Origin of the sequence: Gluconobacter albidus (assembly GCF_002723915.1) — a bacterium.
Lineage (GTDB): Bacteria > Pseudomonadota > Alphaproteobacteria > Acetobacterales > Acetobacteraceae > Gluconobacter > Gluconobacter albidus.
This window is the reverse complement of the sequence record NZ_BEWL01000001.1, coordinates 566,841-621,553: the sequence shown is the minus strand read 5'-3', so window position 1 is coordinate 621,553 and position 54,713 is coordinate 566,841. Positions and strand designations below refer to the sequence as shown.

Below are 54,713 nucleotides of genomic sequence, written 5' to 3'. Positions count from 1 at the left end.
ACCGCCCCCATGCGCCCGATGCGGCATCTGCCGGGTTATCTCTGGGCCCAGAACGGGCTGGGGGTCAGTATGGTCGCGGATACGTCCATGAGCAGTTTGCACGCTTTGGCTGACCATGCCCGTGATCTGATGGCGAAGGCCAGTTGAGGATCAGGACGCCTTGGCAGGCGGTTCGAGTGTGATGCATGAGCCTGCGAAGGCACTTTGAAAGTCCGGAATTTCGAGCTTGTCGCATCTTCTATGATTGAGCAGCGGAAGATTTAAGAGTGTAGGAAAAAAGTTGGCTTTTTGTGAGAGGGGGGACGAAATTTCCGTTTTAAAAGAACCCTCAAGGCGTTTCCTGCCGTTCATTCAACGCTATAGAGGGCCAGTCACGATTGCAGAAATAGCCAGTCATCGGAAAGAGATTGTGAGCTGGCCTCTTCCTTATCCGGCCCGCAGATGAAACCGCGTGATTTCGGCTGGCACGCCCAGGCGGAGCGCAAAGCCGGGCCATAGACCAGTCCCATTGCTGACATAGAGCGTCATGCCGCCAACCTGGTAGCGTCCGGAGACAAAGCCGTTATTGCCTCGTGCCACGAGCATGTCGAGGCCGCGGATCATCCCACCATGCGTGTGACCCGAGAGCTGAAGCGCCACACCCCGAGCCGCGGCGGTCCGGGCGTCCCCAGGCTGATGATCGAGCAGAACAACCGGAGCACGGGCCGGACAGTCCATCAAAGCCGCCTCAAGATCCGGGCCAACCTGGCTGTGCCCGCGCGCCGAACGATCCGTTACGCCTGCGATTACCAGATGGGCCATTCCGCGCGTGATGACCCTGTGCTGGTTTTCCAGTACATCGAAACCCAGTGCCGACAGATGGCGCATCCAGGCGGCATAATCGAAGAAATATTCATGGTTGCCCGGAGCGGCCAGTACGCCATCGGGCGCACGCAGGTCTGCGAGCGGTGCGACGTCGGCACGGCGCATATCCACCGACCCGTCGATGAAATCTCCCGTCACGACAATCAGATCAGCAGCGGCCGCATTGGCGCGCGTCACGACACGAGCGGCCCACTTTGCAGAGAAAAGCCGTGTGATGTGCAGATCACTCAGCTGGAGCAGCCGGTACCCATCAAATAGCGGCGATAATCCGCGTATGGTGACGGTGACATCCCTGACAGGGGGCACCCGCAGAGCATTGGCAACGCCGATGGCCGCGAGCAACCCGGCCAGTCCAGCTACTGCGACGCGGGCTTCGGTACAAATACGAACCGGTTGCCACGTAATCAGTGCAACCAACAGCGCACCGAGATCAACCGCGAGCTGAAACAGCGTGAGAAACAGGATCGTCCCGACCGCCCAGTTGAACAGGATGATAAGCGGTTTCGGGAACTCCGGCGCAAAGATCGATCCGGAGGAGAGCCTGCTCCAGAACTGGTATTGCGATGCCACGATGACGGAGACGGCCACCAGGAGTTTCACGGCGACCGGAAGAGGAAGTGGCCATAACCAGTTCAGGATCACGATCGATAAAAGCAGGCCGAATACAATAATGCGCACGCGTGTGGATATCCTCATGGATAGGGGAAGCCGACGGCTTGCGATGGCCATCGGCGTCCCGGGCACAGCCGTGAGCTTGTGCCATACCGAAGTATTGTTCGCGCGAAGGCTTTAGGCGAAGCGTTCTCCGACCATCTCTTCGCTCTTTGTCCACAGGGCTTCGGCGCGTGTCGCATCAAGAGCATAGGCGCGGACCCCCGGATTGGCCAGACTGATCGGCTGGTCGTCCGGGATCACAACGCTGACGCGGCAGTCCTCACAGTAATGCGCCCCTACTGCAGCGGCATCAGCCACGCCGCCGGCCCAGACCGAGGTTGCGGCACCTTGCGGGATGGTCTTGAACTGGAACGGCTCATGGCCATCGGCGATGGCCTGTTCGTTGACCTGACTCACCATGGCTTCGATTTCGCCAGGCGCCATATGCCGCACCAGTTCCGTCATGATTGCACCGGGGTGAACAGCTGTTGCCCGCACGCCCCGTGAGCGATGCCGCGCATCAAAGGCGACGGCAAAGAGAATATTGGCGGTCTTGGAGCGTCCATAGGCCACAAAGGGCACGTAAGGCGTATGGTCGAAATTCGGGTCGTCCAGATCGACGTCGGCGAAGCGATGTCCGGCCGAGGACACATTGACCACACGTGCACCATCACGCAGCAGGCCGGCGATCCGGTTAATCAGAACGAAATGTCCCAGATGGTTGGTGCCGAACTGCGTCTCGAACCCGTCTTTCGTATGTCCGAACGGCGTCGCCATGACGCCCGCATTGGCGATCACCAGGTCGAAGGGCGCGCCTTGTGCGTTCAGACGGTCGGCGCAGGCGCGGACGCTCGCCAGATCCGCAAGGTCCAGCGCGGTAAGTTCGAATGCGCCGCCTCCCTGCGCCGCAGCCTCGCGGACCTGATCGGTTGCGCGCTTCGCTTTTGCAAGATCGCGTACCGCGCCTACGACATGCGCGCCATGAGCCGCCAGCGCCCGGGCTGTTTCGACACCCAGTCCAGCGGAAACGCCGGTCACGAGAACGCGCTTGTTCTTCAGGGACACGCCGGAGAGAACATCATCAGTCGTTGAGGTTGCGCCAAAAACCTGAGTCATGGGTGGAACTCCCTGAAATGGTGCATCCATTCCTTGCCGAAATGGCATGGAATGTCTTATGTGGAGCATCGCTCCGCTTGAATATGCGGAGTAATACTCCGTTTAACAAGAGGAGGACAGGTGACCGACGTGAAAAAATCTCGTCGCCGACCGCGCAGCGATGGACAGCGCAACCGGGAACAGCTCCTGGACGTGGCCAAAACTGCGTTTACGATGGGCGAAGTGGACATTCCTCTGGATGAAGTCGCGCGGCGTGCGGGCGTTGGCATCGGCACGCTCTACCGCCACTTTCCCAATCGCGACGCTCTTATCGAGGCGGTTTATCGCGCTGAACTGGATCGCCTGGCTGAAGCGGCCCCCGTGCTGGCCGCGCAGCATCCACCCGTGGAGGCGCTGCGTGCATGGATGCGACTGTTCGTGGATTACATCGCCGCCAAGCAGGTCATCGCTCCCGCGCTCAACGGGTTGGTCGGGGGAACAGGGGCGCTCTATGCGCATTCCGGCGATGTTCTGAAAGCCGCAGTCAACAGCCTTGTCTCCGCTGCCATCGCGGCCGGTGAGTTCCGCGCGGACATCGAGCCTCTGGATCTGCTCCGCGCTCTGGCGGGCGTTTCAAATTTTTCGGCCGGTCCCGGCTGGGAGAGCAGTGCAAAACGCCTCGTCGATATTCTCATCGCGGGTTCGCGGTCTTTGGCATCGTAAAGTCGCATCCTGTCTACCTGCTACACTTTCGGCTGACAGATCGTCTGGGTTGAGGGCGAGGTCCAGCCTCTTATCGCGGCCGGCCATCTTGGTCCTCTGCTGACAGAGTATTGGGTATTCTTGTGAACAATGCCGGCATTATCATCAACAAACTGATGGTGGACATGACGCTTGAGGACTGCGGCCGCATCTTCGCCGTCAATATCCGGGGCGTGTTCCTGCACTCGCGTGAGGCGATGCGTGCGATGATCCCGAACGGTACCGGCGCTATTGTCGATGCCGGATACTGGCAGTGGAAGCAATCGGTCGTGGGATCCGGTCAATGCAGTGGGCTCAGGGGATACCGTGATCAATATTCTCAACCATATTGATGCGGACGGCCCATCGGACGTGCGGCTCAGCCAGAGGAGATCGCTAAAGTAATTGCTTTTCTCGCATCAGACGAGGCCAGCTTCATGGTCGGATCGAGCTGAGGACGGGGATGAAGGCGACAACTCCCTGCAAGTTTTATCTTCGTCGAGCTAAAAGGTAGTTTTAAAAGAGGGACGAAGTAAAATTGGGGGAAAGCTCCCTCTTGCCTGTCATAAGAAGCCTACAACTCCACTTTCTGCTTGGTACATACCGCAGCACACCCCACCTGTATGGGAAAACGGTGACAGGGCGTTGTACATGATTCCACTTTCAGTTCTCGATCTCGCGTTCATCACCGAAGGCAGTTCGGCCGCCGAGGCGCTTCATCGAAGTGCGGATCTTGCGCGGCATGCGGAAAGTCTCGGCTTCCAGCGCTTCTGGCTGGCCGAACATCATTCGATGCCAGGCATTGCTTCCGCCGCGACTGCGGTCGTGATTGGCTATGTCGCAGGAGCTACGAAAACCATCCGGGTAGGCGCAGGCGGGATCATGCTGCCGAACCATGCCCCGCTTGCTGTTGCCGAAGCGTTCGGCACGTTGGAAAGCCTTTATCCAGGCCGGATCGATCTCGGGCTTGGACGTGCGCCCGGCTCCGATCAGGCGACAATGCGCGCACTGCGCCGTGACCCGACCTCTGCTGACCGCTTCCCACAGGATGTCGTCGAACTGCTGCGTTATTTTGAAAAGCCGCAACCAGGGCAGACAGTCTTTGCCGTTCCAGGTGCGGGGCTGACTGTGCCGGTCTGGCTGCTGGGATCGTCCCTGTTCTCAGCTCATCTGGCCGCTATCATGGGGCTGCCGTTCGCATTCGCCAGTCACTTTGCCCCTGACCTGATGGAAGATGCCTTGGCGCTCTATCGGGAGCGGTTTGAGCCTTCGGAGCGGCTGCAATCACCTTACGCCATGCTGGGCGTCAACGCAGTGATCGGAGAGACGAACGCCAAGGCGCAGCAAGCGGCCACATCCCTGCAACAGCATTTCATTGCTTTGCGTCAGGGACGTCCGACGACTTTTCCTGCACCCCGTCCAGTGTCCTGGAATGGCCAGGAGCAACGCCTTCTTGATAGTACACTGCGTCATACTTTTGTGGGAACGGCAGAAACCGTTGCGCAAAACATTTCCGCCTTTGTGGAGCGATACAGGCCTGATGAACTCCTGATCGGTGCACCGTTATTTTCTCAGGAAGAAAGGCGACGCACCCTCAGGGGGATCGCCCATCATCTGATGGGAGCATGACCGAGTACAGGCCGCGGCACAGCATATGCTGCCAGTCATCAGTCAGTCCCAGATCTATCGGGGTTTGCAGCAGGGCATCCCAGACACCCTGTTCAGCCCGGCTCCGGAACCGGACATAGACCGAGTTCCACTGGCCATAACACTCATGCATATCTCGCCGGGGACAACCGATGCGCAGGACATGCAGCATACCATTGAGAAAACGGGCGTTTATCTCCGGACGGACGCGAAAGCCTCGAACTGCTGGAGCCGTCAGGCGAGAGAGCTTCAGGTCTGCGATGGGGTCGCGAAGAAGTGCGGGGATATGGCCTGTCCGGTCAGCGTCACGGTGAGCCATGCATTCGTCACGGTAGCGCTCAATCAGAGTTCGGAGCACGAGGCCGTTCAAGGCCTGAACGTCGATATGACGCTCTTCGCGCGTTTTGACCGAGGTTTCCTCGAGCCAGGCGTGGGTAAGACGAGCGATGTCAAATGTTCTGATAATCCGCTGGCCTTATGACCAGCTTGCGGGCTCGGTATTGCTGGCGCCCCGGCAACTTACGCCGTCAGGTTGCCGGTCGTCCTGTCGCAGGATCGCTGGCATTCTTGGCCGATTTTGTGCGGGCCACGCGATAAACTCCGAAATTAGACGGAATCATCATTGGTCCAAAATCGCTACTTAATTTTTTAATTTTGGCGCCCGATACAGCTCTAATGCGCTGATATCATTACCAAAAATTGGTGTCCCGTACGGGATTCGAACCCGTGTTGCCGCCGTGAAAGGGCAGTGTCCTAGGCCTCTAGACGAACGGGACTGGAGGCGTGAGCGGGTGTATAGAAGGGGTTTCGGAGGGCGTCAAGCGGCTGTTGCGTCGGAAATGAAAAAAGATAGATTTTTTCGCTCCTGCCATGTTTCGGCGCGCAATGTGCCTGCGACATGGACCAGTGGCATGGCGCGGTCCTCCAGTAGGGGGGCGAAGGGTTTGTCGCCTGCACGGAAGACCAGACCCCGCAGACGGGTGTTTCCGTCCTCGCCCTGAAGAATGACGCGGAGCGTATTGCCATCCTTGCCGATGCGTTCGCTTTTGACGCAGCGGACATTACTGATGGCAAGAACGGGCTCTTCATTGCCGGGGCCAAAGGGCTCCAGTCGGGAGAGCTGATCGGCCACGGCAATGGAGGCTCCGGCCAGTGTCATGATGCCGTCGAGTTTCAGCGCGTCCTGTTTGGGAAGGGCCAATGCTGTGGAGAGCTGGGTGTTCAGGGCGGCGTGGAAATCTTCCGCGCGCTCTGCGGCCAGGGAGAAGCCGGCGGCCATGGCATGTCCGCCGCCCGTGAGGAGGAGGCCGTTCTGGCGGGCGGCGATGATGGCGGTTCCGAGGTCCAGTCCGGGAACCGAGCGGGCTGAGCCTTTGATGATGCCATCGGTCAGGGCGGCGACCAGGGCAGGACGGTTGTAGCGCTCTTTCAGGCGGCCAGCGACGATGCCGACGACGCCCGGATGCCAGTTCTCACCATGCAGGAAGATGACGGCGTGGCCTGCATCGAGCTGCTGCTGAGCCTGTTCCATGGCGGAATCGAGGATTGTGGATTCGACGGTCTGGCGCTGGCGATTGACGCGATCGAGCTGTTCGGCGAGGGCGCGGGCTTCCACGACATCCTCGGATAGCAGAAGTTTCAGACCCAGATCCGCCTGTGCGATGCGGCCTCCGGCATTGATGCGAGGGCCGAGGGCAAAGCCGCAGGCCATGGCGCTGGCTTCTTCCTTCACGCCCGCAACGGAGGAGAGTGTGGCCAGTCCGAGGCGCTCCCCACGCGACATGACGCGCAGACCCTGCATGACCAGTGCACGGTTCAGGCCGGTCAGGGGCATGACGTCGCAGATGGTGGCGAGGGCCGTGAGGTCGAGGCGCTGGAGCAGGTCGGGGATGGCCTGTCCGCCGTCGAACCAGTTGGTGCGGCGCAGGAGGCGGATCGTGGCGACCATGGTGAGAAAGGCGACGGCGGTGGCACAGATGTTGTTCAGGCCCGATGCACAGTCCAGCCGGTTCGGGTTGACCACGATCCCCTTGGGCAGGGCTGCGCCATCGGGTTTGTGATGATCGAGGACGATGATGTCGGCACGGTCTGTCAGGCCGTTGAGGATGTCGATCGCAGCGGTGCCGCAGTCGATGCAGACAAGCAGGGTGGCACCTTCCGACAGCAGGTTTTCGAGGGCTGCGGTGTTGGGGCCGTAGCCTTCGGTCAGACGGTCGGGGATATGGGTGCTGACGGGACAGCCGAGTTCGCGCAGGGTGTCGCAGACGAGGGCCGTGCCGCAGGCGCCATCCACGTCGTAATCGCCGAACAGACCGACATGCTCGTGGTTGCGGACGGCCTGTGCGAGGCGTTCGGCGGCCCGGTCCATATCCTGCAGGCAGGAAGGGTCGGGCATGGCGTCGCGCAGGCGGGGATTGAGGAACGAGGAGGCGTCGTGGGGTGCGACGCCCCGTGCCGAGAGGATACGGGCCAGAAGTTCAGGAATGTTGGCCTGCTGGGCGAGAGCAAGGGCCAGGCGGTTGTCTGCTTCCGCCAGCCTGGGATCGCGCCAGATCCAGCGGCGGTTTCCTGCACTTCGGGTTACGCCGAGGACGGCGCCCGTATCGTCTGCGAGCATGGTTCTCCGTTCAGGACGCGGGTTCTGCCTGTGGTTTGAAGCTGTGATGGCTCTCTATATAGCGCACCGTGCGGGATTTTGAACGCATCACGATGGAATGCGTGCGCGCGCGGGTCGCGCTCGGACGTTCCACGCCCTTCAGGAGCGGGCCGGATGTGACGCCCGTTGCGGAGAACAGAACGTTGCCGGAGGCCATGTCGTGCAGGTAGAGCTTGCGGGCCGGGTCGAGGCCATTCGCCATTTCGCGCGCCCGCTGGCGCTGGGTGTCGTCCTCGAACAGGAGGCGGCCCTGCATCTGGCCTTCCATGCAGCGGATGGCTGCTGCGGCCAGAACGCCCTCGGGCGCACCGCCGGAACCGGCGTACAGATCCACGCCGCCGCCGTCCACGCAGGTTGCGATGGCGGCCGCGACGTCGCCATCGCTGAGAAGCATCACGCGGGCGCCGGCTTCGCGGGCGTAGGCGATCAGCTCTTCATGTCTTTCACGGTCAAGCGCGCACAGGACCATGTCCGACACGTTGCGCTTCTTGGCCTTGGCCAGCGAGCGGAGATTGTTGCCGATCGAAGCGTCCAGATCCACGACGCCTTCGGGAAGATCCGGGCCGACGACGATCTTTTCCATGTAGATGTCGGGGGCGTGGAGGAACTTGCCGCGTTCGGCCAGCGCCACGACCGTCAGGGCGTTGGGCAGGCTCTTGGCGCACAGATTCGTGCCTTCGAGCGGATCGACCGCGATGTCCATCGCCGGTCCGCCGGAGCCGACTTTCTCGCCGATGTAGAGCATTGGGGCTTCGTCCATCTCACCTTCGCCGATGGTGACGATGCCGTCGATGGCGACGGTGTCGAAGGCTGCGCGCATGGCCTGTACGGCTGCGCCGTCGGCCTCGTTCTTCTGGCCGCGACCGGTCCAGTGCGCGGAAGCGATTGCGGCCGCCTCCGTGACGCGGACAAGCTCAAGGGCCAGGTTGCGGTCAGTGACGCGATAGGGGGGGATGTTCTGAGGGTCGATCACGCAAGGGGATCCTCGATTTTGAGCACAAGCGGCTTTCCGGTCACGACAGGAAGGACGGCGAGTGCTGTTGCGGCTGCATGAATGGCTTTTTCAGGAACCTGATGGGTGATGATTGTCAGGTCGGCGCATCCGGTTGCAGCATCATGCTGGGAAACAAAGTGAACGGAGACATCGTGGTCCCGGAGAACCGATGTCAGCTCTGCCATTACGCCCGGACGGTCCTGAACGTTCAGACGTAAATAGAAAGCGCTGTTCAAATCAGCGAGACTGGCGCAGTCGGCGGCGGCTGGCACGGTGGTTGTGCCCCACACCGGAATGGCGGTTCCCCGCGCCAGATCTATCAGATCGGCGACGACGGCGCTGGCGGTCGGGCCTTCGCCCGCACCACGACCGGAGATGGTCATCGGACCGCTGAAGACGCCCTGTGTGGTGACGGCGTTGAAGACGCCCTCGACGGCGGCGATGGGGGCTTTGGCGGGAACGAGGCAGGGGCGGACCCAGGCTGCGACGCTGCCGTTTTCAGCCTGGCGGGCCATGCCGAGGAGCTTGATGCGGTATCCGAGTTCGTCGGCGAATTTCAGGTCGGTCGCGGTGATGTCGCGGATGCCCTGAACGGAGAGGGTGCTGAAGGCGATGGGGCGGAAGGCCAGACCGGCCAGAATGGCGAGCTTGTGGGCCGTATCCCAGCCATCCACGTCCGTAGAGGGTTCGGCTTCGGCATAACCCTTGGCCTGGGCTTCGGTCAGAACGTCCGTGAAATCCCGGCCGGTGGCGCGCATTTCGGTCAGGATGTAGTTGCAGGTCCCGTTCAGGATGCCACCCACGCTGAGAAGGCGGTCAGCAGCCAGTCCTTCGCGGACGAGCTTGATGGCGGGAATGCCACCCGCCACCGCGGCTTCGAACAGGAGGGGGGCGTTCTTTTCCGAAGACAGGCGGCTGAGCCTGTCGCCATGCAGGGCCACGAGCGCCTTGTTGGCGGTCACGACCGGAAGGCCGCGTTCGAGCGCGGTGCGGACCATGTCATGCGCCGGGCCTTCGGATCCGCCGATGAGTTCGACGGCCACGTCGATCTCCGGGTCCTGTGCCACGGCGATGGCACTGTCGTGCCAGCGCATGGCGGACAGGTCGGCGCCGCGGTCGCGCGTGCGGTCACGGGCCGTGATGGCCACGACTTCGATCGGCCGGCCGGCCCGGGCGGTAATCAGGTCAGCATTCTCACGCAGGAGACGAATGACACCGATTCCGACAGTTCCAAGTCCAGCCAGTCCGATCCGCAGTGGTTTCACGATGATGCAGCTCCAAGAAGGTCAGCGGTTCCGGCCCCGGCGCCGTGCCGGGTCATGAAGCTCTTGATGGCCCGCGTCGCCTGACGCAGCCGCTGGGTGTTTTCGACAAGTCCGATCCGGACAAAGCCCTCGCCGTATTCCCCGAATCCGAGGCCGGGTGCAACTGCAACCCCTGCTTCCTTGAGCAGGAGTTTGGAGAAGGCGACGCTGCCCATTTCGGCGAAGGCGGGGGGAATGGGGGCCCAGGCGAACATCGAGCCCGCGGGAACGGGCACGTCCCATCCGGCGGTCTGAAGGCCGCGCAGGAGAACGTCCCGGCGGTCTTTGTACATGGCGCGAATTTCGGACACGTAGTCCTGCGGGCCGTTCAGTGCGGCGACCGAAGCGACCTGAATGGGCGTGAAGGCGCCATAATCCAGATAGGATTTGATGCGTGTGAGGGCTTGGATCAGCTTCGGATTGCCGACCGCAAAGCCCATGCGCCAGCCCGCCATGGAATAGGTTTTGGACATGGACGTGAACTCGACGGCCACGTCCTTGGCACCGGGAACGGCGAGAATGGACGGGGGCGGCTCGTTCTCGTTGAAATAGATTTCCGCGTAAGCCAGATCGGACAGGATCCAGATGTTTTCCCGGCGCGCGAAGGCCACGAGTTCCTTGTAGAAATCGAGGTTCGCGACGAAGGCCGTCGGGTTGGACGGGAAGTTGACGATCAGCGCCGTCGGCTTGGGCACGGAATGGCGGACCGCACGGTCCAGAGCGCGAAGCATGTCCTCGTCCGGCGTGGCCGGGATCGAGCGGACGGAGGCTCCGGCGATGATGAAGCCGAACTGGTGGATCGGGTAGGACGGGTTCGGGACCAGGATCGTGTCGCCGGGGCTCGTGATGGCGGCGGAGAGGTTCGCCAGCCCTTCTTTGGAGCCCAGTGTTGCGATGACCTCGGTTTCCGGGTCCAGCGAGACGTTGAAGCGGCGCTCGTAATAGTTCGCCATGGCCTTGCGCAGGCCCGGAATGCCGCGGCTGACGGAGTAGCCGTGCGCGCGCGGATTGCCGACCGTCTCGATCAGCTTCTGCACGACATGCGCGGGCGGTGCGCTGTCGGGATTGCCCATGCCCAGGTCGATGATGTCGTCACCGGCGGCTCGCGCGGCGGCCTTGGCCTTGTTCACTTCAGCGAACACGTAGGGCGGCAGGCGGCGGATGCGGTGGAACTCTTCGGTCATGACCAGCTCTGGGGCAGAGGGTGAAAGGGAGACGCGACGATAGACAGGTTTTTCCAGGAGTGGAACAGTCTGACTGTGACAGATCTCACAATGTGTCTTTCGGCCTCTCGGCTAAGCCTTCTGTCAGCCTCCCGTGGTGACGCGCACGCCGTCGCCGATGGCTTCGGCCTTGAGAATGATGGCCGAGGCCGGGACGCCGCGTTCGATCAGGGCGCGGGCGACCACGCGGGCGCGGAGCAGGCCGAGAGCGATTTCCCGGTTCTGGTCCGCAGGGGCAAGAGCGGCGTCCGCGCTCATGAAAGCGCCGAAGCCCCGGATGGTCAGGGGGCGGTTGCCGCGCTGTGAGACGATATGCTGGTAATCGCCCTGCGGGTTGCCCATGACGTGGTCGGTGGCGGGCTGAAAGCGGATCAGGGTGCCTTCGGGTGTTGAGGTGTCGATATCCGGCTGGACAGGACCGCTCAGCATGGCGTCACGCGGGAGGTCGAACCCCGGAAACTGCGGCGGTGGGGGCGGCAGGTCTCCGATTTTCGGAAACTGGCCCGGAGGGGTCGGCGGGATGGATTTGGCCACCACGGGAGGGAGTTCGGCTTCAGGGGCCGGTGACTGTGCCTGAACGGGGGGCTTCTTTGCCGGAGCCTGAGCGGGAGATGCCGTGGCGGGTGTGTCGGGTGCCGGATTGATGGCCGACGGGCTTTCGGGCTCAGGCTGGCCAACGGTTGTCATGGTCATGCCGCTCTGTTCGGCGTTGGCGGTCGTTACGGCGGCCGGTGTGGGTTTGGGCGGCGGCGGGATGGTCGGGAGGGCGCCCTGGGCGGCACTTTCGCGCTGGGCGAGGTTCCGCTGCGCCTCAAGGCGGGTCGTCAGCGACAGACGGGCTTCCGGGGTCGGGAGGTTCGGTGCCTGCGTGGGCGTGCGGCCGACATGGGGGTAGGGCAGGTTTTCTCCCGGCGGAGGGGCGCGCAGTTTTGCGATTTCGCCGCCTTCGAAGCCATGCCACCAGCCGGTGACGGTATCGGTCATGTCCCGATGCTGGCAGGCCGTCAGAAGTGGCGCGGTCATCAGCAGGAGAAACGGGATTTTCCCCGCAGTTCTGCGTGTTGCCGCTGTCATGGGCTGCCTGCTGATCCCTGGGGCCACTGTGCCGTTCCTGCTGTCTTTGGAATGTCGAAATACGGCGGACACTAGCCGTTCGGGACCGGGATGGCGAGTGTTCCTGTCCCCTTCACATGGAAGGAGGACTTGGCACCGACGAAAACGAAGCGCAGGATAGGGGGTATGAAGATGCATGCTGGATCTGGAAACGATATGGATATCACCAGAATGAACCCGACCCGCCTGGACGACGAGCCGGATGCTCCGGAGCGCGAAACCCGCGAGGAAGACAACAAGACGCTGAACAGCCCGATCAGCGAGCTTGAAGGCCGTCTGTTCGATCAGCGGAAAGTTCTGATTTTCGGCGGTATCAACGACAAGATCGCCCGTGATGTGACGGGGCGCCTGCTGGCGCTGGCCGGGACGTCCGACAAGCCGATCGACGTCTATGTGAACTCGCCGGGCGGTCATGTGGAGAGTGGCGACACCATCCATGACATGATCCGCTTTGTGGATTCGATTGCGCCGATCAACATGATCGGGACCGGCTGGGTCGCCTCCGCCGGGGCGTTGATTTATGCGGCTGGCCGTCCCGAGCGGCGCGTCTGTCTGCCGAACACGCGCTTTCTGCTGCACCAGCCGATGGGTGGAGTGCGCGGTCCGGCAACGGATATCGACATCGAGGCCCGCGAGATCATCAAGATGCGCGAGCGTCTGAACCGTCTTTTCGCCAGGGAAACCGGGCAGACCTACGAGAAGGTCGCCAAGGATACGGACCGCAACTACTGGATGTCGGCGCAGGAAGCGATCGAATACGGGCTTGTGAACCGCATCATCAATTCTGCGACCGACCTGAAGTAAAACTACAAGCTCCAAGGGGCACGGCGTGTCTTCGGGCACGCCGCGAAGACCATCATGAAAAGTCTGGCCGAAATCTATTCCCATCTTCCCGACGCACCGTCGGAGAAGACGCTAGAGCGCGTTGATTACGAAGCGCGCCACTGGAGCAGCCCGATCCAGGGCCCGCTCAAGCCCGGTACGGAAGAGCACAAGCGGGCCGTCGCCGCGATGTTCCGCGATACGTTCAATCCGTACAAGCCCTCCGTGATCGACTGGCCGACGCTGGATCCCGAGACGCTGCATCGCATCACGTCCCTGCCGATCTGGGATATTGCGGTCCAGACCGAGGGCAAGGCGCGTCTGCGCATGGCCGCCTATGCGGATATGATCACCGATCCGGACATGAAGGACGCGCTCTCGCGGAATGCGTGGGAAGAGAACCGGCACAAAGAGGTCCTGTCCAAGCTGGTCGAGGCCTACAAGATTCCGATGGCGCCGGAGCCTCCGTACATCACGCCGAAAGACACGGAATGGGCCTATCTGGTTACGGGTTTTTCGGAATGTGTGGACAGCTTCTTCGCATTCGGACTGTTCGCGCTGGCCGAGCGCGCCGGTCTGTTTCCGCAGGAACTGATTGAGACGTTCGAGCCGGTGATGCAGGAAGAATGCCGCCATATCCTGCTGTTCGCGAACTGGCTGGCCTGGCATCGGGCAACCATGCCGTTCTGGAAGCGGCCCTGGTTTGAGCTGCGTGTGATCGGCGTGTGGCTGTTCCTCGCCTATGAGCGCATGGGGCTGGCCCGTTCGATTGACGAGAATGGCGAAGAGCACACCCAGGACAACAATTTCACCGTTACGGGCGCCAAGGACATGACGGCCATGGACGTCAAGGTCCCGGACCTCATGCAGCTCTGTCTGGATGAAAACGACCGCCGGTTTGCGGGGTATGATCCGCGGCTGCTGCGACCCACGACCACACCGGCGATTGCGCGGGCGATGATCAAAGGTGCGAAGCTATGGGATCGGGTTCGCAATCGGGTTGCGGCCTGAACGGTTCTCTTCCCAGGAGAGGCAGGTCATAAAAAAGGGCTCCGTTGCGGGAGCCCTTTTCCGTTTCAGTCTTCCGAAGCGCCGTCTGCATCGGGTTCGGGGGCCGTCATCAGGGCGTCGGCGAGGACGCCGGCTTCGGCCCGGATGCGTCGTTCGATTTCGGACGCCATGTCCGGATGGTCACGCAGGAACTGCTTGGCGTTCTCACGTCCCTGACCAATCCGCTGGCTGTCGAAAGAGAACCATGCGCCGGATTTCTCGACGATGTTGCCCTTCACGCCCAGATCGAGCAGTTCGCCCATCTTGCTGATGCCTTCGCCATACATGATGTCGAACTCAACCTGGCGGAACGGCGGGGCCATCTTGTTCTTGACGACCTTGACGCGTGTCTGGTTGCCGACGACCTCATCCTTGTCCTTGATGGACCCGATGCGGCGGATATCGAGGCGGATGGAGGAGTAGAACTTCAGGGCGTTGCCGCCCGTAGTCGTCTCGGGATTGCCGAACATCACGCCGATTTTCATACGGATTTGGTTCAGGAAGATCACGAGCGTGTTGGACCGCGAGACCGTTCCCGTCAGTTTGCGCAGGGCCTGGCTCATGAGGCGGGCATGCAGACCGACATGGCTGTCGCCCATGTCGCCCTCAAGCTCGGCGCGCGGGACGAGGGCTGCCACGGAATCCACGACCAGCACGTCAACGGCGCCGGACCGGACGAGCGTATCGGCGATTTCCAGAGCCTGTTCGCCGGCATCTGGCTGGCTCAGAAGAAGATCGTCGATATTGACGCCGAGTTTACGGGCGTAGCCGGGGTCGAGCGCATGTTCGGCGTCGATGAATGCGACGGTGCCGCCCTTTTTCTGGGCTTCGGCCAGAACATGCAGGGCGAGCGTGGTCTTGCCCGAGCTTTCCGGTCCGTAGATTTCAACGATACGGCCGCGCGGCATGCCGCCGATTCCAAGCGCAATGTCCAGTCCGATGGAACCGGTTGAAATCACATTGGCTTCCACTTTTGGCCGTTGGCCCATGCGCATGATCGAGCCCTTGCCGAAAGCACGCTCAATCTGGCTGAGTGCGCCTTCAAGCGCCTTGGTCTTGTCCATTCAATCCTCGCAATAGGTTTGGGCTGGCGTGTGCAGGGTACGATAGACCGGGCAGCCATTCTCGCAAAGCACTGCATCAGTCACGGTTATCGCCTTCCCGTGTTCGCAAAATGTTCTTCTGAGAGGCATATCATGTTTGCCCCCCGCGACGCCAAGGGGAAGACAGGCTTTGGTGGAAGATTTTTTCCGTGGGCGAGGGGCTGGCTTACCTCAGTGGGGCGGAAAGGCCTGCGGGACGTTTAAGTTTCCAGACATAGGCAATAATGGCCGCCACAACCTTGAAATGTTCGGCCGGGATCTCGCTTTCCAGCGGGAGGGTGAAGAGGGCGCGGGCCAGAGGCAGGTTGGCAACAACCGGGACACGGTTGTCCTGTGCGATTTCCCTGATTCTGGCGGCCACGTCATCCATGCCTTTGGCAACGATTCTTGGGGCGCCGCCTGTGCCCTTTTCATAGACAAGGGCGACCGCGTAGTGCGTAGGGTTGGTGACGACAACGGTGGCTGTTTTGACGGCTGCCATCATGCGTTGTTTGGCAGCCTTGGCGCGCAGGGCTTTCTGGCGACCTTTCACATGGGGGTCGCCCTCCGCATTCCGATATTCGTCCTTGAGGTCTTCCCGACTCATTTTCAGCTTGGACGTATGGCGAAAGCGCATCCAGAAAATATCGAAGCCCGCGATCACCAGCTGTGCGCCGATCATCGCGGCGGCGGCGCTGAATCCGAGGTCTGTCATCATTTTCAGGAGCGGGCCGGGTTCCAGCCCGACCATCCGGGACGCGGTTGGAATGGCATTTCTGGTGATGTGCCAGAGCACGGCGGCGAAGATGACAAATTTTGCGAGAGCCTTGAACGTGTCCGGCAGGGTTCCGCCGCCCGCAATGCGCTTGAAGCCGGCGAGTGGAGAGACCCGTTCGAACTTTGGCAGCAATGACTCGGGATGGATGAGGAAGCCCGTTTGCAGAAATCCCGCGCCGAGGCAGAAGGCCGCCACGGTGGCCGCCATGGGAACGGCCAGAGAGAGCCCCGCCTCAATGGCGTGATTGGTACTGCTCAGCAAACCGCCCTGCGCCATCGGGACCGTGCCTGCATTGGCCATGAGGGCCTTCATGCTGTGGACAAAATCCGTCACGAGGTGGGGCAGGATCATGAAAATTCCTGCGAACCCTCCCAGAAGGGCCACAAAGCTCATGGCCTCGCGGGACATGACAATTTGACCGTCCTCGCGCGCTTTCTGGAGGCGGTGGGCTGATGGGGCTTCTGTTTTGTCGTCGGAGTCAGACATCGTTCAGAGACCCGGAAGGGCCCGGAGGACGTCGAAGGCCTGTCCCTGCCAGATGGCGATCATGGTGCTGAGGGTGAGGCCGAGAAGGGCGATGCCGCCCAGAAGTTGCAGGGGGCTGGCGGCGTTGTAGATCTGTAGCGTCGGAAGCAGGCGTGTCATGATGCCCAGCATGCCCTGCCAGACGAGTGACAGGATCAGAAAGGGTGCGCTGAGTTCCAGTCCCAGAGCGAAGCTGTGTTCCGTAAGCTGGATGACGCCCTGCGCGGAATCGCCCAGCAAATTCCAGTGGGCATGTGTCGTGGCAAGGAGGAGCGCACCGCCTGGGGGGATGATGGTGTAGCTGCCGAGGATCGCGCGGATGGGCAGAATATAGGCACCCGTCACGAGCAGCACGAGCGGCGCCAGCAGATTGAGGAAACGGGCGGGAGCAGAGCTGCCGGAGCCCAGATCCGGATCGGGCTGAAGGACGCTGGAAATTCCCATACAGACTGCGATGATCTGACCGGCAATCGGCAGAGCCATACAGATCAGGCGGGCCATCCAGCCGATCAGAACCCCCGCGAAAAGCTCAACGGCAATCATGCCGCACAGGGCGAGGGGGGCGAGGGCGTCCAGATGCGTTTGCATCAGAAGGGGGGCGACGAGCGGAAGAAGCAGGACCGTCAGCGTGAGGGCGCATCCGGCGCGGACCATCATGGGCATGGACTGTTCGCCGATGCCCGGCATGAGCATGACGACCCCGCCGGTCCGGGAGAGAACCAGAACGAAAGCAAGCGCCCAGACGCTCAGAACCGGGCCGCTGAGGTCAAGTCCCTGGAGCGCTGTGGGGACTGCCGTATCGGTAAGACCCGTGTTCACAGAACGGTTGCTTTGGGCACGCACATGTCAGTCAAATCCGGATCTGAAAGGCAGCAGGCTCAGGTCGTGCCGACGAGAATGAGCTGATCGAAGAGGTGTCGGGCGAAACTGATGAGCGTTGCGGTCATGAAGGACCCTGCCATCACCATGACGGCCCCAATGGCCAGAACCTTCGGGACAAAGGACAGTGTGGCTTCGTTGAGCTGGGTCACGGCCTGTACGAGGGAGACCAGAAGGCCGACCCCGAGTGCGGTAAGCAGGGCTGGGGCGCTCAGTTTGAGAGCAACAATGAATGTCTGCTCCAGAATGGCACCGAGATCGATGGCCTGCATGGTCAGATCGTCATTTTCATCACATCCTGATACGCCTGCACCATTCGGTCGCGGATCACGGTCGTGGTCTGGAGGGCGAGCTGTGCATTGGAAATGGCGGTGACGATCTGGGTCATGTCGCCACCGCCCTTGAGGCCCTGAGCGGCCTTGGCCTCGGCATCATGACCGCTGTCGATGACGCTGCTGACGGACTGGGACAGGATGGAGCCGAAATCCGTTCCGGAACTGCTGCTGCCCGTTGCGGACGAGTTCTGAATGCCGTCCGCGATATCGTCCGTAACGCCCTCCAGGCGGCTCTGGAGGCTCTGGACGGCGTAGGCGTTATGAGCATGGGAGAGGGAGGTGAGCATGTGGGTTACTTCAGCAGGTCGAGCGTGCGGGACAGCATGGTCCGGCTGCTCTGCATGGCGTTCAGGTTGGCTTCATAGGAGCGCTCGGCTTCACGCATATCCATCATTTCAGTCATGGAATCCACGTTGGAAACTTTGACGTAACCGCGCTCGTCGGCGGCGGGATGAGACGGGTCGTAGCGGGTGTCGAAATCCGACATGTCCTGACCAATGTTCTGGACACCGACGGTCGAGGTGCCGCTTTCGTTGTCCACCTGTTCGGCAAAGGTGATGGTCTTGCGGCGATAGGGATCAGCGCCTGGCTGCGAGCCGGTCGTATCCTGATTGGCGAGGTTTTCCGCAACGATGCGCAGGCGCTGGGCCTGTGCGTCCATGCCGCTTGCGGAAATGCCGATGGTGGTGGACAGGTTCATCCGTCAGCGTCCTTTATTTTCCGAGCGCCGTCTGGAACATGCTCAGATATTTGGAATAGACGTTTACAGCGAGGTGCTGCTGGTCGTTGACATCCGCGACCTGTTCCATCTGCTGGTCCAGTGAGATCTGGTTTCCGTCCAGGGACTGTTCCGACGACGTCTCGATGACGTGCGCGCCGGAGGCGGTGTATCCGATATGATCGGGCTGCGTGATGGTCGGGGTGATGTCGAACTCGCCTAGGGCGGCTTCGAACGGGGATACGTCTCTGGCCTGATAGTCCGGCGTGTCCGAGTTGGCGATATTGCCAGCCAGCACCTGCTGACGGGCCTGAAGCCAGTTCATGCGGTCACGGCCCAGGGAAAAGAGGTCGGTGCCGCCTGCGCTGGTTGAGTCGATATTCCGCATCGCGACAGTCTCCGTCATGCAGGAGCCGGGAAAATGCCGGCGAGGGACATGATGGCGTGAAATCTTTAATAAATGGTTGCCTGAGCCGCAGATTCGGGGGTGGTCGCTCGATATGCACCGTGTGTTTCCAAGGCTGTTGTCAGCCTCTCGCGTGAAATCCGTCATCAATTAAGCGGTCATTAACCGATCTTGGGCATCATGCCGGGGAATGAGGATGACTGACCTATGACCCTGCATGAATGCGTGAATGCGATTGCCGCGCTGATTTTCATTGTCGTACTGATTTTCTGTGCCCGCCCCCTGTTGCGTTTTCTGGAGCAGAAAAAGAGCGGTGCGCGGGGTGGACAGGCGGGGCTGTCGCTTGTGGGGCAGATGGCGCTCGACCGGACGCGGCGTCTTTCGGTTGTGCGGTATGGCGCGCGGGAGGTTCTGGTCCTCACGGGGGGCAATCAGGACATTCTGATGGACTGGACGGAGCGGGAGACTTTTGCCTCGGCGCTGGATGAGTCCGCTGCGGAGGACGTGGCGTGAGGCAGGCTCTGATGCGGCTTGGGGCGCTTTTTCCGCTTATGATCCTGCTGGCGTGTGTGTGTGTGCCGCATCTGGCGCATGCACAGGCCGTGAGCATTGATCTGGGGCAGAACGGGGCTGCGGGCGGGGCTGGGACGACCAGTCGCCTGGTGCAGCTTACGGCGCTGATTACGGTTCTGTCTCTGGCGCCGAGCCTGCTGGTGATGATTACGGCGTTTACGCGGATCGTGATCGTGCTGTCGCTGCTTCGCAGTGCGCTTGGCGCGCAGGGGACGCCTCCCAATACGGTTCTGATCGGGCTGTCGCTGTTTCTGACCCTGTTCGTGATGCAGCCGACACTTCAGAAGTCGTGGGATGCGGGGATCGAGCCGATGATGGCGGGGCGTGTCGGGGAAATGGAGGGGCTGACGGCGGCGGCCCAGCCGTTTCACGACTTCATGGCGGTGACGGCGCGGCCTGCGGATGTGGCGACGTTCCTCAATATTGCGCATGAAAAGCCGCCTGCGAAGATCGGCGACACGCCTTGGCGTGTGCTGGTTCCAGCGTTCATGATCGGGGAACTGCGCCGCGGTTTCGAGATGGGATTTCTGCTCTATCTGCCGTTTCTGGTCATCGATCTGGTGGTGTCCAGCGTATTGATGAGCCTTGGCATGATGATGCTGCCGCCAAGTACCGTGTCGCTTCCGTTCAAGCTGATCTTTTTCGTGGTCGTTGACGGATGGTCACTGGTGGCGGGAAGTCTGGTGCGAAGTTTTACCGGATAGGACCCGAATATGAAAAAGCCCCGCCGGTTCAGAAACCGGCGGGGCTTTTTTTGTTAGTGGGCGCTGTCGTTTGTGGTGCCGGCCGCGAGGCCTGCGGCGCGGGGGTCCGTCACGCCGTGGCACGAATCGTCGCCGTGGCAGACAATTGCGTTGATGCGACCGGCTCCTTCATGAGGGATCGGGACGTCATGGGCGGCAGCACGGGCGGCGTCTCCGACGGCATCCGCGGCTTCGTTCTGCCCCGAAGCGGCGATGACGGCACGCAGACTGCGCTGGTCACGCAGGATTGCGGCGGAGAGCAGGGGCTGTGGCGTCCGGGCCGGGGAGGCGCTGAGGACGACGCCGGTGCTGCCAGCGATGCGGCCTGTTCCGAACAGGTTGTTTTCGCTCAGGGCGCAGGCGACGGCCATGCCCGAATGGTCGGTCACGACGAAGGATGTCGAAGCCGGAAGGGACGGCAGGCTGCCGCTACCGGAACGGCCGCTGTCGAGGGCTGCCTGAGCGGCGGCGAGGGTCGTGTTGCCGGAGGCGCGCCATGCGGCGACCGCGCCCTGTGCGGAAGCGCCCGTCGTGTATCGGATGGCCGCGCCGAGGCCGCCATCGGCGGGCGGGGCGAGGAACGAGGCGGTCATGCCACCCTGATGGGTCATCAGCGCATCCGTCTGGACGGGGAGGGTCTGTCGCATGTCGTCGTCGTTCAGGCCGCCACCCGCTTTCTGGGCAGCGGTGACGTAAACGTCGGCGAGGGCTCCGTTATAGAGGTCGCCAACGCCTGCGACGCGGATGCGTTCGAGGAAGCCTGCGAGCCGGGGCTGGGCCAGGCTGTCGCCTGCGGCGAGCGTGGAGGCTTCGCCGCGTCCGAAAATGGTGCGCGCACTTTCATCCGCAAGAAGTGCGGTGTGGACGGCGGCCAGATCGGTTGCCAGAGCACGGCTGACAGTGATGCCGGTGCTGGCGAGGTTCAGGGCCGGGGCGATCAGATCGTTGAACTCGACTGTGCCGTAATGGAGTTGCATCAGATACAGACCACGGAAGCTGGCAGGCGTGCCGGCCGGGCGGTCGGCGCCCTTGCTGGTGCCGGGGCGGGGCAGGAAGGAAATGGACTGCGCCGCTTCGCCGGGTCGGCTGATCAGGCACGCGCCGCCGCCACCATAGGAGGCGCGGGAGGGCAGGGTAACGCCAAGGGCGAGGGCCGTGGCGGTTGCGGCATCGGCAGCGTTGCCGCCGCGGGCCAGCACGTCATGGCCGACCAGCGCGGCCTGGGGCTCGTCGGCGACGACCGTGCCGATGCTGCCGCCTGCGGGCGCGGCTGTTTCGCTGATGCCCACGAGGTGGGAGCCAGGGATCCATGAGCAGGCGCCCAAAAGCAGGCCCGAAGCCACCGAGGCCATTAGTGAGGCCGGGAGACGGGACGCGATGCGACGGGTCTGTGTGGCGTCCGGGGTGGAAATCTGGTGCTGACGATGCGCCACCTGGCGTTTCTCCAATGTCTGGTCACGACTGTCCGGCCTCGTGGCCTTGGCGGAGTACGGGCGCGGGCAGACAGGTCTGCGCCGTGGGTCCGGTTCCGGCTCTTGTTCCCTCATAACGGTAATCTGCTGTTTGTGGGAGGGGCGAGTTGGTGTCTTCTCTTTGCGGTGGACGTTCTTTATGGCGTATGGATCAGACGTTCTGTCTTTCTTTCAGCTGATCCGGAGCTTTCCATTGAAACACCATCTGCTTGCCACGGCGTCTGCTGTTGTTGCCGGAATGGCCTTTCTTGCGGGCAGTCAGGCTCTGGCGGCTCCGGCCACGTCGTTCACGCCAGCCCAGCGCGCCGAGATTGTCGGCATCATGCGCGATGCGTTGCAGAATGACCCGAGCATCCTCACGGATGCCATCCGTTCGATCCGTGAAAAGGCCGAGGAGCAGAAGCAGGATTCGACGCTGGCGGCCGTGAAGGCGCATCAGTCCGAGCTTCAGACCGCGCCTGATTTTGCCATCCGGGGCAATCCGCACGGGAAGATCACGGTTGTGGAATTCTATGATCCGCGCTGTTCGTACTGTCGCTCCATGATGGGGCAGGTGGACAGTTTCCTCAGCCGCCATCCGGATGTGCGGCTTGTCGAGAAGGTTGTGCCGGTTCTGGGGAGTAACAGTGTTCTGGACACGCGGGCCATTTTCGCGGCCAGTGCGCAGGGTAAATATGACGTTATGCGCAAGGCGCTGATGGAAGACACCACCAAGCCCAGCATGGAGCGGATCGTCGCCCTGGCACAGGCCAATGGGCTGGATGCGAAGAAGCTGACGGCGGATATGAGTTCGCCCCAGACGGTGGCGCTGATCACGACCAATCTGGATCAGGGACGTGCTGTTGGTCTGGACGGGACGCCGACGTTCATTTTCGGGACGGCCGCCGTGGCTCCGGGCGCGCTTGAAGCGGATCAGATGGATGCTTTTCTGGAGCGCGCCCGGAAGGCCTGATGGATCGGGCTATGGAGGCCGTTCTGGAAAGTTCAAAACCGGTGGTGTCACCGGGGTTCGCCGAAGGAAACTTCATGAACGTTAAAGGAACGCATGAAGAACCGCTTTTCCGGGGTTTGGGGAAGTGCGTTTTTGCCGTTATGGTTTCCCGGTTTTCGTGAAACGGCATTCTTCTGATCCGGGGGGCCGTTTCGGACTTTTGACGTGCTCCACTGGTATGATGGTGTATGACAGACGACAGACGGTCCGGCGCGGGGAGCAGTGCTGGGGGGGAACGGGGATCCGAGGCTTCCGGCGCGGCTGAGTGTCAGGATGGATCCCACGCTGAAGAGCCTGACCGGCAGGGTTCCGGGGGAAAGCGCCTGAAAAGGTGGTTCCGGCGATCGCTGTTTGTGCGATGGGCCTTATTTCGGGTTTTCAATCGCATCCGTGCCTCCGGTCTGGGGAAAGACCTGTTCTTCCGGGCGACACAGGTTCCGGCGTATTTTCAGACCGCATTCAACCGGGGCCAGTTGCGGACCCTGAGGCTTCTTCTCCCCCTTCATCTTCTGGCTCAGGCCGTCAGCGCGCCGGTGGTGGCGCTCGGGGTGTGGTCGTCGAGCCCCTGGCTGGCCCTCCTGCTGCTTGCGGGGATCGAAGGTGTTCTGCTGCTCTGGTTTTCCAGGGTTCAGCCAAATGTCAGAACCATGAGGAGCCTTGCGGATTACGCGGCGCTCCGATGGGCGCTCCGGGCACTGAACGGGGTTCTTGGGTCTGTCTGGTTCGTTTTCATCATTCTGGTCTTCCGGCTGCGCTGTGAAGACATCCATCTTCTGACGCTCGGCGTGTGTTTCGGATTTATGGCGCCGCTTCTGCTCTGTGCTCCGGTAAACGGGGCGGTCGAAGCCATGGTGGTGCCGATCATCGCAGGGGCGTATGGTGCTCTGCTGGAGGGCCGTTTTTACCGGTCCGTTCTGTTTACGACATCGTTTTTTCTGATGACCACGGTCTGCGGACTTTTTGTCGTTGGGATCAGCCGGCTGGTGGGCGTTCTGCTGTGGCGGATGCAGATGGCGCGTCTGAAACAGCGCGAACAGGCGGATATTCTGTCGCTTCTTACGCGGAGGTCTGCGGCGCCGACCGGGCGGTGGCTCTGGGAGACCGATGAGGCGGGTGTTCTGCGTAACCCATCGGCGGGACTTTGCCGCCTTCTGGGGCGCGATGAGACGCAGATCGCGGGCAGGACATTGGGAAGTCTGCTGGATATTCCCGTGCCTGGTGCCGAGCTGTCCGGTCCGATCTCTCCGGAACGGCATCTGGCGTATTGTCTGACGAACCGACTGGCATTTCGGGAACTGGTTGTTCGCGCTGTGGCCGTGCCGGAGGCACGCTGGTGGATGCTGACGGGAGAACCTGTCTTCCGGGACGGGGTGTTCCGGGGGTATCTGGGGGTCGGCGCAGATGTGACGGCCCTACAGATGATCAGGGAGCGACATTTTTATCGCGTGCGGCATGATGTCCTGACCGGGCTGCCGAACCGGCTGGCCTGTCAGGAGCATCTTCAGAAAAGCCTGCTGGAGACAATGCGCGGCGCGCAGGCGTTCGTGGTCATTCTCATTTCGCTGGAGGTCTCCAGCCTCGGGCGTCGGCGTGTGATGACGCCGGATGAGGTGGCGGCGGTTCTGCAGATAAGCCTGTCGCGTCTGAATGCCTGTCTTGCCCGGCATGTGCCTGCAGATCTGAACGGAGCGGGGGGCTGTTTTGTAGCGCGGTATGGCGCGATGGATCTGGCGGTCGTGACGGGGATTCCGGGCGAAGGGAAGCGTCATTTCCTGGAGGCCCTGGCTCTGGAACTCCTGTTGACGCTGAGTGGCCCCGTCAGTGTGGTCGAGGATGGGGCTGCGGAGGTGGCTGGGGAGGTGGCTGGGGACGTGATTGACGTTGAGCCTGCGATTGGCATGGCGGTCTCGACGACCGGAGACGGCGAGGTTCTGGTGGAAGCCGTCGAGACGGCGCTGCGCGATGCCCAGGGCGAGCGGGTCGGGCGCTATAGCATTTTCGATCCTTGTGAGGAAATGGCGGGAAGCCGCCAGCAGACCCTGTTTCGTGATGTGCGGCAGGCTCTGCGGCAGAAAGCCTTTGCTCTGGTGTATCAGCCTATCGTGAATGCCCAGACCGGGATGGTGATCGGATTTGAGGCGCTGTCACGGTGGAAAGGGTCGGCGCACAGGCATCTGTCGATCGGGAAGGTCATCGACACGATTGCCGAGACCGGGAGCGGGCTGGAATTCGACTTCTGGGTTCTGGAAAACGCGTGCCGGGTGGCGCGACGCTGGCCTGTTCCCTTATGGGTTTCGGTCAACATGACGGCGACGCATTTTTCCCTCCCTGATATTGCGGTGCGTATTTTTCGGGTTCTGGAGCAGGTTGGGCTGGAGCCGTATCGGTTGCAGATCGAAGTGACGGAAACGCAGGCGCTGGAGGTCGGACCGCTTGTGCACCATGCTTTCCGTGAGCTTGAAAGCAGGGGGGTGGGGATTGCGCTGGACGATTTCGGCAAAGGATTTTCGACGCTGATGTATCTGCGACAGTTTCCGTTTTCCAAGATCAAGCTGGATGCAGCCTTCATTCAGGACATGTTGCAGGATGCGCGCAGTGCGGCGGTGGTGCGGAACGTGATCGCGCTTGGGCGGGATCTCGGTGTTACGGTGACGGCGGAGGGCGTGTCGTCGCCGGAGCATTGCCGCCATCTTCAGGAACAGGGTTGTACGGAAGTGCAGGGGTTCTATCTGGGGCGCCCGGTTCCAGAGGAAGATGTTCCGCTCTTCTGGGGGCGGCGTGTGGCTGATCTGTCCTGAAAAAAATGGGGAAACGCGGATGGGGGAAAGCTGGATGAGCCGGTTTGGAAACGGGCCTGTGGCAGTGATGGGGATCGTGAATATCACGCCGGATTCCTTCTCCGACGGCGGGCATTTTCTGCGGCCTGAGGCTGCTCTGGCGCATGGTCGGACGCTTGTGGCGGACGGGGCGGATCTTTTGGATGTGGGTGCTGAATCCACGCGGCCGGGCTTTATACCGGTTCCGGCAGAAGAGGAATGGGCGCGCCTTGCACCGGTCGTTGGGCAGTTTGTGGGCGACGGAATGACCGTTTCGGTGGACACGACCAAGGCTTTCGTCGCCAGACGGGCGCTTGAGGCCGGTGTGGCGGTCATCAACGATGTCTGGGGTTTGCAGGCGGACCCGGACATGGCGTCCGTAGTAGCAGATTCGGAGGCGACGGTTATCGTGATGCACAACCGTCATGACGTGGACGAGGCTCTGGATCTGCGGGGGGACTGGCGGCGCTTTTTCGATCGGTCTCTGGAACTCGCGGAGCGGGCCGGCCTTGCGCGTGATCGGATTGTGCTGGATCCGGGTGTCGGGTTCGGCAAGACGCAGGCGCAGAATGTTGAGGCCGTGGCGCGGCTGGGCGATCTGCGGGCCGACTATGGGCTGCCGGTTCTGCTGGGGGTGTCGCGCAAGTCCATGTTCGGGCATTTTCTGGGCCGTGCGGCGTCCGAGCGGCTGGCGGGAACGCTGGCGACCCATCTGTACGGGGTGGAGCAGGGCGCTGCGATGTTGCGGGTGCATGACGTGCGCGAGCATGTGGATGCGTTGAAAATCCGCCAGATTCTGAAGGATGTCCGATGATCGTACCTGCCCTGACTTCCGTTTTCGTGCGGGATCTGTGTCTGTTTGGCTATCATGGCGTACTGCCCGAAGAGACGCGGATCGGGCAGCGTTTTGTAGTGGATATCGAGATCCGTGCGGATCTGTCGGGTGCGATTGCCGGCGATGATTACGAACAGGCCGTCTGTTACGGGACGCTGTGCGATATCGCTTCGGACATCGTGACCGGAAAGCCACTTCAGCTCATCGAGACGGTAGCGGGACGGATTGCCGAAGCCGTTCTGGCGCGGCTGGAGCGTGTGGAGTGGGTTCGGGTTGAAGTGCGCAAACCGTCCGCGCCAGTGCCGTATGTGGTGTCGGGAACGGCGGTGGGTGTGGAACAGGCCCGGGTTCATGACGTGGCGTTCTCGCTGGGCAGTAATCTGGGCGAGCGGGAGGCTGTTCTGGCGGCGGCGGTGGATCGGCTGTCCGGCGTGGACGGGCTGGAGATCGTGCAGGTGTCGTCGCTGTATGACAGTGCGCCCTGGGGCGCAGTGGAGCAGCCGGCATTCGTCAATATTTGTGCGACCGGGCGGACGACGCTGGAGCCTCATACGCTTCTGCGGATGTGCAAGGCGATCGAGGCGGAGCTGGGACGTGTGCCGGGCGTACGCTGGGGCGCGCGGGCCGTCGATATTGATGTTCTTTATTATGGCACGCGGGAGGTTCGGGACCGGGTTCTGACGCTGCCGCATGCCTGTCTGTTCGAGCGGGCTTTCGTGCTGGAGCCGCTGGCGGAAATTGATCCAGATCATGTCATTGGTGGACGTCGCGTGCGGGACGCGCTAGCAGTCCTGCCGCGGAGCCCGGGGGATGTGACCCGGCGCGTCCCTGACGGCACGGGTCGTCGGGGCATAGAGGAGCCTGAACCCGCATGACGAACCTGAACGCCACGACCGTAGCCACCGCATCGGCCTATCAGTCGGACAGTCAGGAGAGCCTCTCGTCCGAGGAGCGTCGCCCGATGGGAGCCTTGCCGCTGCCTGCGGATGCGGAAGTGCGGATTGCGGGGGCCGTGCGCCAGATTCTTGAGGCGCTGGGTGAAAACCCGGATCGCGAGGGTCTGCTGGATACGCCGCAGCGTGTTGCGAAGATGTATCTGGAAGTGTTCAGCGGCCTGCATCAGGACCCGCGGGACCATCTGAAGACGCAGTTCTCTGCGGACCGGCATCATGGCGCGGTGATCGTCAAGGATATCCGCTTCCATTCGATGTGCGAGCATCATCTGCTGCCGGTTTATGGCAAGGCGTATGTGGCCTATCTGCCAGCGGGTGGGCGTCTGACGGGATTGAGCAAGATTGCGCGGCTTGTGGAAGGCTTTGCGCGTCGTCCGCAGCTTCAGGAGCGTCTGACGGATCAGATCGCGCAGGGCATGGAAGATGTTCTGGCGCCGGAAGCCGTTCTGGTTGTCATTGAAGCTGAGCACATGTGCATGAGCATGCGCGGCGTGCGCTCGCCCGGTTCCACGACCGTGACGTCCATCGCGCGTGGAAGCTGGCTGCGCGACAGTGCGGCGCGGATGGAGATCATGTCGCTCCTGCGGAGCTGATCTGCGCCGGACGGCTTGTAAGACTAAAAAAACGGATGATGTCTCGCAGCTTCTGATGCCCGCGTTTTTGCGCGTTGATGCCTTGCGAATCAAAACGCGGACTTATATGGTCTGCGTATGGCACTTTATGGCGCAAGCACCGAATACGTCCTGCACAGTCTGTTGTGGCTCGTGGATCATCCCGGACCGGTCAGCAGTCTGGATCTGGCGGAACTTCAGGATATCCCGGCGGCATTTATGGCCAAGCAGCTTCCGAAGCTGGAGAAAGCCGGGATTCTGGTGGCTTCCGAAGGGCTGAAGGGCGGCTACAGGCTGGCCCGCCCTCCGGCGCAGATCAGCGTGCTGGACGTTGTGGACGCGGCGGAAGGCCGGAAGAGCCTTTTTAACTGTCAGGAAATTCGCGGGCGTTGCGTCCTGTTCGACGACACGCCGCCGCAATGGGCCACGAAGGGCGTGTGCAGCATTCATGCGGCCATGCTGCGAGCCGAGCAGACCATGCGCGAGGAACTGGCGCGGATTTCTCTGGCTGATCTGGCGGCGTCTGTCCGGGACAAGGCGGCGCCTGCGTTTCTGGGGGAGGCGCAGGGATGGCTTGAGAACCGGGCCCAGACGCGCCGGACCAGCAGGGTCAGGCAGCGGCGGAACCCGGACACGGTCTGAATTTTTCTTTCACATCCAATATCAGGAAACAGAATTATGCGTCGTTTTATTGCACTTGGCGCCTTGGCTTTGTGCGTCTGCACGCCTTCCCTTCGTGCCGCGACGAAGGTCACGCCGCTGCTGGCGCACGACCTGCCGGGCATTCCCGGAAAAGAGGGTGCGATGCTGACGGTGGACTATCCCCCTGGCGGTTCGGACCCGATCCATCGGCATAATGCCTCGGTGTTTGTGTATGTGCTGAAGGGCAGTGTTGTCATGCAGGTCCGGGGTGGAGAGGCCGTGACCCTGCATCCGGGACAGACCTTCTTTGAAGGGCCGGACGATGTTCATCTGGTCGGGCGCAATGCCAGCCAGACCGAGCCTGCGCAGTTTCTGGCGGTTTTCGTCAAGGACAAGGCTGCGCCGTTTGTCTTCCCTGCAAAGTAATGGCTGAAGGACAGAAGGCATGAAAATTCTGCTGGCCGGGGCAAGTGGTGCTGTAGGGCGTCCGCTGATCGCGCGTTTGCTGAGAGAGGGGCATGAGGTCTGGGGCATGGTGCGGCGTGCCGAAAATCTGCCCGTCATTCAGGCGCTGGGCGCGTCTCCGGTTGAGGGCGATGCGCTGGACCGGGCCGGGATGTTCGCTCTGCTGGATCGGGTGCGGCCGGATGTCGTGATTGATCAGCTGACGTCCCTCCCGTCCAGTCCGTTCGATCTGGCGCAGAGGCTGCCTGCGGATCGGGTGCTGCGTCTGGAGGGCGGGGGTAATCTCCATGATGCCGCCCGGGCTGTGGGGGTGCGGCGTTATATCCAGCAGTCCTGCGGGTTTTACCTGAATGGTGAGGGAGGACTTGCGACCGAGGAGTCCCCGTTGAGAACGGATGCTCCCGGCGGGATCGGGGAGAGCGCGCGGATGTATGAAGCGCTGGAAAAGCGCGTTCTGAGCGACGGCGTCATGGAAGGCGTGGCGCTGCGGTATGGGTTTTTCTACGGTCCGCGTACCTGGTACTGGCCGGATGGTGCGTTCAGCCTGCATGTCCGTAAAGGTGAGGTCCCCGTCATTGGCGCAGGGCGGGGCATGTTTTCGTTCATTCATGTGGATGATGCAGCGCAGGCAACGGCTGCGGCGCTGCGGGCGCCTGCGGGGATCTACACTGTGGTCGATGATGAGCCGACGGAATTCTCCCGATGGCTGCCCGCCTATGCAAGGTGGGTCGGGGCGGCGCCTCCAGGGCATCTTGCAGAAGACGACGCGGTCCTGCGTCTGGGCGAAGAGGCAGTCTATTATCAGAATGATCTGAGCGGGGCGTCCAATCAGCGGGCCAGAAGTTTTCTGGGTCTTGAGCCTAAAAATACACCCTGGCTGGAAGAAATATGAAACGGCGATGTAATGTTATGAATTATTAAATAATTATTGCATGTTACAAATCTTAAATTCTTATCTTATTGATAATATTTTGCTCCTGTATTATTGAGATAGATAAAATAATTTATGGAATATCATGACAGGTTTCGGGGAAAATAAACTGGAAACGTCAGGATGTTCCGACGAGACAGCGCGATCGGTCCGGAAATATCAGGGCTCGCATTTCTGGACCAGCCTGTTTCAGGTCCTGTCAACCATTAGTCTGCTTCTGCTGTGTTATGTGCTGATCTATGCGGGGTTGATGCGGGGCTGGTGGTGGTCTCTGGTACTCACACCACTGGCATCGGGCCTGTCCATCCGGACGTTTGTCCTTCAGCATGACTGCGGGCACGGATCGCTGTTCAAAAAGCGCTGGACCAATGACGTGACGGGCTGGCTTTGCTCCCTGTTGACTTTGACGCCCTATGACCACTGGAAAAAGCATCACGGGCTGCATCACGGGTCCTGGAACAACATGGATACGCGCGGGCGGCTGTCTGATCTGTATTCCGACTGTATTACCGTTGCCGAATACCGGAAAATGACGCGCCTGAAGAAGTTTCTGTACCGGATGAGCAAGAACCCGCTCCTGACGGTCTTTCTGATGCCACCGGTGATTTTCTTTATTGTCTACCGGTTTGCTTTCGATACGCCCCGGCACTGGATCCGCGAGCGGGCTGGCGTGTACGCAACCAACCTGTGTCTGGTGGCGATGTTCGGCGGGCTGTCCTGGCTGGTTGGATGGAAGCTCGTTCTGCTGGTCAGCTTCATGGTGATCTATCCGGCCGCCGTGACGGGCGTGTGGCTCTTTCTTGTCCAGCACAAGTTTGAGGGTGTGCAGTGGGCGGAGCATCCGCAATGGAACAATTATGATGCCGTGGTGACGGGGTGTTCGTTCCTGCGCTTCTCGCGGATCATGCGCTGGTTCACGGGAGACATTGGCACGCATCATGTCCATCACATGGCGCCGGGAATACCGAATTACAGGCTGCTGGCATGTCATGACGCCCATCCGGCCTTTCAGAACGTGAAGATCCTGACCTGGCGGGATGGAATTCGTGAAGCCCGGAGCAACGTCCTTTGGGATGAGGACATGCAGGCTATGGTGGATCTCCGCTCGGTGACATGATGCCGGGGGGCGGACTCGGGTTCGTCCAGTCTGGCAGCAGAAGCTGGGAGTATTTCGCATGGCATTCGGAAATCGCGCATTTCAGGCCCTGACGCAGTATGCGCTTGCGTATCAGATTGATGAATGGGGCTGGCGGATCGGTCCTCATACCTATGGCGCCCCTGCTGTTCTTGAAGTAGGCGAGGCGGGGTTGATCATCGGCGATTACTGTTCGATCGGGCCAAATGTCACGATCATCCTTGGCAATCACCGCGCCGATCTGGTGAGCACCTATCCCTTCAAAACGCTGTCGCATTTCTGGCCATCCGCGGAAGAGGGGCAGGCCGATCATTCCAGCAAGGGGGACGTCGTGATTGGCAATGACGTCTGGATCGGGGCGCATGCGACCCTGATGTCCGGAGTGACGATTGGCGATGGCGCCGTGATCGCAGCGCAGGCGCTTGTCACGAAATCGGTGCCTCCATATGCGATTGTGGGAGGTAATCCGGCAAAAGTGATCCGCTACCGTTTTCCCGAAAGCATCATTGCGCGACTGCTGGCGCTGGCCTGGTGGGAATGGCCGGAAACGCTTGTGAAAGAGCGCTGCGGAGCGCTGATGAGCGACGATATCGAGGCGTTTCTTGAGCTTTATGAAAATGCCCCGAACGTCTCTGAAGACGGCTGATCCTGATTTGGTGAGCGGGGAGCCGCTTCATCGGGTGTCGGGGCTGCGCTATGGTTTTCCGAACTGGTCGGGCAGGAACCATTCCGGGCATCGGCGCGATTGGACTGTGTCGGGAAACGTACTGCGAGGGGGTGATCCGTGAGGTCCTTCGAAAGCGGTGACGGTTCTTCCTGTATCGAAGGGAATCTTGATGAGCACCGCAGATAAGATGATGTCACAGATGGCGGATAAGGGCGGGTTTATTGCTGCCCTGGACCAGAGTGGCGGCTCCACGCCAGGCGCGCTGAAGCAGTACGGTATTGCCGAGAGCGAATATTCTGATGAAAGCCAGATGTTTGCGCTGATGCACGACATGCGGGTTCGGATCATCACGGCGCCTTCCTTTACCGGCGATAAGGTGATCGGGGCCATCCTGTTCGAGCGCACGATGGATGGGGATGTGAACGGTGAGCCCGTTCCGGCCTATCTGTGGCGCGAACGGGGCGTTGTGCCGTTTGTGAAGATCGACAAGGGTCTGGAGGCGGAAGCGGACGGCGTTCAGCTCATGAAGCCGATGCCCGATCTGGATGCCCTGCTGGCGCGGGCGGCCAAGCTGGGCGTTTACGGGACGAAGGAACGTTCCACGATCCGTCTGCCATCCGAAAGCGGCATCCGGGCCATTGTCCGGCAGCAGTTCGCAGTGGCCGAACAGGTCCGCAAACATGGGCTGGTGCCCATTCTGGAGCCGGAAGTGCTCATCAAGAGCCCGGACAAGGCAGCGTGTGAGCAGCTTCTGCATGATTATGTTCTGGAAGAGCTGCAAAAGCTGCCCGAAGACGCACGCATCATGCTGAAGGTGACGATCCCGGACGTTGCGGACCTGTATGATGACATCGCGCGTGATCCGCGGATGGTGCGGGTCGTGGCGCTGTCAGGGGGCTATCCGCTGGATCAGGCCTGCGAAAAAAAGCTGCGGCACAATCAGCGGATGATTGCGAGTTTCTCCCGCGCGCTGATCGGGGATCTGCGTCATCAGATGGATGATGCGCAGTTCGATGCAGCGCTGGGAGAGGTGATTGAAGAAATCTACGACGCTTCGGTCCACAAGGTCTGAGGCGTCCTCCGGACGTCAGGAAATACTGGCGTCCGCTTTGTTCCACCAGCACTGTTCCGGGGGTCTTGAAACGACGGGCAGGTAATGCTGCGGATTGCCGCCGAGGCGCACGGTGTTGGTGGGTGTTTCTTCCAGTTCGATCTCGTGAACGCGCAGGATGTCGCCCTGATCCGCGAGGATGGCGGTCAGTTTGGCGAGCATGAGGGCCGCCATGAGTTCCGTTGTCGGATCGCCGGGCGTCACAACAATCCGGCTGGCGCGTTCGGGTTCATGGGCGCGGAACCATGCGAGCAGCGGGTCCGTTTCCGAAAGCTGGAGCGCGTGATCAAGGCTGTTGTCCACGAAATGGTGCCAGCGCGTCTTGGCTTCGGCGAAAGGCAGGATCATGTTCGCGTGCCCGTCCAGCCGGGTCTGTTTGGCCGGGCGCAGCTTCACGCGGACATATTCGTTATGGCCATGCGGGATGGCGCAGCGTTCGCTGGCGCCCGTAATGAGCCTATGACCCATGCAGAAACGCCGGGTGAAGACGAGTTCGGCGGTCATGCGGCGCCTCCATGGCGGCTCTGCTGGTAGCGGCGCCATCCGTCGGCACGCAGGTTACAGGCCGGGCAGGTGCCGCAGCCGTAGCCCCAGTCATGCTGGTGGGTGCGGTTGCCCATATAGCAGGAATGGCTGTCCCGGTTGATGACGTCCACGAGCGTCTGGCCGCCGAGCTGCTCGGTCAGGTCCCATGTCTGGGCCTTGTCGATCCACATTAGCGGCGTATGCAGCACGAAACGCTGGTCCATGCCGAGGTTCAGCGCGACCTGAAGGGCCTTGATTGTGTCGTCGCGGCAGTCGGGATAGCCGGAATAATCGGTTTCGCAGACGCCGGTGACGATGTGGCGCGCATTGCGGCGGACGGCGAGAGCGGCTGCGAAGGTCAGGAAGATGATGTTGCGGCCCGGCACGAACGTGTTTGGCAGCCCGTTTTCGCTCAGTCCGATCTCAGCTTCGCGGGTCAGCGCCGTTTCGGACAGGGCACCAAGGGAGGCAAGGTCGATCGTGTGATCGTCGCCAAGGCGCGCTTTCCACTCCGGCGAAAAGGCGGCCATCTGTTCGCGTAGCGTGTCGCGGCATTCGAGCTCGATGGCGTGGCGCTGTCCGTAAGCATAACCGACCGTCTCGACGCGATCAAAGCGGGAGAGGGCCCAGGCGAGGCAGGTTGCGGAATCCTGGCCGCCGGAGAACAGGACAAGAGCGGTGTTGCTGCTGATGGCCGGGTTCGTGCTCATGGTCAGGGGATTCCGATCAGCTTGTGCGTCTGAAGCGACAGGCGCCAGCGCGGGTGGCGCAGGCAGTAGGCAACGGCGGCCTGTGTGTTGGCGATGCGGTCGGGGCCGTCCATCGGCTGAAGCCAGAAATGACGGAAGGAGAGTTTCTCGAACAGTTCGGGCGGCAGGTCGGGCTGGGGGTAGATCAGCTTGAGTTCCGCGCCGTCGGTCTGGACGAGCGTGCTGCTGGGTTTGGGGCTGACGCAGACCCAGTCGATTCCCGCAGGGGCTGCGATCGTACCGTTGGTTTCCACGGCAATCTCGAAGCCCTGGGCCTTTACGGCGGCAATCAGGGCATCATCAATCTGAAGCAGCGGTTCGCCGCCCGTGAAGACGACGTAGCGGCGGCCGCTCTCATCGGCGATGCCGGTCCAGCAGGCCGCGATGGTGGCAGCAAGTGCTTCGGCGGTATCAAAGCGGCCGCCGCCTTCACCGTTCGTGCCGATGAAATCGGTGTCGCAGAACGTACAGGCGGCCGTGGCGCGATCCTGTTCGCGGCCCGACCATAGATTGCAGCCCGCGAACCGGCAGAACACCGAGGCACGGCCTGTCTGTGCACCCTCGCCCTGGAGGGTCACGAACATTTCCTTCACAGCATATGACATGATCGCAGCATGTCGGCGAGGTTGGCGCAGGATGCAAGGGAAATCATCATCCCGGCCTGATGGTGTCATGCGAAGAGGGATGTTTCGCAGGCAAGGGGGATGGGCAGGGTCTGCTTTCATGGTAGGGAAGGCGCATGGAAGACATGAATGCCCGTTCTCCTGTTCTGACCCTTCAGCCCCTGCGGGGATGGGGGCTTGTCCGCGCCGCCTGGAGCGATCTGCGGGCGGGTCTGCGGCTGTTGCCGCTGGCGGCGACGCTCGGCTGGCTGGATATCAAGATGCGGTATCGCGGCTCCATTCTGGGGCCGCTGTGGCTGACGCTCTCCACGGCTGTCATGATCGGCGCGATGGGCGTTGTGTATGGCTTTCTCTTTCATATGGACCTGAAAGCCTATCTGCCGTTCCTGTCACTTTCGATCGTGTTGTGGGGATATGGCGGTACCGTCATCAACGACGCGGGAACGGTCTTTACGCAGAGCACGTCGCTGTTTCATGCGATGCGGATTCCGGTCAGCCTGCCAGTGGTGCAGGTGATCGTCAGGAATCTGCTGATTCTGCTTCATAATATGGTGGTGGTCGTTGCCGTGTTTGCGGTCTTCCATGTCTGGCCACAGCAGGTCTGGAGCCTGTTGTTCAGCCTGCCGCTGTGGATTATGGACAGCTTCTGCATCATTCTGCTGATCGGGATGCTGGGCGCGCGGTTTCGGGACATTGCGCCCATCGTGGCGTCGCTGATGCAGATCTTCTTTTTCGTGACGCCGGTGATCTGGAAGCCGGAACTGATTACGACCGGACGGCAGTATCTGCTGCTGGATCCGTTTTATCCGCTGCTTGAAATCGTACGTGCGCCCCTTCTGGGGCAGACGGTGGCTCCCGTCGTGTGGGAGGCGGCCATCGCGCACAGTGTACTTCTGTGGCTTCTGGCGGCCGTCCTGTTCTGCCGGATGCGGTCGCGCATTCCTTACTGGATCTGATCTGATGCCCGGGATTGTTGTTGATCGCCTCTGTATTGATTTTCCGCTGTATCATGGGCAGAGCCGCTCCCTGAAGCGCCAGGTCGGCAAGACGCTGGCCCGGTTTGCGCCGTCGTCGCCCTCGGCCCATCTGATGCAGGACCTGCGGGAGCGCACGATCGTGAGCGTGCTGCGGGAGATCAGCTTTACGCTGAATTCCGGCGAGCGGCTGGGGTTGATCGGTAGTAATGGCGCTGGCAAGACCACGCTTCTGCGTGCACTGGCAGGCATTTACGAACCTGTTTCGGGGCGCGTGCGACTCGAGGGAACGATGCGGACGCTGCTGGACAGCGGTCTGGGAATGAATCCCGATCTGACGGGGCGTGAGAATATTCGCCTCAAGGGGCGATATGAGGGGCTTTCACGTCAGCAGATCGCTCGGATCGAGCAGGACGTACAGGATTTCGCTGAGCTCGGTCCTTATATGGACATGCCCATGAAGGCCTATAGTGCGGGCATGAGTGTTCGTCTGGCGTTTGGCCTGGCGACGGCGTCTGCTCCGGAAATCCTGCTGATGGATGAGTGGTTTCTCGCGGGGGACGGGGTTTTCATGAACAAGGCCAAGGCGCGCCTCGAAGAACTCGTCCGACAAGCGGAAATCCTCGTGCTGTCCACTCATCAGCCCAAGGTCATGCGACAGTGGTGTACGCGCGTCATCTGGCTTGAGAACGGGCATATCCGAATGGACGGAACACCGGACGAGGTTCTGGACGTCTATCTGCAAGAGGCTGGCTAAGATAAGAGGTCAGTCTCAGCCGCCTGTACCGAAACGGGCGAGCGCCCATGTCGTGCAGAGATACAGAACAATCGTGAGGGCGCATCCTGTGGACAGGGCGAGCCAGAACGGCATGCCTGCCCGAAGCAGTCGCGGGATCAGCAGAAACATGGGCAGCGAAGGAAGCACATACCAGAATGTTGCTTCCGCATGACGGCTCATGACAACGCGGTCAGGCTTTTCCAGCCAAAGCCAGATCATGCCCAGCACCGACACGAGGGGCAGGGAGGCAATCAGCGCGCCAAAGCCCGGATAGCGGCGTGCAATGCCTGAGGCTGCGGCGATCAGGAGTCCTGAAATCAGGCATTTCAGAATAAAGAAAATCATACTCTTCCCTGAAGCCGGGGAGCATTTTCTTCAAGAATTTTTTTGGAAAGAATGTGGCCAACTCCATGAGAGGAGTGGCGCGAGTGACGGGGCTCGAACCCGCGACCTCCGGCGTGACAGGCCGGCGCTCTAACCAACTGAGCTACACCCGCAGAGGCACTTTTCAGTACCTTGGGACCTTCCGTCTGGAAGCTGTTTGGCTTCCTCTTGGTCGGTGGCGGTGATTTAACAGTCTGCCCTTGGGGTGACAAGAGGGTTTTTTCAAAAAAAACCTTTTGGATCAAAAAACTGCCTTGCCCGGCAGGAAGGGGGCGTGTCCTGTGTAACGGAACGATACAGGCGGGAGGGCCTCATGAGGTTGGGACGACTGGCTGCACTGCTGTTGCTGGGGGCGGGTCTTGCCGGATGCGAGACGGGTCCGCATCAGTGCAAGCTGATCACGAGCGGGAACATGCTGGTGCTGAATGACTGGGGCAGCCCGATCGTGCGGGCCGCGATCAACGGACATCCTGTTGCGCTTATTGTCGATACGGGCGCTTTCTCCACGACGGTTGGACAGAGTTTTGTCGAGCCTCTCGGCCTGAATGATACCGGGGCAACGGTGCTGATCCATGGTGTCGGAGGGCAGGACTATGGACGTGTCGTGACGATCGACACTCTGGACATGGGCAGCTCCAAAGCGACCAACATCGCCGTTGCCGGGGCGGGCAAGTTTGTTGGAAAAATTGCAGGTCTTCCAATTGTGGGGCTGTTCGGGCGCGATTTTCTCGGACGGTACGATACGGTCGTGGACATGCCTTCACATCGTGTCAGTCTGGTCGAGACGGAAGACTGTGAAACTCCCACTCCGGGATGGGAGGGGCCTGTCCATACGGTGCGGATCAGTCATATCTACAACGAAGGGCACAAGACCACTCTGGAAATACGCCTCAACGGCCATCCGACGGATGCGACGCTGGATACGGGGGCGGGAACGACCATGATCAGTCTGGACGCGGCGCGGGCGGCGGGTGTCACGCGTGCCATGCTGGAAAAAGACCCTGTTTCAATTGGATATGGTCTTACAAGGGACCCGGTAAAAAATTATCTTCATCACTTTGATACTCTTCAGGTGGGTGACATCGTTTTCCGCGATGTTTCTCTGAGGGTGGGGGAAGGGCTGTCCGATACGGATGCGCTTCTGGGTGCGGATGTTCTGAAGCATTATCGGATCTGGATCCCCCGCTACGGCAACCGGATGTTCGTGCAGCATGATGTCGATATTCCAGCGTCCCCTCGCTGAGCCAGCCTTCCTCCCCTGCGATTGTCTGAAGAGGCATTAACGGAGTTTCAATCAACTGTTCTCTAGGAAGGAAAGCATCTGGTCGGCTGTCTGTGGCCGGCGTGGTGTGATCTGTGTTTCTGGAGACGGCCTGGCATGTCCGACATACGCTCTGTTCCCATGCAAGGGAGTGTCCTGCTTCGTCGGCGGCTGCTCCTGGCATTTGCCGTTCCTGTGGTCGTCGGGATTAGTGGACTGGTCTGGGAACTGCAGGCGACCGGGGGCGCTGCCTTTCTCAGGCAGTCGCTTTTTCCTGAGATCACGCTGCTTGGACTGTTTGCAGTTTCTGGAATTTTTGCATTTGTTCAGGTGGCGGCTCGCGGAGATGCGCTGACGGATGCGGTCAGGCAGTTGGCCGCACAGGGAACCCTGCCAAAAGATACGCAGGAAGGCAGTCTGGTCCGCTTGCAGGTCATGCTGGGTGAGGCACGTACGAATTCCGAGAGAAGCGAAGTTCTGGCATCGCAGGCACAGTCCGCGCTTGCCGCTGTTCGGATCGAAGCTGAAGACGCGCGTCAGTCGGCCAAGGAAGAAGCTGCCGAGCATGAGCGGGTGATTGAGGTTCTGGGGAATGCCATGGCGAATCTGCGCGATGGCGAACTGGGATTCCGTCTCGAAGAGGCTTTGCCTGCCCGTTATGACCGGCTGCGACAGGATTTCAACGAAACGGCAGTGACCCTTCAGAAAGTGATGGTCTCGCTGAACGACAGTATTTCGACCATTTCATCGGGGTCTGCTGAAATTGCTTCAGCGGCGGATGATCTGGCCCGTCGCACAGAGCTTCAGGTCGCACGTCTTGAAGAGACGACGATTTCCGTCGGGAATGTGACAGAAACCGTCCGCAAGACGGCTGCGGCATCGGTTCATGCGAGCGAAGTCGCCAGCCAGACGCGTGATCGCGCCGAAAGGTCAGGAGAAGTGATGACGGCTGCCACGGCGGCCATGCAGGACATCCAGAAGTCTTCCATCCACATCGCACAGATTCTCGGACTGATCGACGATATCGCTTTTCAGACCAATCTGCTGGCGCTGAATGCGGGCGTTGAGGCCGCCAGAGCCGGGGATGCGGGCAAGGGATTTGCGGTCGTTGCGGCTGAGGTGCGTGCGCTGGCCCAGCGGTCAGCGGATGCAGCCAAGGAAATCAAAGGACTGATTACCTCCAGCGCACAACAGGTCAGTCGCGGCAGTTCTCTGGTTGAAGAGACGGGTGTTGCGATGAAATCCATCGTGGAAAACGTCAGTGAGATCAGTGTCCTGATCGGTGAAATCGCTACGGCGGCACGGAGTCAGGCGAATGATCTGTCGGAAATCAGTGTCGCCGTCAGCCAGATGGATCAGAACACCCAGCAGAACGCCGCCATGGTCGAAGAAGCAACGGCAGCCAGTCATAATCTGAGTGCTGAAGCCCGAGAGCTCGTTGGAAGTCTTCAGCGGTTCCATTTGCAGGATCATGGAGATGACGATCTCGGTTTCGAAAAAAAGGACACCATTCTGGCGCCGTCATCCCCGCAGTGGGGGGAGAATTCTTTTCAGACGTCGGATGAAGGCTGGGAGGAGTTCCGGTAATGGAGGCGCTCATTCTTCCTGAATTACTGGACACCAGATATTCGGTGGCGTTTTCGGACCTCCTGAAAAAGCAGGAAGACGGTTTTCTTCTGGATGGGGGGAGCGTGGCGCGTGTGGGAGGGCTCTGCTTTCAGCTGCTCGTTTCAGCATTTACGACCGCGCAGGCGTTGAACGTCCCTTTTGAAATCAGAAACGTTTCCGAGGGAATGAAAGAAAACCTTTTGCTTCTGGGTGGGGATTTTCTTCTGCAAGGGGCAGGTGAGGCATGAATATTCTGGTTGTTGATGATTCCAGAACCATGCGGGACCTTGTCAGCCGGGAACTTCGCAACGGCGGATATGAGGTCGAAACGGCCGAAGACGGCATAGACGCACTAGGAAAAATAAAAGGTTTTTCCCCCGCCGTTATCATAACGGATCTCAACATGCCGCGCATGAACGGGTTGGAGCTGACCCAGGCTCTGCGCGCCCAGGCCGAGACGAAGTTTGTCCCCATCATCTTTCTGACGACGGAATCCGGAGACGAACTGCGCCGTGCAGCACGTGAAGCCGGGGCGACAGGATGGATCGTCAAGCCGTTTGACGGCCCTAAACTGCTCGCTGCAGTAAGGCGGGTCAGCTCATGAGTACTGAAGAATTTACGGATGACATGGATGCGATCCGGCAGATTTTCTTTGATGAGTGTGACGAACAACTTGCGCTTCTTGAAGAAGAACTGACGACGCTCGGTGAAGAGTTAGAGAACGGAGAAAAGATCAATACGATCTTTCGGTGCGTTCATTCCATCAAAGGCGGAGCAGCGGCCTTTGGAATGGAAGAACTGGTCAAATTTTCTCATCTTTTTGAGAGCGTGCTTGACCTGTTTCGATCAGGAACTCACTCCGTCACAAACGATAGTGTCTCCACATTTCTGAAATGTAAGGATGCGCTGTTCGATATTGTTGCGGCTTTTAAAAATGGCGGGGGAGACTGTGAGGTCGCTCCTGATACGATTTCTGAACTTGAGAGTTATCTTCATTCCGAAACATCTGAGCCGGAACAGGCGCCTGAAGATGCCGAGATGGATGATATTTTCGGGATGGCCTTTGCGCCGGTTAAAATTGCAATCGATGCTCCGATTGAGCAGAATTTTTCAATTACCCTGACAGTAACTCCGGAATTTTACGAACGTGGCGATGATGTCCGGAATATTCTGATCGCGCTGGAGGGACTGGGACAGCTTCAGGTTAAGGTTGATACTGACCGCGTTCCATTGATTGGCGATATCTTCCCTGAACAGAGTTATCTGACGTGGAAACTCCTGCTGGTAACTCAGAAGTCACAAGTCGATATCGAGGAAATTTTCGAATGGTCCGGGGACGATCTGCAGGCGACGATTACGCTTGCCTCTGAAAATGTTGATGATGCCCCTGCACCTCTGCCCGTGGCAGTTGAAGAAAAAACAGATCCTCAGGTCAGAAAATCCGTTGACCGCAAGGATTCTGCGACTGTTCGTGTCGACATCCAGAGGATCGACAAACTCGTCGATCTGATTGGGGAACTGGTGATCAATCAGGGCGCCATCCAGTCACAGATGCGGCGTAACAAGGTTCATGGAGATTCTGTTCTGGGGAATGTCGTGACGGCGCAGGAGCAGCTTATTCACGAGCTTCAGGAAAACGTCATCACCATGCGGGCCTATCCTATCAAAACCGTTTTCCAGAAGCTGGGCCGGGTCGTGCGTGAAACGGCAAGACTAACGGAAAAGCAGGTTCGGCTTGTGCTGGAGGGAGAAGACACGGAGGTGGACAGGTCCATCCTCGAAAAGCTGTCTGATCCTCTGACGCATATGGTCCGTAATGCGATCGATCATGGCATCGAAAGTCCGCAGGTCAGGGCACAGGCTGGCAAGGATCCGGAAGGTCTGCTCAGGCTCAGGGCTTTTCAGCGTTCGGGACGGATCATCGTGGAAATTCAGGATGACGGTGCTGGTCTGGACCCTGACAGGATTTACGAGAAAGCCATCGAAAAGAAAATTATTGAAAGAGGGCAGAGGCTTGATCGGGACGAAATCTATTCCCTGATTTTTGAGCCGGGGTTTTCGACCGTTGCCGAGGTCACGGATGTGTCAGGGCGCGGTGTGGGAATGGACGTGGTCAAACAGAGCCTTCAGCAGATTAACGGCAGGATTTTCATCAGCTCTGCAAAAGGAAAGGGAACGACCTTTTCGATATCGCTGCCATTTACGCTGTCGGTTATTGAAGGAATTATTTTCAAGGCGGAAGGTCAGGATTTTGTTATTCCGGTAAATAACGTTCTTGAAACAATAATATTCGATTCCAGAAAAGCTTTTCATATAGGAGAAGGTAAATACGGATATCCTTATCGGGATGGTTATTTATCTGTAATTTACGCTTCTGATATTATCGGGGCTTCATCTGATGGGTTAAATCAGAAAATTTGCTTTGTTATAGAAAATGAAAATGAAGAAAAATTGGCATTTATTGTTGATAAAATCATTGATCATTCAAGGTTTGTAGTAAAAAATCTTGAGGACAACTATAGAAAAATCGCCTGTTTTTCGACTGCAACCATTCTTGGGGACGGGAATGTGGCATTTATTCTGGATGTTGAATTTCTGTTTGGTGAGCTTCTGAAAAAAAGAGAAAGTTCGTTGGAGGAAAGAGTATGATCATGGAAAAAGCTCTGGTCTTTTCTCTGGGAAACCAGGAATTTTCTGTTCAAATTTCTGCCGTGAAGGAAATCAAGGGATGGGCGAAGGCGACCCCGTTTCCCGCGGCTCCGGCTTTTGTGGAAGGGGTGGTCAATGTTCGCGGCTCGGTGATCCCGCTCGTGAACATGGCGCAGATGATGGGAGTTTCTGACAATAATGACGAGAAAAAAGCCATTATTTTTTTGAAAGACGACAAAAAGATCATTGGTTTTTCGGTTTCGAATGTCACTGACATCTCGGATATTGATGAGGAAGACTTCAGACCTCTTCCAGAGCTCTCCAGTGATAATCTCAAATATTATTCAAACGGGATTTTGTCTTTGGGTGGGCGTTTGGTTTTTTCTGTGAATGTTTCGTCGCTGTTTGAAGGAAGTCTGCAATGACAGTGATGGAACTACCGGACACGCAGGAAATATCAGATGAAAATTTTCGGATTATTGCGGGGATCGCAAAAAAATCTGCTGGGATTTCCCTGTCCGAAAAGAAAAAAAGTCTTGTCTATTCGCGGATTTCACGTCGCGTCAGACAGGAAGGATTTGGGTCCTTTGACGATTATTGCAATTTTCTCGTAAGCGGTGCGGGAGTTGATGAAAGAAATCATCTTGTTTCGGCACTAACGACGAACGTCACAAGCTTCTATCGTGAAAAGCATCATTTTGCGTATCTGGAACAGTTATTGCGCCAGAAATTATACTCTCGCGTTGAACGTGGTGAAGAACTCAGGATCTGGTCGGCCGCATGTTCGAGCGGCGAAGAAGCGTATTCGATCGCCATGACGGTCATGAAGTGTCTGTCCGCAGTTCCGGGGCTGAAGGCAAAAATTCTGGCGACAGATATTGATTCCGACATCCTCAGCCAGGCCAAACTGGGTAGTTATGATTCCGTGGAAGCTGAAGCTCTGTTTGAAGCTGGTGTTTTGTCATTCTGCCGACTTGAAAGAAACCGGGTCGTCATGTCTGAGAAAATTCGGGACATGATCCGGTTCCGGCGCCTCAATCTGGTGGAGCCTTGGCCGTTTTCATCGCGGTTTCACGCCATTTTCTGCCGGAATGTCGCGATTTATTTCGATCGGGAAACTCAGGATAGGCTCTGGGGCAACCTTTCGGCGCGAATTTTTCCGGGGGGCGAGCTTTATCTGGGACACTCGGAGCGTATCGCCCATCCTGAGCGTTTCGGAATGGAAAGCATCGGATATAATGCCTATCGCAGGGTCTCGTCCGCGGAGGTGTCTTCGTGAGTGGCTCAAAACCTTTGACGGTTGTTGTTGTCGATGATTCCCTGACGACACGCGCGCTGATTGCAGCAGCGCTCAAGCGTGATCTCCGCGTTAAGGTTGTTGGAACGGCTGGAACGCCTTTTGAAGCACGCGACCTGATCGTGCGGCTGAATCCCGATGTGCTGACGCTTGATTACGAAATGCCGTCCATGAATGGATTGCAGTTTCTTGAAAAGATCATGCGCCTGCGTCCGATGCCTGTGGTGATGGTGTCGGGGCGTCTTTCCAGTCATCAGGGGCTGGTGGAGCAGGCGCTCCGGATGGGCGCTGCCGAATGGTATTCGAAAATGGCGCTCGGAAGCGGAGAGGATCCCTTTGCCGGTCTGGGAGACGCGATTGTTCGGGCCGCCACCACAAAAGAGCAACCTGCCGTATCGGCAGGGGGCAGTCTGGGGGCCAGAGTTCTGGCGGCCACGAAAACCGGAGCTGTTGTTGGCATCGGTGCCTCGACCGGCGGTGTAGAGGCGCTGACGGATGTGCTCGAGCATTTTCCAAAGGATTGCCCCGCGACAGTCATCGTGCAGCACATGCCAAAGCAGTTTTCCGAAAGCTTCGCGCGCCGTCTGGACAGGATTGTGAAGCCTGACGTCAGACTGGCGGAAGAGGGCGACGTGCTGAGGCCGGGTCTCGTTTATGTCGCGTCCGGTGGAGAGCGTCATCTGCGTATTAGAGGTGGTGCACGGCCCGGGGAGTATGTCTGTCAGCTGGTGACGGCGCCACCCGTTAATGGGCATCGACCGTCTGTGGATGAGTTGTTTTATTCTCTTGCCGCCACAGTGGGAAAAAACGCTGTGGGCGTCATCCTGACCGGGATGGAATGCGATGGCGCGCAGGGTTTGCTGGCCATGCGCAATGCCGGCGCCTGTACGATCGGGCAGGACCGGGCAAGTTCTGTCATCTATGGCATGCCACGTGCTGCCTTTGAACTGGGCGCGGTGGACACCCAGCTTCCGCTGTCCGCCATTGGCCCTGCTATTCTCAACCTTTGTGAACGCCGTTCTCTGGAGACGTATCCATGATTTCCGCATCTTCCATGTCCGTGCTCCTCGTGGACGACCAGACTTCCATCCGCTCGATCCTGCGCAATACGCTTGCCCAGATCGGTTTTGTTCAGATTGCTGGTGTCCGGAATGGAGTGGAGGCTCTGGAGCATCTGAAGGGCAATTCGGTTCATTTGATCATTTCGGACTTCAACATGCCTGACATGGACGGGCTGGAATTGCTGAAGGCTGTCAGAAGCAATGCCCGTACTGCGAAAACGGGTTTCATCATGTTGACCGGACAGGCGAGCAAGGAACTGGTGCAGCAGGCCATTGCGGAGGGCGTGAATAATTTTCTGGCCAAACCGTTCACGGCCAGCTCGCTCAAATCCCGCATCGAAGCCGTATTCGGGCCGATCTGCGGTGCTTGAGGATTCAAAGGAGCTTCCGTTGCCGCAGGTTCTTGAAGGGCTTGGGGTACAGCTTGCCGTCAGTCTTCAGGAACTGCGGAGACTGGAGGCCGTCTGTCTGAAGGCTCTTCTGGGAGAAAATCCTTTGGAGTTGCAGGATTTCGACAGGATCGCCCAGGTTCTGGATCAGTTGGCGACGTGCTGTAACGGACTCAGCCGGGAGCCGGGCGTAGAAGCTGTGCAGGTCCAGCGGTCGGTTGTGGATCGTTTGACGATGGGAGAGATCCGTCAGCGTCTGCTGGCGGAAGCCCCTCAGCCGTCAGTAGGTTCAGGAGAGGTTGAGCTGTTCTGAGGGATCAGCTTGGTGTGCTGGCATCCTGGGGGTTGGAGCGGATCATGGTGCGCTGTTTTTGCAGGCCGCGAATGATCTGTTCGACGTCCTGGGGGCCAAAGACAATGCCGACCGGACCGTAGGCCGGATGCTGGAATGCCAGCATTGATCCTTCGGTCAGGGCGTCGATCTGCAGGGCCCAGTGCGTGGTGTAGACGGGGGTAAAGCGCGCGCCTGCAATCGGTGCCGGCGGGCGTTTTTCAATCAGGGCGGCATGGGCCAGACCCAAACTTGCGATCAGCTGGGACAACTGGGCTTCGTCAAGGGAAAGACTGCCTGAAACGCCGCTGCCTTCAAGAAAGGACAGGATGGCCGTCTTGCCGTCTTCGGAACGTGTGACCTGCATGCGTGGGGCTGTCATGATGTTCGGCTCCCTGCCCGGTTGTAATGTGATCAGGTTGAAGACCCAGTGTGGTGGAAGCCTCCCGCCCATGTCCACCAATTCAGGCGTGCACTTTGTTCGTTCAGGACACGGGCGGCGTTCATGGCGCTGTCGGGACTGGGGAAAATGCCGAAGCAGGTAGCGCCTGAACCGCTCATGCGCGCGAGGAGGCACTTGGGAAGGCTGGCGATGGACGCCAGAACCGTGCCGATCACCGGACACTGAGACAGGGCCGGGGCCTGAAGGTCATTGGTTGTGGCGTTCAGGTCGGCAACCATGGCTGCTGCGCTGTCCCAGCGGGTTGGAAGAAGCGCTTCATGCCGTTCCGTGATGCCGCCACCTGCGGCAAAGGCCTGGAAGACCTCGGGTGTCGAAACGCCGACGCCGGGATTGACGAGCAGAAGACCCGCATCAGGCAGGATCGGGGCCGGGGCGAGGATTTCTCCGATCCCCTGCATCCGGGCCGGACGCTGCGCGATGCAGACGGGAACGTCCGCTCCCAGTGTCTCTGCAATCGGGAAAAGTGTGGCCTGTTCCACGTCCCATTCCTGGGCCAGCAGGCGCAGCGTTGCTGCAGCGTCCGCGGAACCTCCCCCGATGCCGGAGGAGACGGGCAGGTTCTTTTCCAGTTTCAGACGAAAGGATTCGGTCAGGCCGTTGGCTGTCGTGCCGGCCTTGGTCTGGAGGGCGCGGGCGGCGCGCAGGACGAGATTCTGGCTGTCAGCTTCCAGCCCCTGACCGAAAGGGCCGTCGATTGTAAGCGACATCGTATCGGCGGGGCCTTCAAGCGTGATGCGGTCTGCGGCGCCTGCGAAAACCGCGAGGCTGTCGAGCAGGTGGTATCCGTCTTCGCGTCGGCCAGTGATGTGTAGGAACAGGTTGATTTTGGCGTGTGCCGTGCTCTGGGGTGCGTCTGGGAAGGTCATGGTTTCTGTTCGAAAGCTGCGAGATGGGGGCCGCCGTTCTGGAGCGCCTGAATCAGAAGGGCGCGATCCTGCGGCTGGGGGTTATCGTCGAGGGACTGGTTCCACTGGTCCTGCGCCTCGGTGTGCCGTCCGAGATACCAGTAGGCGACGCCGAGATGATAGCCGATTTCGGCATCCCCGGGTGCGTGTTCGGCGGCCTGCACCAGTATGGGAAGCGCGGTTTTGAGGTCCGCGCGGTATTTGAGAAGGGCCCAGGCGTAGCTGTCCTGAATGGAGGCGTCCGCGGGCTGGAGATCGACGGCTTTTTTCAGCATGGCGAGAGACTGCGCCTGATCGGCATCATGCTCGATATTGGCATAGCCGACGAAGTTCAGGACTTCGGGCTGGTCGGGGGCGAGTTCCAGCGCATGTTTCATGTCATCCTGCACCATGGGCCAGTTCCCGCTTTCCTGAGCGGCCATCGCGCGGCCCAGCAGGATGGGCCAGAGGATTTCCTTGCGAGGCGGCGAGGCCTTGAGGGCGCGGGTGTAGAGTGCGACGGCGTCTGTATGATGACCCCGCTGGTCTTCAACTTCAGCAAGCTGGATCAGGAATTCCGGGTTTTCGGGGCGCAGGGCCAGCGCGCGGTGCAGGGCATCAGCTTCCTGTTCGAGGTCTCCCGAGCGCAGGGCAAGGTTGATGCGCTCCTGCGCGGCCAGGGCGGCAAGGGGATCGGAGGGTGAGATAGTGTTCAGTTCGGCCAGGCCGCTGGTGATCTGGTTGGCCTCGCGGAAAGTATCGGCCAGAAAGATGCGCGCGATTGTCAAACCGGGATCAAGGAAAATGGCCTGTTGCAGGGCGATGATGGCCGGATCGCGCGGAATACCGTCCTGCTGGATGGCATCCGTGATCATGAGGGCCATCTGAAGGTTGAGCACCGCTCCGCCAAAGGCCGGGGTCGGGCTTTTCAGGTTCGGGAGGCTCTGCTGGAGTGGGCCGATGACGAGGGCGGCCAGCGGCGAGGTCACGCCCAGAGCGGCGACGGCGTCACTGGCCTCCTTGTGATGGCCATGCCGTTCGAGCCAGCCGCCATAGAGCCGCGCATAAAGGATCTGGAGCGTCAGTGGATCTCCGGATGCGTTTCCCGTGCGGCGATAGAGCTGTCCGGCGAGCAGGGGGGTGGGCAGGTGTTCCGCAACCATGGCCGCATGCAGGAGATAGAGCCTGCGGGTCGCGGGCTGGCCTGCGGCTTCCGCCAGCAGGTTCAGGGCCTTGTCGGGGTGGCCTTCGGCAGCGAGGCTCCAGCCCATGAGGACGGGTGCTGCGATCGTGACGAGTGGACCGTGATGGGGGCTGCGGGTGAGGATGCGGCGCATCGCGGCCCAGTCCTGACGGCCAAAGGCGTCCTGCGCGAGAATGAGCGTGCCGATATCGCTGCCGGCGCCCTGATCTGGAAGGGCATTGGCCAGTTTGACGGCTTCGGTCTGATGACCCGCCATGGCCGCATAGCGCAGCGCATCGTGTTGTAGCTGAAGGTTATGTGGTGCGAGCGGCAGGGCGTGGGAGAGGGCAAGATTGGCGGCGGGAACGTCTCCACGTTCCATCATGACCGTTGCCGCCAGCATCCAGCCGGTCAGGGAATTCTCCGGATTAACGGTGGGTTTTACGGCCGGAGGAAGTGCGGCCTGCGCGCTCCCTGTCAGGCAGCCGCCCAGCGCCAGGGCGGGAAGCACCAGACGGAGCGGGCGGGAAAATTCCTCGAATGATCTGGGCCAGCCGCGTGTGATCTGCATAATAGAAGAAACTCTAGCCCTCTTGAGGCTCCACGCCAACCGGCATCCCTTCGGGGGCTGTTTGGCGACGGAGTGGGAGGCCATCAGGACGGATCAACCATGACGCCCCCAGTCAGTAGTGTGTCGGCCGTGCCGAGCCGGGCCGATCTGCTGGCCGCGCTTCAACTTCAGTATGACTGGGGTGTAGACGAGGCCTTGTGCGAAATGCCGGTGGATCGCCTGTCCGAGGCGACGCCACAGTTGCCGCCGCGTGTCAGCGCGGAGCGGCAGGACGCTGAACAACGTTTGCCGGATGCTTTTGCGAGAGGCGATGGAGCGCGCCGGATGCCTGCAAAGGCGGTCGGAGCGTCGGCGAACGGGCTTTCCGGGCGGGCGGTGGAAGAAGCGCCGGATCTGCCGACGCTGATGCGTCTGACCGAAGCGCCGGGCGACCTGTTTCTGGCCCGGACCGCCACGCATCGGCTGGAGCCGGTGTTCGTGGAAGGGGCGCCGTTCATGCTGATCGGCGAGGCGCCTGATGCGGATGAGGACCGTTCCGGAACGCTGTTTGCAGGTGAGGGTGGGGCATTGCTGGAGAAAATGCTGCGGTCTGCGGGATTGGAGCGCGGACGGATTTCGATGGCGCCCGCCCTGCCGTGGCGTCCGCCTGGCGGGCGAACGCCGAGCGATGCGGAAATGCAGGCCTGTCTTCCGCTTCTGTTGCGGACAATCGCTCTGTGTCGGCCAGGGTTTCTGGTGACGATGGGTGTGACGCCGCTGCGGATGCTGGTGGGGCCGGATGCTGCTGTCGGACGGATGCGGGGTCGGTGGACAGACGTATCGGTTCCGGGGCTTGCGACTCCGTTGCCCCTTCTGCCGATGCGACACCCCCTGCAACTGCGGGCAAGTGCGGCTGCACGGCGGAATGCCTGGCAGGATCTGCTGATTCTGATTGAGAAACTCTCTCCGGAAGAATGAGGACTAATTGGGTACAAATACTACCGTTAAAAAACTTCGGAAAAACGTAAAAAAACGCGCGATGACAGGTGTTTGCCACTGGATTGTTTTAGGGTTGGGTTATATCATTGCCCAGTCCAAGGATGTGTAGAACTTAACAAGTTCTTGCCAAGGGCCTGCAAAGCGGGTAGCAACCCGCTGCTATGCGAAGGACATCCCCTTTCATTTCAGGCAGTAGCGCCCGGGCTTTGCTCGTCAGCGTACTGATTCTGGCCGGCGGCTCACTGTCTCCGGCGCGTGCGGACAGCACACGCAACCTCCCTCCCCAGCCGGAACCGGTCGGGGATGAGACTGCGTTTGCCGAAGCCCGGCCGTCTTTGGGCGGGGATGGTGTTGTCTCGCTGCCTCATCCCCTGACGGCGGCCATGGCCAGCCGCTACCGGCTGATCTTTCAGGCCCAGCGCGAAGGCAATGCCCGGATCGTTCAGGAGCAGATGCGTCTGATGACGGATCAGGTGCTGTTGCCGGATGTGCTGGCCGAACGCTATCTGGCGCCGGGGGCGCATCCTGCGGCCGAGCAGCTTCGCGAATGGCTTCATGACTATGGCTCCCAGCCGGATGCGTCGAACATTCAGGCGCTCCTTCTGAAAATTGTGCTGCCCGGAACGGTTCAGGTGCAGTCTTTCCTTCGTCCGCTGGCGGCGGATGCGCGGTCTGACGATGCGAAGGGCACGATTACCCCTGTCGATCCGCTGATGCATGCGTTCGCCCGGAATCCGCTGCTGGATCATACGGTGCAGGAGCGGGCGCTGACGGGGCTGCGTGGTGCGGAAAGCGCGCTGCATCTGGTGGATATCACGCCGGGGATGACGGCGCCCTATGCCGCCCAGCTTTACGGTGAGGTTGCGCTTGGTCTGCTGTCCCAGGGGGAAACTCTTGCGGCGTTGCGGAATGCAAGTGCGGGGTTTGGGCGTGGAAACAGTCAGGTCGGACTGCCCGCCTATGTTGCCGGGCTTGCCGCCTGGCGCGAAGGGCATGTCGAGGCGGCCTATGACCTGTTCCAGTCTGCGGCCAATGCGCCCGTTACGGCGCTGGAAATCCGTGCAGCTGCGGCGTTCTGGGCGGCGCGGGCCGAGGGGCGGCGTCACGACATGGCGGGCTATGTGAAGTGGCTGCATCGTGCGGCCACCCATCACGAAACCTTCTATGGCATGCTGGCCTCCCAGACGCTGGAGCTTGGGCGCCATGGTCATGCGCGTCTGCCCGGCGGGCGGATCGAGGTTACGCTGCATGATCCGGTGCCTGTGCTTGCCGAAATCGACGTCGAGGCTGTGGGCGCCCTGTCGCAGGGACGCCAGCTTTTTGCTCTCCTTCAGGTTGGTGAGCGCACGCGGGCGGAGAATCTGATCCGGCGCATGTGGGTGGATGTCGCCTCGGACAGCGCGCGCTCGCGCTCGCTTCAGCTTGTGGCTCAGGCTGCGGGTTACGAGGACCTGTCCGAACAGCTTGCATCTCTTATCATGCATCGGGAATCGCAGGCGACGCCGCCGACGCCGCTGCCTCTGCCAGCCCTGAAGCCAAGCCATGGTTTTCGGATGAATCCGGCGCTGGTCTATGCGCTGACGCGGGTTGAATCCAACTTCGATCCATCGGCGACGTCAGGGGCAGGGGCGCACGGGCTGATGCAGATCCGCCCGGTGACGGCGAGTTTCGTGACCGCGTCGCACATGACGTATGACTCGCATGGCGTGGCGGTGATACCGGTGGCGCCCGATATGGTCAGCCGTCTGCACAATCCGTCTTCCAATCTGGAGATCGGACAGCTTTACGTGTTGTATCTGGCGAACCAGTCGAACCGGGTTGCTACAGTGACACCGCCTGAGGGCGGAGATCTGGTCCGGGTTCTGGCGTCCTACAATGCCGGGCCGGGAGCGATTGCCCGCTGGGAAGGCGCGCAGAAGGCGGATATGCATGATCCGCTGTTCTTCATGGAAACACTCCCCAATGGCGAGACGCGCGATTATGTCCATCGCGCCCTGACCTATACCTGGCTGTATGCGCACCGCATGGGTCTGCCGTCTCCGTCGCTGAAGGCGCTGACACGGTCTGAATGGCCGTCTTTTGGGGAAGAGCAGGCCATGGCGCATGAGCGCATGGCCCTCAACTGAGGTCCTGAACTAAGACCTGGAACTAGGATTCGAGTGCCTTAAAGAAATTCGATCAGGGCGATGCCGCCTGCGATCAGGATCAGGGCCCCGAACAGGACGAGCGCCAGACGCTTTTCGATGAAATCGCGAATGGGCTCTCCAAAAGCGCGGAGCAGGGCGGCTTCGAGAAAGAAGCGTGCGCCCCGGGTGACGACGCTGGCGGCAATGAAGGGCAGGAGCGGGAAATGCGCCGCACCTGCCGCCAGTGTGACGAATTTGTAGGGCAGCGGGGTCAGGCCCTTGGCGAGAATGATCCAGACGCCGTAGTGGCGGAACATGGCTTCCAGATTCAGGATGCGCTGGTCGGCATGATAGAAATGCGCGATCGGCATGCCGACATGTTCCATCAGGAACGCCCCCAGCACCCAGCCGATCAGTCCGCCCACGACGCTGGCTGCCGTGCAGACGGAGGCCAGGAACCACGCCCGTTCGCGATTGGCGAGCAGCATGGGTATGAGCATCAGGTCCACCGGAAGTGGGAACACGGAAGATTCTGCCACGGCGACGACGATCAGCCACCAGACAGCTCGCGGAGAGGCGGCCAGTTCGGTGATACGGGTGTAGAGCAGTGTCAGCATGGTGGTCTGATCTTCCTGTAAAAACGTCCGTACTGTCCTACCCGGCCTGCGGGAGCTTGCAAATCCGTAACTCTGTGCAACATGTGTTTCGGTAAGCGAACGGCTATAGCAAGCGAAATCGTTCTTCCGGAGTGCTGCCGTTTCATGGACAAGACCCTCGCGCCGTTTCAGCGTTATTCCCCTGTGGCCAGACTGTTCCACTGGGGTATGGCGGCGATCATCATTCCGCTGTGGCTGCTGGGGTTCTATGTGGGGCGGATCATGCCGCATGCGGCAACCCCGCAGAAGGCGCTTCTGCTGCTGATCCACAAGGAAATCGGGCCGTTCATCATTATCCTGACGGTTCTGCGGCTTGTCTGGCGGGCGACGCATCGGCCACCCGCGATGTCATCGGATATTCCCGAAGAAGAGCGTCTGGCGGTACAGGTCGGGCATTTCGGGCTGTATGCGATGATGCTGGTCGTGCCCTTGACGGGGTGGGTGCGGAGTTCCGTTCATGGCCTGCCGATCCCGATGCTGTGGATCGTCGATCTGCCGCCACTGGCGCATAAGGCGCCTGTGTTCGTGCCGCTGGTGAATGTGCTGCACCAGTTTTCGTCATGGATTCTGGGTATCCTGATCGCCGGGCATGGAATTGCGGCGCTGCTGCATCGCTATGGCCGCAGGGATACGGTCATGGACCGGATGCTCTGAAAACCGGCAACTCATGAAAAAGCCCCCTGTCCGAGTCATCGGGCAGGGGGCTTTTTTGTGGAGAGACGCTCCGGTTTACTTCGGGGCAGCGGGTTGCTGGACCGGGAAGGGAGCTGGTTTCAGGGCCGGGCGCGGATGGTCGGCCATGTCCTTGCCGAGCCATGTGAGGGCGGCGTCAAGCTGCTGGTCCTGTCCGTTGAAGGTGGCGACCGGCATGTTTTCGACCTCGATATCCGGAGCGACGCCCCTGTTTTCCACCAGCCACTGTCCGTTCAGGTCGAAATAGGGATTTTCGGCCGTCCGGGCATTGCCGTTGTCGATCAGACGGTCTCCGTCCGAGAGCCAGACGCCCGCGCCTGCGGTACGCTCGCCCAGCAGCGGGGCGATATGCAGGGACTTGATGCCCTGCGAGAAGGTCTCGCCATCCGAGTAGGTCATTTCATCGGACAGGACGATCAGGCGGCCCTGAAAGGACTGCTGCATATCCACCGACGGTGCGTTGCCGTAGCGGCCCCAGAACATCCACGGGCGACGCATGAGCTGTGTGAGGACCCAGCTGTCGATATTGCCGCCCGTGTTGCCGCGGACGTCGACGATCAGGCCGTCCTTGTCGATATTGGCGTAGAATTCGCGGGCGAAGGCTTCCATGTCGTCGCCGACCATGGATTGCAGATGCAGATAGCCGATGCGGCCGTGGCTGGCGCGGTCGACGATATCCGCGCGGCTGACTTCCCAGTCCCGCGCGCGCAGGTCACGCTCCTTCATATAAGACACGGGCGTTACGATGATCTTGTGGTCTTTCCCGCTGCGCGCGAGCGTCAGGAGAACCTGCTTTCCGGCCTGATCGGCAAGAAGCGAGCCGAGGTCGGGCTGGCCTGCGGTCGGCTGGCCGTTGATTGCGGTGATGAGATCGCCGTTCCGGGCGTCCACGCCGGGAGCGGCCAGCGGGGACTGCTGATCGGGGAGGTCGCGGTCGCCCTGATAAATGTGGTCTATCCGGAAGCCCTTGTCCTCATGCGTCAGATGCGCGCCGAGGCCTGCAATGAGGCTGGAAGCGGGCTGGTCGAATGTCGTGGGCGCATGGAGCTGCGAGTGCATCGCGCCGATTTCCGCAACCATCTGGCCGAGCAGATCGTCGAGATCTGCACGGTCTCCAAGACGGTCCACGAGCGGGGCGAAATGGGCGCGTACGGCTTTCCAGTCCACGCCGTGCAGCTCGCGGTCATAGTAGTGGTCGCGGTGCAGGCGCCAGGCGTCCACGAATTCGTCCGCCCATTCCTGTCCGGGGTCGATCCGCAGGCGCAGATGGTCAAGTTCGATTTTCTTGCCGGCCAGTTCCTTGGGCTGCTTCTCGCCCGCAGGCGTCAGGAGCAGTTCGGGGGCGTTTTTGCCGCGACGGCTGAGGGTCAGAAGGGTCTTGCCGTCCGGGGTGATGTCGAAGCCCGAGATCTTTGCCGCGTAGGTTTCGATCTTGTGTTCGTTATTGTCGATATGGATCGACTTCAGATCGCCCGGACCGTCGCCTGAGCCGGAATTGTCGATCGTGAAGAGATAGTCGTCAGAGACGCCAAGGCCTTCATAGTCGCCGGCCGGGATGGGCGCCTGATAAAGGCGTGTGGTGATCCCGGCCCATTCGATGGCGGGAAGGGATTTTTTCTTGTCGCCGTCTTTCTTCTTGTCATCCTTTTTATCGGCGTCGGGCTTCTTGTCTGTCGGGTCCAGTTCGGTCGCGGGCTGG

Annotated in this window: 60 protein-coding genes and 2 tRNA genes (2 of these 62 cut by a window edge); 35 read left to right on the top strand and 27 right to left on the bottom strand. The window is 60.4% G+C overall.

Annotation, left to right across the window (positions count from 1 at the left end; all coding sequences use genetic code 11):
- Positions 1-147, top strand: partial view of an anti-sigma factor family protein gene (locus tag GAL01_RS02970; protein WP_062027536.1) — the 3' portion only. It extends 609 nt beyond the left edge of the window; the window shows 147 of its 756 coding nt (coding positions 610-756); the start codon falls outside the window, past its left edge; it ends in the stop codon at positions 145-147.
- Positions 148-426: 279 nt separating this feature from the next.
- On the opposite strand, the gene GAL01_RS02965 is transcribed toward GAL01_RS02970, so the two are convergent.
- Together GAL01_RS02965 and GAL01_RS02960 are read right to left on the bottom strand one after the other, a co-directional pair.
- Positions 427-1,542 (bottom strand): metallophosphoesterase, encoded by a 1,116-nt coding sequence (locus GAL01_RS02965; protein WP_082790609.1) that lies wholly within the window; start codon positions 1,540-1,542, stop codon positions 427-429.
- Between the two features lie 111 nt (positions 1,543-1,653).
- Positions 1,654-2,634 (bottom strand): SDR family NAD(P)-dependent oxidoreductase, encoded by a 981-nt coding sequence (locus GAL01_RS02960; protein ID WP_062027535.1) that lies wholly within the window; start codon positions 2,632-2,634, stop codon positions 1,654-1,656.
- A 120-nt stretch (positions 2,635-2,754) separates the two neighbouring features.
- Here GAL01_RS02960 and GAL01_RS02955 point away from each other — a divergent pair, with 120 nt between their 5' ends.
- The 4 genes from GAL01_RS02955 (at position 2,755) to GAL01_RS02945 (ending at position 4,983) form a co-directional block, all read left to right on the top strand.
- Positions 2,755-3,336, top strand: coding sequence for a TetR/AcrR family transcriptional regulator (locus tag GAL01_RS02955; RefSeq protein ID WP_062027534.1), 582 nt, complete (start codon positions 2,755-2,757; stop codon positions 3,334-3,336).
- Positions 3,337-3,446: 110 nt separating this feature from the next.
- Complete coding sequence (locus GAL01_RS15835) at positions 3,447-3,707, top strand: SDR family NAD(P)-dependent oxidoreductase (RefSeq protein ID WP_062027533.1); 261 nt, start codon at positions 3,447-3,449, stop codon at positions 3,705-3,707.
- Positions 3,708-3,719: 12 nt separating this feature from the next.
- Positions 3,720-3,809, top strand: coding sequence for an SDR family oxidoreductase (locus GAL01_RS15830; RefSeq protein ID WP_197458958.1), 90 nt, complete (start codon positions 3,720-3,722; stop codon positions 3,807-3,809).
- Between the two features lie 196 nt (positions 3,810-4,005).
- Complete coding sequence (locus GAL01_RS02945) at positions 4,006-4,983, top strand: LLM class flavin-dependent oxidoreductase (RefSeq protein ID WP_062027532.1); 978 nt, start codon at positions 4,006-4,008, stop codon at positions 4,981-4,983.
- Here GAL01_RS02945 and GAL01_RS16160 read toward each other — a convergent pair.
- From GAL01_RS16160 to GAL01_RS02910, 7 genes are all read right to left on the bottom strand, one after another.
- The gene (locus tag GAL01_RS16160) at positions 4,949-5,173 is read right to left on the bottom strand and encodes a transposase (protein ID WP_369690444.1); all 225 of its coding nucleotides are present in this window, start codon (positions 5,171-5,173) and stop codon (positions 4,949-4,951) included. The genes GAL01_RS02945 and GAL01_RS16160 overlap by 35 nt on opposite strands.
- A 528-nt stretch (positions 5,174-5,701) precedes the next feature.
- Positions 5,702-5,777 (bottom strand) — tRNA-Glu (locus tag GAL01_RS02935).
- Between the two features lie 41 nt (positions 5,778-5,818).
- Positions 5,819-7,618 carry a single-stranded-DNA-specific exonuclease RecJ gene (gene recJ, locus GAL01_RS02930; RefSeq protein ID WP_062027530.1) on the bottom strand — a complete coding sequence of 600 codons (1,800 nt, stop codon included), beginning with the start codon at positions 7,616-7,618 and terminating at the stop codon, positions 5,819-5,821.
- A gap of 10 nt (positions 7,619-7,628) precedes the next feature.
- Positions 7,629-8,630: a class II fructose-bisphosphatase gene (glpX, locus tag GAL01_RS02925; RefSeq protein ID WP_062027529.1), complete on the bottom strand. Its 1,002-nt coding sequence runs from the start codon at positions 8,628-8,630 to the stop codon at positions 7,629-7,631.
- Positions 8,627-9,916, bottom strand: coding sequence for a homoserine dehydrogenase (locus GAL01_RS02920; protein WP_062027528.1), 1,290 nt, complete (start codon positions 9,914-9,916; stop codon positions 8,627-8,629). Before GAL01_RS02920 ends, glpX begins: the two co-directional genes overlap by 4 nt.
- Positions 9,913-11,139 (bottom strand): LL-diaminopimelate aminotransferase, encoded by a 1,227-nt coding sequence (locus tag GAL01_RS02915; protein WP_062027526.1) that lies wholly within the window; start codon positions 11,137-11,139, stop codon positions 9,913-9,915. The genes GAL01_RS02920 and GAL01_RS02915 overlap by 4 nt, the downstream gene beginning before the upstream one ends.
- 123 nt (positions 11,140-11,262) lie before the next feature.
- Positions 11,263-12,252, bottom strand: coding sequence for a hypothetical protein (locus GAL01_RS02910; RefSeq protein WP_099253047.1), 990 nt, complete (start codon positions 12,250-12,252; stop codon positions 11,263-11,265).
- Between the two features lie 165 nt (positions 12,253-12,417).
- Between GAL01_RS02910 and GAL01_RS02905 the strand changes: the two genes are divergently transcribed.
- Positions 12,418-13,095, top strand: coding sequence for an ATP-dependent Clp protease proteolytic subunit (locus GAL01_RS02905; protein ID WP_062030456.1), 678 nt, complete (start codon positions 12,418-12,420; stop codon positions 13,093-13,095).
- Between the two features lie 54 nt (positions 13,096-13,149).
- Positions 13,150-14,124 carry a ferritin family protein gene (locus GAL01_RS02900; protein WP_062030454.1) on the top strand — a complete coding sequence of 325 codons (975 nt, stop codon included), beginning with the start codon at positions 13,150-13,152 and terminating at the stop codon, positions 14,122-14,124.
- A 65-nt stretch (positions 14,125-14,189) separates the two neighbouring features.
- Here the strand turns inward: GAL01_RS02900 and recA are convergent, their stop codons facing one another.
- The 7 genes from recA to GAL01_RS02865 all read right to left on the bottom strand — a co-directional run bounded on the left by recA (position 14,190) and on the right by GAL01_RS02865 (position 18,886).
- A complete protein-coding gene (recA, locus tag GAL01_RS02895) occupies positions 14,190-15,227 on the bottom strand; it encodes a recombinase RecA (protein WP_062030452.1) in 1,038 nt (345 codons plus the stop codon).
- A gap of 205 nt (positions 15,228-15,432) precedes the next feature.
- Positions 15,433-16,509 carry an EscU/YscU/HrcU family type III secretion system export apparatus switch protein gene (locus GAL01_RS02890; protein WP_062030450.1) on the bottom strand — a complete coding sequence of 359 codons (1,077 nt, stop codon included), beginning with the start codon at positions 16,507-16,509 and terminating at the stop codon, positions 15,433-15,435.
- Positions 16,510-16,512: 3 nt separating this feature from the next.
- Positions 16,513-17,367, bottom strand: coding sequence for a flagellar biosynthetic protein FliR (locus tag GAL01_RS02885; RefSeq protein WP_062030474.1), 855 nt, complete (start codon positions 17,365-17,367; stop codon positions 16,513-16,515).
- Between the two features lie 59 nt (positions 17,368-17,426).
- Positions 17,427-17,699, bottom strand: coding sequence for a flagellar biosynthetic protein FliQ (locus GAL01_RS02880; protein WP_062030448.1), 273 nt, complete (start codon positions 17,697-17,699; stop codon positions 17,427-17,429).
- A 2-nt stretch (positions 17,700-17,701) separates the two neighbouring features.
- Positions 17,702-18,049: a flagellar hook-basal body complex protein FliE gene (gene fliE / locus GAL01_RS02875; protein WP_062030446.1), complete on the bottom strand. Its 348-nt coding sequence runs from the start codon at positions 18,047-18,049 to the stop codon at positions 17,702-17,704.
- 5 nt (positions 18,050-18,054) lie between these two features.
- On the bottom strand, positions 18,055-18,462 hold the full coding sequence (gene flgC, locus GAL01_RS02870) for a flagellar basal body rod protein FlgC (RefSeq protein WP_062030443.1): 408 nt from the start codon (positions 18,460-18,462) through the stop codon (positions 18,055-18,057).
- Positions 18,463-18,475: 13 nt separating this feature from the next.
- Positions 18,476-18,886, bottom strand: coding sequence for a flagellar basal body rod protein FlgB (locus tag GAL01_RS02865; protein WP_255308566.1), 411 nt, complete (start codon positions 18,884-18,886; stop codon positions 18,476-18,478).
- A gap of 207 nt (positions 18,887-19,093) precedes the next feature.
- Here GAL01_RS02865 and GAL01_RS02860 point away from each other — a divergent pair, with 207 nt between their 5' ends.
- Together GAL01_RS02860 and fliP are read left to right on the top strand one after the other, a co-directional pair.
- Complete coding sequence (locus tag GAL01_RS02860; protein ID WP_062030439.1) at positions 19,094-19,399, top strand: flagellar biosynthetic protein FliO; 306 nt, start codon at positions 19,094-19,096, stop codon at positions 19,397-19,399.
- A 38-nt stretch (positions 19,400-19,437) separates the two neighbouring features.
- Positions 19,438-20,163 carry a flagellar type III secretion system pore protein FliP gene (fliP, locus tag GAL01_RS02855; protein ID WP_331709171.1) on the top strand — a complete coding sequence of 242 codons (726 nt, stop codon included), beginning with the start codon at positions 19,438-19,440 and terminating at the stop codon, positions 20,161-20,163.
- Between the two features lie 53 nt (positions 20,164-20,216).
- Here the strand turns inward: fliP and GAL01_RS02850 are convergent, their stop codons facing one another.
- Positions 20,217-21,635 carry a gamma-glutamyltransferase gene (locus GAL01_RS02850; RefSeq protein ID WP_082790729.1) on the bottom strand — a complete coding sequence of 473 codons (1,419 nt, stop codon included), beginning with the start codon at positions 21,633-21,635 and terminating at the stop codon, positions 20,217-20,219.
- A gap of 232 nt (positions 21,636-21,867) precedes the next feature.
- Here GAL01_RS02850 and GAL01_RS02845 point away from each other — a divergent pair, with 232 nt between their 5' ends.
- The 11 genes from GAL01_RS02845 (at position 21,868) to GAL01_RS02795 (ending at position 32,792) form a co-directional block, all read left to right on the top strand.
- Positions 21,868-22,626 (top strand): DsbA family protein, encoded by a 759-nt coding sequence (locus GAL01_RS02845; RefSeq protein ID WP_231865348.1) that lies wholly within the window; start codon positions 21,868-21,870, stop codon positions 22,624-22,626.
- A gap of 392 nt (positions 22,627-23,018) precedes the next feature.
- Complete coding sequence (locus GAL01_RS02840; protein ID WP_169926395.1) at positions 23,019-25,463, top strand: putative bifunctional diguanylate cyclase/phosphodiesterase; 2,445 nt, start codon at positions 23,019-23,021, stop codon at positions 25,461-25,463.
- A gap of 34 nt (positions 25,464-25,497) precedes the next feature.
- Positions 25,498-26,295 carry a dihydropteroate synthase gene (folP, locus tag GAL01_RS02835; RefSeq protein ID WP_231865346.1) on the top strand — a complete coding sequence of 266 codons (798 nt, stop codon included), beginning with the start codon at positions 25,498-25,500 and terminating at the stop codon, positions 26,293-26,295.
- Positions 26,292-27,191, top strand: coding sequence for a 2-amino-4-hydroxy-6-hydroxymethyldihydropteridine diphosphokinase (folK, locus tag GAL01_RS02830; protein ID WP_062030430.1), 900 nt, complete (start codon positions 26,292-26,294; stop codon positions 27,189-27,191). Before folP ends, folK begins: the two co-directional genes overlap by 4 nt.
- Positions 27,188-27,862 (top strand): GTP cyclohydrolase I FolE, encoded by a 675-nt coding sequence (gene folE, locus GAL01_RS02825; RefSeq protein ID WP_231865344.1) that lies wholly within the window; start codon positions 27,188-27,190, stop codon positions 27,860-27,862. Before folK ends, folE begins: the two co-directional genes overlap by 4 nt.
- A gap of 117 nt (positions 27,863-27,979) precedes the next feature.
- Positions 27,980-28,522, top strand: coding sequence for an RrF2 family transcriptional regulator (locus GAL01_RS02820; protein ID WP_062030428.1), 543 nt, complete (start codon positions 27,980-27,982; stop codon positions 28,520-28,522).
- A gap of 36 nt (positions 28,523-28,558) precedes the next feature.
- Positions 28,559-28,948, top strand: coding sequence for a cupin domain-containing protein (locus tag GAL01_RS02815; protein ID WP_062030426.1), 390 nt, complete (start codon positions 28,559-28,561; stop codon positions 28,946-28,948).
- A 19-nt stretch (positions 28,949-28,967) separates the two neighbouring features.
- On the top strand, positions 28,968-29,879 hold the full coding sequence (locus GAL01_RS02810) for an NAD-dependent epimerase/dehydratase family protein (RefSeq protein ID WP_062030424.1): 912 nt from the start codon (positions 28,968-28,970) through the stop codon (positions 29,877-29,879).
- A 124-nt stretch (positions 29,880-30,003) separates the two neighbouring features.
- Complete coding sequence (locus GAL01_RS02805) at positions 30,004-31,035, top strand: fatty acid desaturase family protein (protein ID WP_062030422.1); 1,032 nt, start codon at positions 30,004-30,006, stop codon at positions 31,033-31,035.
- 58 nt (positions 31,036-31,093) lie between these two features.
- Positions 31,094-31,699 (top strand): CatB-related O-acetyltransferase, encoded by a 606-nt coding sequence (locus GAL01_RS02800; protein ID WP_062030419.1) that lies wholly within the window; start codon positions 31,094-31,096, stop codon positions 31,697-31,699.
- A gap of 190 nt (positions 31,700-31,889) precedes the next feature.
- Positions 31,890-32,792: a fructose bisphosphate aldolase gene (locus tag GAL01_RS02795; RefSeq protein ID WP_062030417.1), complete on the top strand. Its 903-nt coding sequence runs from the start codon at positions 31,890-31,892 to the stop codon at positions 32,790-32,792.
- Between the two features lie 15 nt (positions 32,793-32,807).
- Here the strand turns inward: GAL01_RS02795 and GAL01_RS02790 are convergent, their stop codons facing one another.
- The 3 genes from GAL01_RS02790 to queE are packed head-to-tail and all read right to left on the bottom strand — an operon-like array spanning position 32,808 to position 34,710.
- Positions 32,808-33,335 (bottom strand): 6-carboxytetrahydropterin synthase, encoded by a 528-nt coding sequence (locus GAL01_RS02790; RefSeq protein WP_062030415.1) that lies wholly within the window; start codon positions 33,333-33,335, stop codon positions 32,808-32,810.
- Positions 33,332-34,066, bottom strand: coding sequence for a 7-cyano-7-deazaguanine synthase QueC (gene queC / locus GAL01_RS02785; protein WP_062030414.1), 735 nt, complete (start codon positions 34,064-34,066; stop codon positions 33,332-33,334). The genes GAL01_RS02790 and queC overlap by 4 nt, the downstream gene beginning before the upstream one ends.
- A gap of 2 nt (positions 34,067-34,068) precedes the next feature.
- Positions 34,069-34,710, bottom strand: coding sequence for a 7-carboxy-7-deazaguanine synthase (queE, locus tag GAL01_RS02780; protein WP_062030412.1), 642 nt, complete (start codon positions 34,708-34,710; stop codon positions 34,069-34,071).
- A 134-nt stretch (positions 34,711-34,844) separates the two neighbouring features.
- Here queE and GAL01_RS02775 point away from each other — a divergent pair, with 134 nt between their 5' ends.
- A complete protein-coding gene (locus GAL01_RS02775) occupies positions 34,845-35,684 on the top strand; it encodes an ABC transporter permease (RefSeq protein WP_062030410.1) in 840 nt (279 codons plus the stop codon).
- Positions 35,685-35,688: 4 nt separating this feature from the next.
- On the top strand, positions 35,689-36,459 hold the full coding sequence (locus tag GAL01_RS02770) for an ABC transporter ATP-binding protein (protein ID WP_062030408.1): 771 nt from the start codon (positions 35,689-35,691) through the stop codon (positions 36,457-36,459).
- Between the two features lie 15 nt (positions 36,460-36,474).
- Here the strand turns inward: GAL01_RS02770 and GAL01_RS02765 are convergent, their stop codons facing one another.
- Both GAL01_RS02765 and GAL01_RS02760 read right to left on the bottom strand, forming a co-directional pair.
- Entirely contained in the window at positions 36,475-36,825 is a 351-nt protein-coding gene (locus tag GAL01_RS02765) for a DUF3147 family protein (protein ID WP_062030406.1), read from the bottom strand.
- 75 nt (positions 36,826-36,900) lie between these two features.
- Positions 36,901-36,977 (bottom strand) — tRNA-Asp (locus GAL01_RS02760).
- Between the two features lie 200 nt (positions 36,978-37,177).
- Between GAL01_RS02760 and GAL01_RS02755 the strand changes: the two genes are divergently transcribed.
- The 10 genes from GAL01_RS02755 (at position 37,178) to GAL01_RS02710 (ending at position 45,442) form a co-directional block, all read left to right on the top strand.
- Positions 37,178-38,107: a retroviral-like aspartic protease family protein gene (locus GAL01_RS02755; protein ID WP_062030404.1), complete on the top strand. Its 930-nt coding sequence runs from the start codon at positions 37,178-37,180 to the stop codon at positions 38,105-38,107.
- 135 nt (positions 38,108-38,242) lie between these two features.
- Entirely contained in the window at positions 38,243-39,712 is a 1,470-nt protein-coding gene (locus GAL01_RS02750; protein WP_062030402.1) for a methyl-accepting chemotaxis protein, read from the top strand.
- Entirely contained in the window at positions 39,712-39,981 is a 270-nt protein-coding gene (locus GAL01_RS02745) for a hypothetical protein (protein WP_062030400.1), read from the top strand. Before GAL01_RS02750 ends, GAL01_RS02745 begins: the two co-directional genes overlap by 1 nt.
- A complete protein-coding gene (locus GAL01_RS02740) occupies positions 39,978-40,337 on the top strand; it encodes a response regulator (RefSeq protein ID WP_062030398.1) in 360 nt (119 codons plus the stop codon). Before GAL01_RS02745 ends, GAL01_RS02740 begins: the two co-directional genes overlap by 4 nt.
- Complete coding sequence (locus GAL01_RS02735; protein WP_062030396.1) at positions 40,334-42,382, top strand: chemotaxis protein CheA; 2,049 nt, start codon at positions 40,334-40,336, stop codon at positions 42,380-42,382. The genes GAL01_RS02740 and GAL01_RS02735 overlap by 4 nt, the downstream gene beginning before the upstream one ends.
- A gap of 2 nt (positions 42,383-42,384) precedes the next feature.
- Positions 42,385-42,807, top strand: coding sequence for a chemotaxis protein CheW (locus tag GAL01_RS02730; RefSeq protein WP_167369338.1), 423 nt, complete (start codon positions 42,385-42,387; stop codon positions 42,805-42,807).
- The gene (locus GAL01_RS02725; RefSeq protein ID WP_062030392.1) at positions 42,804-43,661 is read left to right on the top strand and encodes a CheR family methyltransferase; all 858 of its coding nucleotides are present in this window, start codon (positions 42,804-42,806) and stop codon (positions 43,659-43,661) included. The genes GAL01_RS02730 and GAL01_RS02725 overlap by 4 nt, the downstream gene beginning before the upstream one ends.
- Positions 43,658-44,719, top strand: a complete 1,062-nt coding sequence (locus tag GAL01_RS02720) for a protein-glutamate methylesterase/protein-glutamine glutaminase (RefSeq protein WP_062030390.1) — start codon at positions 43,658-43,660, stop codon at positions 44,717-44,719. Before GAL01_RS02725 ends, GAL01_RS02720 begins: the two co-directional genes overlap by 4 nt.
- The gene (locus GAL01_RS02715; protein WP_062030388.1) at positions 44,716-45,111 is read left to right on the top strand and encodes a response regulator; all 396 of its coding nucleotides are present in this window, start codon (positions 44,716-44,718) and stop codon (positions 45,109-45,111) included. Before GAL01_RS02720 ends, GAL01_RS02715 begins: the two co-directional genes overlap by 4 nt.
- A 19-nt stretch (positions 45,112-45,130) precedes the next feature.
- Positions 45,131-45,442: a hypothetical protein gene (locus GAL01_RS02710; protein WP_062030386.1), complete on the top strand. Its 312-nt coding sequence runs from the start codon at positions 45,131-45,133 to the stop codon at positions 45,440-45,442.
- 4 nt (positions 45,443-45,446) lie between these two features.
- Here GAL01_RS02710 and GAL01_RS02705 read toward each other — a convergent pair whose 3' ends face one another.
- Genes GAL01_RS02705 through GAL01_RS02695 form a run of 3 tightly spaced genes read right to left on the bottom strand, consistent with a single transcriptional unit; the run spans position 45,447 to position 48,561 of the window.
- Complete coding sequence (locus GAL01_RS02705; protein ID WP_062030384.1) at positions 45,447-45,827, bottom strand: hypothetical protein; 381 nt, start codon at positions 45,825-45,827, stop codon at positions 45,447-45,449.
- A gap of 47 nt (positions 45,828-45,874) precedes the next feature.
- Positions 45,875-46,789 (bottom strand): 4-(cytidine 5'-diphospho)-2-C-methyl-D-erythritol kinase, encoded by a 915-nt coding sequence (locus GAL01_RS02700; RefSeq protein WP_062030382.1) that lies wholly within the window; start codon positions 46,787-46,789, stop codon positions 45,875-45,877.
- On the bottom strand, positions 46,786-48,561 hold the full coding sequence (locus GAL01_RS02695; protein WP_062030380.1) for a tetratricopeptide repeat protein: 1,776 nt from the start codon (positions 48,559-48,561) through the stop codon (positions 46,786-46,788). Before GAL01_RS02695 ends, GAL01_RS02700 begins: the two co-directional genes overlap by 4 nt.
- A gap of 99 nt (positions 48,562-48,660) precedes the next feature.
- On the opposite strand from GAL01_RS02695, the gene GAL01_RS02690 reads away from it, so the two are divergent.
- Complete coding sequence (locus GAL01_RS02690) at positions 48,661-49,518, top strand: uracil-DNA glycosylase (RefSeq protein ID WP_062030378.1); 858 nt, start codon at positions 48,661-48,663, stop codon at positions 49,516-49,518.
- Positions 49,519-49,700: 182 nt separating this feature from the next.
- Complete coding sequence (locus GAL01_RS02685; RefSeq protein WP_174694426.1) at positions 49,701-51,665, top strand: transglycosylase SLT domain-containing protein; 1,965 nt, start codon at positions 49,701-49,703, stop codon at positions 51,663-51,665.
- Between the two features lie 38 nt (positions 51,666-51,703).
- On the opposite strand, the gene GAL01_RS02680 is transcribed toward GAL01_RS02685, so the two are convergent.
- Positions 51,704-52,282 (bottom strand): YqaA family protein, encoded by a 579-nt coding sequence (locus GAL01_RS02680; RefSeq protein ID WP_062030374.1) that lies wholly within the window; start codon positions 52,280-52,282, stop codon positions 51,704-51,706.
- Positions 52,283-52,426: 144 nt separating this feature from the next.
- On the opposite strand from GAL01_RS02680, the gene GAL01_RS02675 reads away from it, so the two are divergent.
- A complete protein-coding gene (locus GAL01_RS02675) occupies positions 52,427-52,975 on the top strand; it encodes a cytochrome b (protein ID WP_062030372.1) in 549 nt (182 codons plus the stop codon).
- 75 nt (positions 52,976-53,050) lie between these two features.
- On the opposite strand, the gene GAL01_RS02670 is transcribed toward GAL01_RS02675, so the two are convergent.
- A protein-coding gene (locus GAL01_RS02670) for a S41 family peptidase (RefSeq protein WP_062030370.1) crosses the window boundary here: on the bottom strand, positions 53,051-54,713 show its 3' portion. Its footprint extends 1,658 nt past the window's final position; the window shows 1,663 of its 3,321 coding nt (coding positions 1,659-3,321); its start codon lies off the right edge, out of view; the stop codon is at positions 53,051-53,053.

What these genes read in the sequence shown, in the direction of transcription:
- GAL01_RS02960 (WP_062027535.1), bottom strand. Translation starts at nt 2,634, where the DNA reads ATGACTCAGGTTTTTGGCGCAACCTCAACGACTGATGATGTTCTCTCC.
- GAL01_RS02945 (WP_062027532.1), top strand. Translation starts at nt 4,006, where the DNA reads ATGATTCCACTTTCAGTTCTCGATCTCGCGTTCATCACCGAAGGCAGT.
- GAL01_RS16160 (WP_369690444.1), bottom strand. Translation starts at nt 5,173, where the DNA reads ATGCTGCATGTCCTGCGCATCGGTTGTCCCCGGCGAGATATGCATGAG.
- recJ (WP_062027530.1), bottom strand. Translation starts at nt 7,618, where the DNA reads ATGCTCGCAGACGATACGGGCGCCGTCCTCGGCGTAACCCGAAGTGCA.
- GAL01_RS02915 (WP_062027526.1), bottom strand. Translation starts at nt 11,139, where the DNA reads ATGACCGAAGAGTTCCACCGCATCCGCCGCCTGCCGCCCTACGTGTTC.
- GAL01_RS02910 (WP_099253047.1), bottom strand. Translation starts at nt 12,252, where the DNA reads ATGACAGCGGCAACACGCAGAACTGCGGGGAAAATCCCGTTTCTCCTG.
- GAL01_RS02905 (WP_062030456.1), top strand. Translation starts at nt 12,418, where the DNA reads ATGAAGATGCATGCTGGATCTGGAAACGATATGGATATCACCAGAATG.
- GAL01_RS02900 (WP_062030454.1), top strand. Translation starts at nt 13,150, where the DNA reads ATGAAAAGTCTGGCCGAAATCTATTCCCATCTTCCCGACGCACCGTCG.
- recA (WP_062030452.1), bottom strand. Translation starts at nt 15,227, where the DNA reads ATGGACAAGACCAAGGCGCTTGAAGGCGCACTCAGCCAGATTGAGCGT.
- GAL01_RS02890 (WP_062030450.1), bottom strand. Translation starts at nt 16,509, where the DNA reads ATGTCTGACTCCGACGACAAAACAGAAGCCCCATCAGCCCACCGCCTC.
- GAL01_RS02880 (WP_062030448.1), bottom strand. Translation starts at nt 17,699, where the DNA reads ATGCAGGCCATCGATCTCGGTGCCATTCTGGAGCAGACATTCATTGTT.
- fliE (WP_062030446.1), bottom strand. Translation starts at nt 18,049, where the DNA reads ATGCTCACCTCCCTCTCCCATGCTCATAACGCCTACGCCGTCCAGAGC.
- flgC (WP_062030443.1), bottom strand. Translation starts at nt 18,462, where the DNA reads ATGAACCTGTCCACCACCATCGGCATTTCCGCAAGCGGCATGGACGCA.
- GAL01_RS02865 (WP_255308566.1), bottom strand. Translation starts at nt 18,886, where the DNA reads ATGACGGAGACTGTCGCGATGCGGAATATCGACTCAACCAGCGCAGGC.
- GAL01_RS02860 (WP_062030439.1), top strand. Translation starts at nt 19,094, where the DNA reads ATGACCCTGCATGAATGCGTGAATGCGATTGCCGCGCTGATTTTCATT.
- fliP (WP_331709171.1), top strand. Translation starts at nt 19,438, where the DNA reads ATGATCCTGCTGGCGTGTGTGTGTGTGCCGCATCTGGCGCATGCACAG.
- folP (WP_231865346.1), top strand. Translation starts at nt 25,498, where the DNA reads ATGAGCCGGTTTGGAAACGGGCCTGTGGCAGTGATGGGGATCGTGAAT.
- folK (WP_062030430.1), top strand. Translation starts at nt 26,292, where the DNA reads ATGATCGTACCTGCCCTGACTTCCGTTTTCGTGCGGGATCTGTGTCTG.
- folE (WP_231865344.1), top strand. Translation starts at nt 27,188, where the DNA reads ATGACGAACCTGAACGCCACGACCGTAGCCACCGCATCGGCCTATCAG.
- GAL01_RS02820 (WP_062030428.1), top strand. Translation starts at nt 27,980, where the DNA reads ATGGCACTTTATGGCGCAAGCACCGAATACGTCCTGCACAGTCTGTTG.
- GAL01_RS02815 (WP_062030426.1), top strand. Translation starts at nt 28,559, where the DNA reads ATGCGTCGTTTTATTGCACTTGGCGCCTTGGCTTTGTGCGTCTGCACG.
- GAL01_RS02810 (WP_062030424.1), top strand. Translation starts at nt 28,968, where the DNA reads ATGAAAATTCTGCTGGCCGGGGCAAGTGGTGCTGTAGGGCGTCCGCTG.
- GAL01_RS02805 (WP_062030422.1), top strand. Translation starts at nt 30,004, where the DNA reads ATGACAGGTTTCGGGGAAAATAAACTGGAAACGTCAGGATGTTCCGAC.
- GAL01_RS02800 (WP_062030419.1), top strand. Translation starts at nt 31,094, where the DNA reads ATGGCATTCGGAAATCGCGCATTTCAGGCCCTGACGCAGTATGCGCTT.
- GAL01_RS02795 (WP_062030417.1), top strand. Translation starts at nt 31,890, where the DNA reads ATGAGCACCGCAGATAAGATGATGTCACAGATGGCGGATAAGGGCGGG.
- GAL01_RS02790 (WP_062030415.1), bottom strand. Translation starts at nt 33,335, where the DNA reads ATGACCGCCGAACTCGTCTTCACCCGGCGTTTCTGCATGGGTCATAGG.
- queC (WP_062030414.1), bottom strand. Translation starts at nt 34,066, where the DNA reads ATGAGCACGAACCCGGCCATCAGCAGCAACACCGCTCTTGTCCTGTTC.
- queE (WP_062030412.1), bottom strand. Translation starts at nt 34,710, where the DNA reads ATGTCATATGCTGTGAAGGAAATGTTCGTGACCCTCCAGGGCGAGGGT.
- GAL01_RS02775 (WP_062030410.1), top strand. Translation starts at nt 34,845, where the DNA reads ATGGAAGACATGAATGCCCGTTCTCCTGTTCTGACCCTTCAGCCCCTG.
- GAL01_RS02770 (WP_062030408.1), top strand. Translation starts at nt 35,689, where the DNA reads ATGCCCGGGATTGTTGTTGATCGCCTCTGTATTGATTTTCCGCTGTAT.
- GAL01_RS02765 (WP_062030406.1), bottom strand. Translation starts at nt 36,825, where the DNA reads ATGATTTTCTTTATTCTGAAATGCCTGATTTCAGGACTCCTGATCGCC.
- GAL01_RS02755 (WP_062030404.1), top strand. Translation starts at nt 37,178, where the DNA reads ATGAGGTTGGGACGACTGGCTGCACTGCTGTTGCTGGGGGCGGGTCTT.
- GAL01_RS02750 (WP_062030402.1), top strand. Translation starts at nt 38,243, where the DNA reads ATGTCCGACATACGCTCTGTTCCCATGCAAGGGAGTGTCCTGCTTCGT.
- GAL01_RS02745 (WP_062030400.1), top strand. Translation starts at nt 39,712, where the DNA reads ATGGAGGCGCTCATTCTTCCTGAATTACTGGACACCAGATATTCGGTG.
- GAL01_RS02740 (WP_062030398.1), top strand. Translation starts at nt 39,978, where the DNA reads ATGAATATTCTGGTTGTTGATGATTCCAGAACCATGCGGGACCTTGTC.
- GAL01_RS02735 (WP_062030396.1), top strand. Translation starts at nt 40,334, where the DNA reads ATGAGTACTGAAGAATTTACGGATGACATGGATGCGATCCGGCAGATT.
- GAL01_RS02730 (WP_167369338.1), top strand. Translation starts at nt 42,385, where the DNA reads ATGGAAAAAGCTCTGGTCTTTTCTCTGGGAAACCAGGAATTTTCTGTT.
- GAL01_RS02725 (WP_062030392.1), top strand. Translation starts at nt 42,804, where the DNA reads ATGACAGTGATGGAACTACCGGACACGCAGGAAATATCAGATGAAAAT.
- GAL01_RS02715 (WP_062030388.1), top strand. Translation starts at nt 44,716, where the DNA reads ATGATTTCCGCATCTTCCATGTCCGTGCTCCTCGTGGACGACCAGACT.
- GAL01_RS02705 (WP_062030384.1), bottom strand. Translation starts at nt 45,827, where the DNA reads ATGCAGGTCACACGTTCCGAAGACGGCAAGACGGCCATCCTGTCCTTT.
- GAL01_RS02700 (WP_062030382.1), bottom strand. Translation starts at nt 46,789, where the DNA reads ATGACCTTCCCAGACGCACCCCAGAGCACGGCACACGCCAAAATCAAC.
- GAL01_RS02695 (WP_062030380.1), bottom strand. Translation starts at nt 48,561, where the DNA reads ATGCAGATCACACGCGGCTGGCCCAGATCATTCGAGGAATTTTCCCGC.
- GAL01_RS02690 (WP_062030378.1), top strand. Translation starts at nt 48,661, where the DNA reads ATGACGCCCCCAGTCAGTAGTGTGTCGGCCGTGCCGAGCCGGGCCGAT.
- GAL01_RS02685 (WP_174694426.1), top strand. Translation starts at nt 49,701, where the DNA reads ATGCGAAGGACATCCCCTTTCATTTCAGGCAGTAGCGCCCGGGCTTTG.
- GAL01_RS02680 (WP_062030374.1), bottom strand. Translation starts at nt 52,282, where the DNA reads ATGCTGACACTGCTCTACACCCGTATCACCGAACTGGCCGCCTCTCCG.
- GAL01_RS02675 (WP_062030372.1), top strand. Translation starts at nt 52,427, where the DNA reads ATGGACAAGACCCTCGCGCCGTTTCAGCGTTATTCCCCTGTGGCCAGA.